Here is a 57,671-nt window from a genome sequence, read left to right as displayed (position 1 = left end):
CTACCGGGCCAACCGCCTCACCGTCGTCCGCGAGCTTCCGTACGCCACCAAGCAGCGCGACTGGCACAATCGCCTCGACCTCACCCTGTTCCTCAACGGCATCCCCATCGCCACCGCCGAGCTGAAGAACCCCCTCACCGGCCAGGGCGTCGAGCACGCCATGGACCAGTACCGGACCGACCGCGACCCCACCGAGCTGATCTTCACTCGCCGGGTCATCGCCAACTTCGCCGTCGATCCGGACCTGGTCTTCGTCACGACCACCCTCAAGGGCAAGAACACCCGGTTCCTGCCCTTCAACACCGGCTCCGAGGGTCCCGGGCGCCCCGGTGGCGCCGGGAACCCCGCCCCCACCGCCTTCGGCCAGTACGCGACCTCCTACCTCTGGGAGCAGGTCTGGCAGCGGGACAACTGGCTGGATCTCCTCCAGCGGTTCGTGCACCAGCACAAGACGAAGACCTCCGGCGGCGGCACCACCCGCACCACGATCTTCCCCCGCTACCACCAGTGGGACGTGGTCAAGAAGCTGACCGCCCACGCCGCCACCCACGGCGCCGGGCACAACTACCTGGTCATGGCCTCCGCCGGATCGGGCAAGTCCAACACCATCGGCTGGCTCGCCCACCGCCTCTCCGACCTGCACGCCGACAACGACCCCCGCGCCCTCGACACCGAGGCCCTGGCGTCCGGCTTCGTCAAGCCTGGCGCACCGGTGTTCGACAAGGTCATCGTCATCACCGACCGCCGGAACCTGGACGCTCAGCTCCGCGAGACGGTCGGCGGGTTCTCGCAGACCGACGGCCTGGTCGTGAAGATCGACGAGAAGCACGGCGCGAAGAGCGAACAGCTCGCCCGCGCTCTGTCCCGGGACACCGGGAAGATCGTCACCGTCACCCTGCACTCGTTCCCCGCGCTCCTCGACTACATGAAGCGCCACCCGACGGAGCTCAGCGGCACGACCTTCGCGATCATCCTGGACGAGGCGCACTCCTCCCAGTCCGGCGACGCGGCCACCGCCGTACGCGCCGCCCTCCGCGAACTCGGCCTCGACTCCGACTCCGAGGACGCGGGCGCCACCAGCGTCACCGTCACCGACAAGCTCAAGAAGAAGGCCCTGGAGCGCTCCCGGGCCGCGAACCTCTCCTACTTCGCCTTCACCGCCACCCCCAAGGCCAAGACCCTGGAACTCTTCGGGACCCCGGACACGGTGGACGGCAAGGAGGCGTACCGCCCCTTCCACACGTACTCGATGCGTCAGGCCATCGAGGAAGGCTTCATCCTCGACCCCCTGCGCAACTACGTCACCTACAACACGTACTGGAAGCTGGTGAACCAGAACCGCGACGAGGTCGAGGTAGACCCCTCCAAGGCGAACTCCCTCCTCGCCCGGTTCGCGCTCACCCACGACTCCACGGTCTCCCAGCACGCCCAGGTGATCGTGGAGCACTTCGTCACCCACACCCGCGGCCGCCTCGGCGGCCGGGCCAAGGCCATGGTCGTGACGGCCTCCCGGCAGTCCGCCGTCCAGATGGCCCGCGCGATCAAGAGCTACATCAAGGACCGCGACTACGACACCAGGTATCCCGACCTGGGCGTCCTCGTCGCCTTCTCCGGCTCGCTCACCATCGACGGCGAGGAGACCACCGAGCCGAAGGAGAACGGCGGCCTGTCCGAGAGCGCGCTGCCCAAGGCGTTCGCGTACACCCGCGCCGACGACAAGGCCGTCCAGGCCGGAGCGAAGGGGCAGCCGGAGTACCGGATCCTGGTGGTCGCCGAGAAGTACCAGACCGGCTTCGACCAGCCCTTGTTGACGACGATGTACGTCAACAAGACGCTGACCGGCATCGCGGCCGTCCAGACCCTCTCCCGCCTCAACCGGACCGCCGACCGCAAGTCCCAGGCGGACCTTGCCGTCCTGGACTTCGTCAACGACGCCGAGGACATAAAGGACTCGTTCCGGCCGTACTTCGAGGAGGCGAACACCCTCCCCTCCGATCCGAACCTCCTCTACACCGCCCAGAGCCGGGTCATGTCCGCGCCGATCGTCTCGGAAGCGGAGATGGACGAGTTCGCCGCCGCGTACTTCGGTGCGAAGGAGAAGGCCGCCGGATCGCAGGCCGCGTGGGAGAAGCTGCACGCCGAGCTGTACCGCCGGCTCTCCCCGGCCGTGGCCCGGTACGAGGCCCTGCGCGACAACGACGAGGACGACGACGCGGTCCAGACCGCGGAGGACTTCCGCGCCGACCTCAACGACTACGTCCGCAAGTACGGCTTCCTCGCCCAGATCGTGCCCTACCACGACCCGGACCTGGAGCGGCTGTACCTCTACGGCCGCTACCTCCTCACGCGGCTGCGCGGCAAGGCCGACGGGGGAGTGGACATCGGCGAGGTCGACCTCAGCCACCTGCGGGTGGAGAAGACCGGCGAGCACGACGTCTCGCTGTCCCCCGAGGGAGCGGCCACGATGCCGGGCTTCGGAGACGGCACGGGTGGTGCAAAGGACGCCGAGAAGTCGCTGCTGTCCGAGCTGATCGAGAAGTTCAACGCCAAGTTCGGCACGGACTTCACCGAACAGGACGTCATCCGTCCCTTCGAGGAGGCGAAGGCCGACCCCAAGGTCAGGAAGGCGGCGGTCGCCAACGACGACGTCGACAACTTCGGGAAGGTCTTCGACAAGGTCTTCGCCGACAAGATGGCCGACCACATCGACTCCATCGCCGGTCTCGGCCGCCAGTACTTCGGCTCCGACCGGAACTTCAAGTCCAGCCTCGACCGCAGTGCCCGCCGCGCCGCATGGCGGATGATCCGCCGCGAGGAGGGCGTGGAAGACGCTGCGTAGTTCTTGTCGGTACCTGCTGAGTCCTGTGCACCTCATCGGTGCACAGGACCGATGAGGACAGGCAATGTCACGACGCACAGACGTTTCTCGGCCAGATCTGACAGACCTTCCCCATCTCCCTGGACGGAAGATCAGCACCCCCACCAGACTGGTCCTGACATGTCGGGCCGGCCGACACCACCTGGGGTACCACGTCGGCGACAGCAATACGACGGGGCGGGGGCACGGTGCCGCAGCAGGTGATCGCCGGGCGTTACGAACTCCTGGAGGAGCTCAGCCACGGCGGCATGGGCGACGTCTGGCGCGGCTATGACGCCGTCCTGGACCGGCCGGTCGCCGTGAAGCTCATCCGGGCCCAGGCCGTCACCTCGCCGCAGATGGCGGACGAGCTGGCCAAGCGGTTCCGGCGCGAGGCTCGGATCACGGCCCGGATCCAGCACCCCGGTGTGCCGCAGGTCTATGACGCGGTCCTGGACGACGACGCCCATGAGCACCTGTTCCTTGTCATGGAGCTGGTGGAGGGCGTGCCGCTGTCCGCCTACGTGGACCCGGCCCGCCCGCTGCCGGTGAGCTGGGCCGTGGCAGTGGCGGCGCAGGTGGCCACCGTCCTGTCGCACGCCCACGAGGTCCCCGTCATCCACCGGGACCTCAAGCCGGGGAACGTCCTCGTCGCCCACGACGGGACGGTGAAGGTCCTGGACTTCGGCATCGCGGCGATCCTGCGCACCGACGCGACCAAGCTGACCGCCACCGGTAGCCCGATCGGGACCTCCCAGTACATGGCGCCCGAGCAGGTGCGGGGCGGGCGCGTCACCCCGCGGACGGACCTGTACGCGCTCGGGTGCGTCCTCCACGAACTGCTCGCCGGGCGGGCACTGTTCCAGGCGGACAGTGAGCTGGCGCTCATGTACCAGCACGTCACCAAGGATCCCACCCCGCTCAGACGGCTGCGCCCCGACGTGCCGGCCGCGCTGGAGGAACTCGCCCTGCACCTGCTCCGCAAGGCCCCCGAGGCGCGGCCCGCCGACGTCCAGGAGGTGTACGAGCGGCTGCGCCCCTTCCTCCCGAAGGCGGGCCAGGAGCCGGTGCCGGGCGAGACGGGTCCGGCCGGAGCCCCGGACCCGACAGGGCTGTTCCGTGATCCGTACGCGCCCCGCTCCCGGCCCCGGGCGACGGTCTCCCCGGCGCCTTCGGGAGAGTCGGCGCCCGCGCCCCTTCCCGTACCGGACGAGCTCCGCGCGGACATCAAGGAGGCGTACGCGCACTCCGACGCCCTCCTCGAAGAGGAGCGGTTCGCGCAGGCCGCCGAGGTGCTGAGCGAGGTCATCGACCCGGCCGCCCGTGCTCTCGGCACCGAGAACCGGCAGGTGCTGGAGCTGCGTACCCAGAGGGCGGCGATCCGGCTGCTCGGCGGGGACTACCGGGCCGCACTGCCCGAGTTCACCGCGCTGGCGGACGCGTACGGCCGTATCGCCGGACCCACCAGCGAGCGGGCCCGCGCCTGCCGGGCCCAGGCCGCCCGCTGTCGCGCCGAACTCGGGCAGGTGACGGAGGCGCTGTCGGCACTGGAATCGGTGCTGGCCGTCGTCCGGTCAGTGGACAGCGATGTCAGCGAGGAAGCAATCGAGCTGCGCCGTGACATCGGCATGCTGCTGCTCGCCCAGGGGCGTGCCGCCGACGCCATCGTCGTGCTGGAACCACTGCACGACGACTTGAATGTCGTCTACGGGCCCGCGGACGAGCTGACGGGCGAGGTCGCCGAGGCGCTGGCCCTGATACGGCTGGATCCCGACGGTCAGGAATCCTGAGCCCCGACGAGGGTCTCGTGCACATCGCTGTGAGCGGCGAGGCCGTCGGCCTGCCGTGGGGAGGGGAGAACCATGAAGGCGGAATCGGGCACCGAGCGCGCGACGAAGGTCGCCACTCAGGTGCGTCAGGTCGGCAACGCGCTGAAGAAGGTCTACGAGAGCCTGCTCGACGTCAGCGACCTGGCGCAGTACTCGGGGCAGGACTACGAGAACCGGCTGCTGTCACGGGCGCTGACCGCGCAGGCCGTGCGGATCGTCACCGGCTTCAGCCCCGAGGACGCGGCGGCCACCGTCATCGACGGACACGCCGACCAGGGCATCGACGCGATCGCCGTGGTCGAGGGTGCCGACCCGCACGTCTATCTCGTCCAGGGCAAGTGGAGCCCGGAGGGAAAGGCGGGCGCGGACCGCAAGGCGGTGCTCGAACTGCTCGACGGACTGCGCCTCATCGATTACGAGGAGTACGCGCCGTTCAACCCGCGCGGCCGGCAGCTGGCCGAGTACGCCAAGTCCGTCATGAACAGAGGACCGGTGCCGGTCACCCAGGTCGTCGTCCTCATGCGCTCGGACCCTCCGGGTGAGGGCTTCACGCAGGCCATCGCCAACGGGGAGAAGCAGTTCAACCAGTACGGTGAGGTGCTCGACCACAGAATCATCCTGGCGCCCGAGATCTGGCGGTCGGTGCGGGACGACCAGGCCCCCGAACCGGTCGTACTCACCGCCGAACTGTTCCCCTGGTTCGGCATGGGATCGGACGAGCTCTACGAGTCCTACCAGGGGGTGGTCGACGCCGAACAGGTGGCGGAGTGGGCCCGGAAGGGACCGGACCTCTTCAACCTGAACATCCGTAACCCCCTCGGCCGTACCTCCATCAACAACGCCTTGATGGCGACGCTCACCGAGGAGCCGGCGCACTTCTGGTACTTCAACAACGGCATCACGGTGCTGTGCGACGCGGTGGACAAGGCCGAACAGTCGACCCTGAGTCCCCATCGCAAGCCGATCAGGCTGACGCTGCACAACGCCAGCGTCGTCAACGGAGCGCAGACGGTTCGAGCCGTCGCCGACGCCCTCGCCCAGGACGCCGCCGCGGCCGAGGCCCGTATCAACGTGCGGATCATCGCGACGAACCGCGCCGCCCACTTCGCCAAGGAGACCACCAAGGCGACGAACCGGCAGAACAGCGTCGAGGCGCGCGACTTCATCGCACTCGATCCGGTCCAGGCCGCGATCATGGACGAGATGCGTGCCGAACTGGACCTGGAGTACGGCGTCAGGCGCAGCGAGCTGGATCCGCCGGAGGAGTCGGGCTGCTCGGTCGTGGAAGCCGCCTGCGCCCTGGCCTGTGCCCATGCCGACAGTCAGTACGCGGCCCGGATCGCCCTCTCGTTGGACCCCCTGTGGGAGCGGGGCGGCCAGGGTGTCTACGACGTCCTGTTCCGGCCCCAGCCGGGCGTCTACCTCCTGTGGAACGCTGTCCAGGTACTCCGCCAGGTGCGTCGGAGCCTCCTCGACATCCGCAAGCGCTACCAGGGCCGCGGCGCGGCCCTCACGGAACACGGGACGTACTTCCTCACCCATCTGGTGTTCCGGCTGCTCGACACCGAGGCCATCGGCGAACCCGACCCCGAGCTGACCTGGTCCGAGGAAGCCACGGAGCGTACGAAGGACCTGCTGGAGCGGCTGGTACCGATGACCATGGCGGCCATCGACGACCTGTTCACCGAACGCTCGCAGGTCCGCGCGGTCTGCTCCGATGTCGCCCGGAGCCGGGATCTCGCCGACCATGTGCTCGCCCGCATGGCCAAGGCGGACGACGACATCGTCACCCCGGACACGTACCGGCGCGTCAATCCCCAGCGGAAGCGCCGACGGCCCAACGCGGTCCACGTCCTGGTGGACAAGAAGATCTTCGATGACGGTGAGCCCCTCGTTCTCTCCGCCGGCTACCCGCTGGAGGCGGAGGCGCTGCGGGACTGGCTCGCCCAGGATGAACGACGGGCACGAGCGACCTGGGTGAACCACCGCACCAAGCCGATCCTGTGGGCCGCCGACGGCAGGCAGTACTCCCCGTCCGGTCTGATCACCCGGATGTGGGAGCTCGCCGAGTGGGCGGAACGACCCGTCGCCAACCAGGGCACGGCCAGGTGGTCCACCGCGTCCGGGGAGACGCTCGCCGAGGTGGCCTGGCGGGTGCTCGGCGCCCTGGAAGAGCCGGACGAGACCGACCAGTAGATCCACCGGGAGAGAAGCTCCGCCATGCCCCGCCTCGCCTTCGACATCACCTTCTGCGCCCAGCTCCCCAAGCTCCAGGGCACGGTCCGTAAAGGAGTCTTCGATGCCTGGGAGAAATTCGAACGGCTCACCCTGGGGCAGCTGTTCAAGGATCCCGGCCTGAAGCTGGAATCCCTCAAGAACGCCCGGGACCCGCACATCCGGACGATCCGGATCGACCGCGGCACACGGGGGGTCGTGCTGGCACCCGACAGCGGGGACACCTACGTCCTGCTGCGGGTGCTGCCGCACGACGAGGCGAACGCGTGGGCAGTCAAGCAGAAGGCGAGCATCAACACGGTCACCCGGGCCGTCGAAATCCGCGACATCGCCGTCCTGGAGGAGCTCACCCCCGCGTACGAGCGGACTGCCCCCGCTCCCGAGCAGCGGCTCTTCGCCAGGTTCTCGGACGGAGATCTCGCGGCCCTCGGTATCGACGGCACGACGCTGCGGCAGGCCCGGGTCCTGACCACTTCTGAGCAGCTGGAGGCCTTCGCCCCGTTCTTCCCCCAGGACCAGCGGGAGGTGCTGGAATACCTCGCCGCCGGGTTCACCGTGGAGGACGTGTGGCGCGAGGTGGTGGCGGTCAACCTGGCCGCCGCGGACAGCGCCGGGCCCGTGAACCCCGTCGACTACGCCACCGCCATCCGGCACACGCGTACGCGCATCGCCCTGGTCACGGGGCCGGACGAGCTCCGAGAGATCCTCGACAAACCCTTCGCCGCGTGGCGCGTCTTTCTACACCCGTCCCAGCACAAGGTGGCCTACCGGCCCTCCTACTCCGGCCCGGCGCAGGTCACCGGAGGCCCCGGAACGGGAAAGACGGTCGTCGCCCTGCACCGCGTGCGTCACCTGCTCGGTCATCTGCGCGACGGCGACCGCATCCTCCTCACCACCTACACCAACGCCCTGGTGGCCGCCCTGCGCGCCGGCCTCGCCGAACTCGTCGACGACGAGGCGCTCCGGGACCGGGTGGACATCATGACCGTCGACGCGTTCGCCGGACGGGTGCTGGCCACGTCACGCCGGCCCCTGCGTGCCGACGAGGAGTCGGCCCGCTGGCAGCAGGCCGCCCGGACCGCGGGCTTCACCGGGAGCCCGCAGTTCCTCGCCCAGGAGTACAAGCACGTCGTCCTCGCCCAGAACCTGCGCACCTACGAGGAGTACGAGACCGCTGAGCGTAAGGGGCGCGGCAGCGCGTTGCCGGCGACGGCCCGGCGGCCGGTGTGGCGCGCCGTCGAGGAGTTCACCGCCCGGCTGGCCTCCGACGGGCTGCGGACCTATCTAGGGACCTGCGCGGAGGCCGCGGACCTACTGGAGCGGGCCGGGCCGCGCTACCGGCACGTCGTCGTCGACGAGGCCCAGGACCTTCACCCCGCCCAGTGGCGCCTTCTGCGTGCCGCCACCCCGGCACGCCCGGACGACCTGTTCATCGCGGGCGACCCGCACCAGCGGATCTACGACAGCAAGGTCTCCCTGAAGACGGTCGGGATCAAGGTCGCCGGGCGGTCGACGAAGATGCGCAAGAACTACCGCTCCACGCACGAGATCCTGAGCTGGTCCACCGCTCTCCTCGTCGGCCGCCCCTTCGCCCAGCTCGAGGACGACGGCCGCCACGAAACCCTGCTCGGCTACCGCTCGGCCCTGCACGGGACCTGCCCCGAGACCCATGCGGCCTCCTCCCACGATGCGGAGCTGGCAGCGCTCGTCGCGCGCGTGCGCGGTTGGCTGGAGGAGGGCATCGCCCCCGGTGAAATCGGCGTGAGCGCACGCTTCAACCGGACCTGCGACCAGGTGACGGAGCGCCTGTCGGCGGCCGGCATCCCCGCTCGACGACTGCGGGCGGACCGGCTGTCGGCGGCCGACGCCGTGAATGTCGGCACCATGCACTCCTTCAAGGGCCTGGAGTACCGCTGTGTCGCGGTGGTCGGCGTCCATGACGGCGCCGTGCCCTATCCCAAAGCGGTGACGCCTGCGGACGTCGACCTCCGCCAGCACGAGGCCGATCTGCTGGCGGAACGCTGCCTGCTGTTCGTCGCCTGCACCCGGGCCCGCGACGGCCTGTACGTGTCTTGGGCGGGGGATCCCAGCCCCTTCCTGCTCACGACCGGGATGTGAGCGGCGGCGGACCGGCCTGGCCCCGTAATGACTGGGCACGGGGTCACGACAAGACGAGGAGGAGAAATGGGCGAGCTCGCGGACCGCGTGGCCCGACTGGAAGGTGAGGTCACGGAGGCCCAAGAGGCGTTGCGAGTCGTCGCGAAGATGGATGAGGAGATCGAGAACGCCCTGGAAGAGGTTGAGAGTGTGCAGGAAGCACTCCTCAATCTCTCATGGGAGATCGACGGAGAGATCGCCGATCACAACTATTCGGCCGTCGAGCGATGTGCTGATGAGTTGTGGGGTCTGGTCGACAGCGAACAGGTGCGGCGTGCGGTCGACACGGTCGCCTTGTTGACTGCGGTGCGCGACGGGCATCCTCTCCCCGCGGCCTCCGTGGACGGGCTGATGGACGGGCTGAAGGATGTCGAGGCATCGCATCCCACCCTGACTCAAGAGGCACTCGACCAAGAATTTCAGGCGGCGATGGATCGGGCCGAGAGCACCTGGAAAGAGATTTACGACGATGGCTCATGGGACAGCGAGGACGAGCGCAACGACCATCTTGCGGACCATATGCACGAGGCGAGGCAAGAGGCGACCTCCGACCGTGCGGCGCGGGCGGGCCGCTTTCTGATGGAGCTCTGTGATCACCTCGCGGAGACGGTGTGGCCGGAGGCCACGGGTGCCCTTCGTCGAGCGGACATCGAAACAGTGGCCCGGGCCCTGAAGGAGGCCTCCCTGGCGGGGGAGACGGCTCCGGCGGTGTACAAGCTCTACGAGACCAATCTGTCGGTGCAGTACGAATCCTCGCCGTACTCGCTGGGGGCCGTGGGCGAACAGTTGATGGCCTTCGAGTCATGGCTGGGGACAGAGGGCAGGGGCTGAAACAGCTGCCCGAATTCGCGATCGCGTTTCGCATGGTCAGGCGGTCAGACCTTGATCACTGTGACGCGTCCACCGCACAGGGCGATGAGGTCCTCGGGGTCGGAGGTGAGGATCGTGACCGGCCCGGATGCGGCGAGGGCGGTGGCGGCGAGCATGGCGTCGATGGCGTACTTGTGGCCGTGCAGACCGGCGTCGGCGAGGAGTGCGACGGCGTGGCGGGCGATCGGTTCGGTGATCGGTTCGACGACGAGGCGGGAGAGTGTCCACTCCAGGGCCGGACGGTTGATGCGGGGGTGGACCACCTCGACGAGGGTGGCCGCCGAGGTGATCACGCGCAGGTCGTCGGCGCGGGCCAGAGCGAGCCAAGTGGTGACCATTCTGTCGCGCAGGACAGCCTTCGCCAGACCTTCGCTGTCGAGGACGAGGGTTCCGCCGGGGACCGCGGGGGAGCGGGTCACGCCGCGCTCGCCCCATGCTGGTTCTGCTCACGACGGGCCTGGGCGAGCTGGTCGCGCAAGGCCTGGACCTCGTCGTCTGTGACGGGGCCGTGCCCGGCCTCGGCGACGGTGATGAGTTCGTTGAGGTTGTCGCGTTCGATCTGGCGGGCGACGGCGGCGGCCACGTAGGCGGAAAGGCCGGAGGGGCCGCTGCGGGCCTTGGCGGCTTCGGCGATGTCGCGCGGCATGGTGATCGAGTACTTCCCGGTGGGCTCGCTCATGCTGCTTATCCTACCCTTCATCCTCCTAGTGGGGCTCTCTTGGCTGGCATGGGAGCCGCAGGCGGCGCGTTGAGCTGGAGAGAGGCGGTGGTCGTCATGCGGAGTTCGGCAGGCCAGGTACGAAATGCACCCGGACGGCGTGGGCCGAGGGTGATGAAGCCCCGGCGGCCGGCGATGAAGTGGATGTCAGGGCTCTGGCTGACGAGCTCGGGGCCTCGTTGGTCCGAGCCGTCAGGGAAGCCGCCGCTGACGACTTCGGCCGGGTGAGGAGCGGGCGCGGTGCGACCACCATCAGCTGGTACGCCTTCGCTCTCGAATACCTGGAGGTGCGCTGGGGGCAGGTTTCGGCGAAGACCCGGAACGAGACCAACGACGCCCTCTGCTCCCTCACCATGGCGATGCTCCGAAGGACGCGAGGACGGCCGGATGACGAGCTGCTGCGGCGGGCCCTGCGGAACTGGGCGTTCGTGATCCCCCGGCCCGATGCGCGCACCGCGCCCACGGAGGTGCGGCTCGCTCTGGACTGGGTCGCCCGGGCTTCACGCCCCCTGGACGACCTTCTGGACCCGGTCGTGATGCGCGGCGTGCTGCAGGCTCTCCGGCTGAAGCGGGACGGCACGGTCGCGGCTGCCGAAACACAGCGACGCAAGCGCACGACGCTCGTGAACTCGGTGCGGTACGCGATCGAACTGGGACGGCTCCGCGCCGATCCCCTGGCCCACGTCAGCTGGCGCATCACCGAGACCGTCCAGCAGGTCGATCCCCGTGTCGTCGTCAACCCCGTGCAGGCGCGGAGCCTGCTCTGCGCGGTCTCCTACGTAGGCGGCTACGAGCGGGCGCGAGGGCGAAGGCTGGTCGGCCTCTTCGCCGGGATGTACTACGCGGGACTGCGGCCGGCCGAAGCCGTGGCCGTCACGCTGCCCGACTGCGACCTGCCCGCGACAGGGTGGGGCACCGCGGTCCTGCATGCCACCCACCCCTCCGTCGGCAAGAAGTGGACCGACAGCGGACGGAACCACGACCTCCGCGGCCTGAAGAGCCGCCCGCCGAGCGACACGCGTGTCGTGCCGCTTCCGCCCGAACTCGTCCGCCTGTGGAGGGAGAGTGTCGACACCTTCGGCACCGCGGACGGCGGACGGCTGTTCTTCAACGAGAAGGGCGGCATCGTGGGCTCCAGCACGTACGATCGCGCCTGGCACGAGGCCCGCGAACTCGCCCTCCCGCCGGACCTGGTGGCGTCTCCCCTCGCCGTCCGCCCCTACGACCTGCGGCACTCGGCCCTGTCCACCTGGCTGAACGCCGGCGTCGACCCCACCGAGGTCGCCGAACGGGCGGGCAACAGCGTCGAGGTCCTCATGACCCGGTACGCGAAATGCCTCTACGGCCGTCAGGCCCTCGCCAACAGGCGCATCGACGCGCTTCTGGACGAATACGGATGAGAGACCGTCCACCTCCTCGCGGTCACTCCAGTGGCCCACGGGACCTCGTGCCCCGCGCGTCTGCGGGTGCGCCGATGTCAGAGGGAGCCCGCGCCGTATCGAGGTAAACGACCAGCCGGAGAGGTGAGATGCGAAGCGCAACGGCCCCGCGCTCCGTATGCGGTTGACTCGCGCTGGCGGGAAAAGCGCAGGTCACGGGGTGAGGACGGGGTTCTCCGCCCTCTCCGGAGGTTTTTCGTCCCGCGCATGTCCCACGACGTCGTTCTCGCGGGATCGGACAAACGGGACACCGTACGTCCGGCGCGATAAAGTTCCAGGTCAGGGCGCCGCCCCCGGGAGCAGGAGCGGCAAGGTAGGCCGTTGCTGTTTCAGTCCCACACAAAGAGGGCCTGACCAGCGTTTCCGCTGGTCAGGCCCTCTTTCCGGAAGTGCCCCCGGCAGGATTCGAACCTGCGCACACGGCTCCGGAGGCCGTTGCTCTATCCCCTGAGCTACGGGGGCGTTGTCGCTGCTTGGCGGCGACGGGTGAAACCTTACCAGCTGTCGCGGGGTGCCTGTGAACAGGTATTTCCGGGGCGTCACCGCGGGGGTGTTCGCTCGCACGGGTCGGAAGTGGGCAAAACCCGGACGCAGCCCCTCGGGGCGGCCTACTCTCGTTCACGTGTCAGGCGTGTCCGGGCGGGTGCTCGTTGTCGACGACAACAAGGTCATCCGGCAGTTGATCAGGGTCAATCTCGAACTCGAGGGGTTCGAGGTCGTGACCGCGGCCGATGGTGCCGAGTGTCTGGACGTCGTGCATCGCGTGCGGCCCGATGTCGTGACGCTCGACGTCGTCATGCCGCGGCTCGACGGGATCAAGACCGCCCAGCGGCTGCGGGAGGATCCGCGGACCCGGCATCTGCCCGTGGCGATCATCAGTGCCGGCGGGGAGGGCGAGGGGGCTCCGGCGGCGGACGCGTTCCTCGCGAAGCCCTTCGAGCCGGCGGAGCTCGTACGGGTCGTCCGGCAGCTCCTGCACCGCGCGCCCCGGCAGCGGCGCCAGGCCGGCGGGGCCGACGCGGGAGAGGAGCCGTCCGCAGGGGACGGCTGCGCGGAGAGACCCACCGCCGAGAGATCCGCCGCCCCAAAGCCCACCGCCGAGAGACCCGCCGTCGAGAGACCCACCACCGAGAGTGCCACCACCGAGAGGCCCGTCGCCGGAAGACCCACCACCGAGAGTGCCACCACCGAGAGGCCCGTCGCCGGAAGACCCACCACCGAGAGTGCCACCACCGAGAGGCCCGTCGCCGGAAGACCCACCGCCGAAAAGCCCGCCGGGTCGTCTGCCGCCGGGAGCTTCTGCCCAGGAGGGTGAGCGAGTCGGGCGGCTTCGCTCTTGCCCGGGGCGCCGTGCACCACGGCGAGCTGCTGATCTTGTTCGTGTTTCCCGGGGCCCTTCCGACCTCGGCCTCTCCCTTCTCCGTCCTCCGGGCTGCCCGTATGGCGAAACCGGTTCGCGTTCCTGCCCCCCTCCTCCCCTAGGCTGGGAGCGTGACCCCCGCGGACCTCTCCCTCACCGTGCAGCACGCCGTGCGCCGTGCGGTCGACGACGGTGCGCTGCGGGTCGACGTTCCTCCGCGCGTGAAGGTCGAGAAGGCGCGGCCCGGAGGAGTGGGGGAGTACGCCAGCAGCGTCGCGCTGACGCTCGCGCGGCCGGCCGGGCGGGCCGCCCTCGACGTGGCCTCCCTGCTCAAGGAGCGCCTCGAGGGCGCCGACGGGATCCTCTCCGTGGACATCACCGGGCCCGGGTTCCTCAATTTCACCCTGCGCCCGGGTGGTGGGGCCGGGCTCGTGGCGGCCGTGCGCGCCGCCGGGCTCTCGTACGGGCACGGGGACGGGCTCGCCGGGGAGGCCGTGCGGTTCGAGGGCGTCCGCGAAGAGCGTGCCTCCGTCGTCGTGGAGTGTCTGGTCGAGCTGGTGCGCGCGCAGGGCGGTGACGCCGGCGTCGCGGGCGGGGGCGAGCGGGTGCACGTGCACCCGGGGACGTACGACGGCGAGGCGCTCGGGAGCGACGCCGCCCGGTGGCGGCTGCTGCGCGCCGCGCCCCACGACCGGCCCCTCGACGGGGCCCCGCTCCTCGTGCGGCACGAGCGCAACGGGCTCTTCCGGGTCCAGTACGCCCACTCCCGCGCCCGCCGGCTCCTCGTCAACGGCCGGCAGCTCGACGTCCTCCCCTCGTACGAGACGGAGGTCGAGGATCCGCTGGCCGGGCTCCTTCGCGACCACCCCTCCGTACTTCTCGCCGCCGCCCGCCACCGCGCCCCCGACCGGGTCGCACGGCACCTCGAAGCCGTCGCCGACGCGCTGCTCGGCTTCCAGCACACCGTTCTGCCGCTCGGCGACGAGAAACCCTCGGCCGCCCACCGCTCCCGGCTCGCGCTCGCCGAAGCCGCCGGGACGGTGCTCGCCGGCGGCCTCTCCGTGCTCGGCATCAGCGCACCCGACCGGATCTGAAAGAGCTGACCAGACATGAGCCGTTCCGCCCACCCCGCAGGCCCCCGCCACGCCGACGTCCTCCCCGAGGGCCACTACACCGCCCCGCCCGCCGATCTGAACACGCTCGACCCCAAGGTGTGGGCGCGGACCGTGGCCCGGGACGAGCAGGGCGTCGCGACCATCGGCGGACTGCGCGTCACCGACCTCGCCGAGGAGTTCGGGACCCCCGCCTACTTCCTCGACGAGACCGACTTCCGGGCCCGCTGCCGCGCCTGGGCCGAGGCCTTCGGCACCGAAGCCGACGTCTTCTACGCCGGCAAGGCCTTCCTCTCCCGCGCGATCGTCCGCTGGCTGCACGAGGAGGGGCTCAACCTCGACGTCTGCTCCGGCGGCGAGCTCGCCACCGCCCTCTCCGCCGGGATGCCCGCCGAGCGGATCGCCTTCCACGGCAACAACAAGAGCGAGGACGAGATCCGGCGGGCCGTCGAGGTCGGCGTCGGGCGGATCGTCCTCGACTCCTTCCAGGAGATCGTCCGGGTCGCCCACATCGCCCAGTCCCTCGGCAAGCGGCAGCGCGTGCAGATCCGGGTGACCGTGGGCGTGGAGGCGCACACCCACGAGTTCATCGCCACCGCCCACGAGGACCAGAAGTTCGGCATCGCGCTCGCCGGCGGCCAGGCCGCCGAGGCCGTGCGCCGGGCGCTGAAGCTCGACGGCCTGGAGCTCATCGGCATCCACTCGCACATCGGCTCGCAGATCTTCGACATGGCCGGCTTCGAGGTCTCGGCCCGCCGGGTCGTCCAGCTCCTCGCCGAGGTGCGCGACGAGCACGGCGTCGAGCTGCCCGAGATCGACCTCGGCGGCGGCCTCGGCATCGCGTACACCTCCGAGGACGACCCGCGCGAGCCGCACGAGATCGCCAAGGCGCTCGGCGAGATCGTGACGCGGGAGTGCGAGGCCGCGGGCCTGCGCACCCCGCGGATCTCCGTGGAGCCGGGGCGCGCCATCGTCGGGCCGACGGCCTTCACGCTCTACCGGGTCGGCACGATCAAGCCGCTCGACGGGCTGCGCACGTACGTGAGCGTCGACGGCGGCATGTCGGACAACATCCGCACCGCCCTGTACGACGCCGAGTACAGCGTCAGCCTGGTCTCCCGCGTCAGCGACGCCGAGCCGATGCTCTCCCGGGTCGTCGGCAAGCACTGCGAGAGCGGCGACATCGTCGTCCGCGACGCCTTCCTCCCCGCCGACCTGGCCCCCGGCGACCTGATCGCCGTGCCCGCCACCGGCGCCTACTGCCGCTCCATGGCGAGCAACTACAACCACGCCCTCCGGCCGCCCGTGGTGGCGGTCCGGGACGGCGAAGCAAGGGTCATCGTCCGCCGGGAGACGGAGGAAGATCTCCTGCGTCTCGACGTCGGCTGATGAAATAGTCGGGTGGTGGAATCGATGTCTCAGGATCCGGACAGGCGGCTGAATCCGCCGTCCGGTGAGTGAGACTTGTTCCCACCCCCGTCAGAACCGTAGAGATACGAACCAGAAGTACGAGAAACGAGGTCGGATGATGCGTACGCGTCCGCTGAAGGTGGCGCTGCTGGGCTGTGGAGTTGTCGGCTCCGAGGTGGCGCGCATCATGACGACGCACGCCGACGACCTCGCCGCGCGCATCGGCGCGCCGGTCGAGCTCGCCGGCGTCGCCGTCCGCCGGCCCGACAAGGTCCGGGGCGGCATCGACCCCGCCCTGATCACCACCGACGCCACCGCCCTGGTCAAACGCGGGGACGTCGACGTCGTCGTCGAGGTCATCGGCGGGATCGAGCCGGCCCGCACCCTCATCACCACCGCCTTCGAGCACGGCGCCTCCGTGGTCTCCGCCAACAAGGCGCTGCTCGCCCAGGACGGCGCGACCCTCTACGCCGCCGCCGGGCAGCACGGGCAGGACCTGTACTACGAGGCCGCCGTCGCCGGCGCCATCCCGCTGATCCGCCCGCTGCGCGAGTCGCTCGCCGGCGACAAGATCAACCGCGTCATGGGCATCGTCAACGGCACCACGAACTTCATCCTCGACAAGATGGACTCGACCGGCGCCGGCTACCAGGAGGCCCTGGACGAGGCCACCGCCCTCGGCTACGCCGAGGCCGACCCGACCGCCGACGTCGAGGGCTTCGACGCCGCCGCCAAGGCCGCCATCCTCGCCGGAATCGCCTTCCACACGCGCGTGCGCCTCGACGACGTCTACCGCGAGGGCATGACCGAGGTCACCGCCGCCGACTTCGCCTCCGCCCGGCAGATGGGCTGCACCATCAAGCTGCTCGCGATCTGCGAGCGGGCCGCCGACGGCGAGTCCGTCACCGCGCGCGTGCACCCGGCGATGATCCCGCTGAGCCACCCGCTGGCCTCCGTCCGCGAGGCGTACAACGCGGTCTTCGTCGAGGCGGAGGCCGCCGGCCGGCTCATGTTCTACGGCCCCGGGGCGGGCGGCGCGCCGACCGCCTCGGCCGTTCTCGGCGACGTCGTCGCCGTCTGCCGCAACCGTCTCAACGAGGCGACGGGCCCCGGCGAGTCCGCGTACACCCAGCTGCCCGTGAGCCCCATGGGCGACGTGGTGACGCGGTACCACATCAGTCTCGACGTGGCCGACAAGCCGGGCGTCCTCGCCCAGGTCGCGACGGTCTTCGCCGAGCACGGCGTATCGATCGATACCGTGCGCCAGCAGGGCAAGGACGGCGAGGCATCCCTCGTCGTCGTCACCCACCGCGCGGCCGACGCCGCCCTCTCCGGGACGGTCGAGGCGCTGCGCCAGCTCGACACCGTGCGCGGTGTCGCCAGCATCATGCGTGTTGAAGGGGAGTAAGGACCCATGACCAACCAGGGCACCCACCAGTGGCGCGGCATCATCGAGGAGTACCGGGACCGCCTTCCGGTCACGGACGCGACGCCGGTCGTCACGCTCCGTGAGGGCGGTACGCCGCTCGTCCCGGCCCAGGTCCTCTCCGAGCGCACGGGCTGCGAGGTGCACCTCAAGGTCGAGGGCGCCAACCCCACCGGTTCCTTCAAGGACCGGGGCATGACCATGGCCATCACCCGGGCGAAGGAGGAGGGCGCCAAGGCCGTCATCTGCGCCTCCACCGGCAACACCTCCGCCTCCGCCGCCGCGTACGCGGTGCGGGCCGGGATGGTCTCCGCGGTCCTGGTGCCCCAGGGCAAGATCGCGCTCGGCAAGATGGGCCAGGCCCTCGTGCACGGCGCGAAGATCCTCCAGGTGGACGGCAACTTCGACGACTGCCTGGACCTGGCCCGCGCGCTCTCCGACAACTACCCGGTCGCGCTGGTCAATTCGGTCAACCCGGTCCGCATCGAGGGCCAGAAGACCGCGGCGTTCGAGATCGTGGACATGCTGGGCGACGCGCCCGACATCCACGTGCTGCCCGTCGGCAACGCGGGCAACATCACCGCGTACTGGAAGGGGTACCGCGAGTACGCCGAGGACGGCCTCGCCACCCACCGCCCGCGCATGTGGGGCTTCCAGGCCTCCGGTTCGGCCCCGCTGGTGCGCGGCGAGGTCGTCAAGGACCCGTCCACCATCGCCACCGCGATCCGCATCGGCAACCCGGCCTCCTGGGACTACGCGATCGCCGCGCGCGACGAGTCGGGCGGCTTCATCGACGAGGTGACGGACCGTGAGATCCTGCGTGCCTACCGCCTGTTGGCCGCGCAGGAGGGCGTCTTCGTGGAGCCCGCCTCGGCCGCCTCGGTCGCCGGTCTGCTGAAGGCCGCCGAGCAGGGCAAGGTCGACCCGGGCCAGCGGATCGTCTGCACCGTGACCGGAAACGGTCTGAAGGACCCCGACTGGGCCGTCGCCGGCGCCCCGCAGCCGGTCACCGTCCCGGTGGACGCCGCGGCCGCCGCGCAGCGGCTCGGACTGGCCTGAACCGATCGAGGGCACGCCGGTTCCTGATCGGGCGAAACCCGATCAGGAACCTACATAGATGCACAGGTTGGCGCGCGACACGCATCGTGCGCCTCCCGTGCGCCCTATGTCGCCACGGAACCTTCCTTCGATAGGCTGTACCGAACCCGCCGCGACGCATATGCGTGGTGCCGTTGCCGTTGTCGCCTCCCCGCGACCGAAACGGCCGAAACGGTACTCCGGGTTCCCCAGCACTTCTCTTGAACACCACGTCGCCGCAGTCAAGGAGAGTCATCGAGCGATGGCCGGTCCCGCGTTCCGCGCCGCCGCCGTACGGGTGCGCGTCCCCGCCACCAGCGCCAACCTCGGCCCGGGCTTCGACGCCTTCGGCCTGTCGCTGGGCCTCTACGACGACGTCGTCGTCCGGGTCGCCGACTCCGGGCTGCACGTCGACATCGCCGGAGAGGGCGCCGAGACGCTCCCGCGCGACGAGAGGCACCTCCTCGTACGCTCCCTGCGCACCGCCTTCGACCTGCTCGGCGGGCAGCCGCGCGGCCTGGAGGTCGTCTGCGCCAACCGCATCCCGCACGGCCGCGGCCTCGGCTCCTCCTCCGCAGCCATCTGCGCCGGCATCGTCGCCGCCCGCGCCGTGACCATAGGCGGGGACGCCAAGCTCGACGAGGCCGCCCTGCTGGAGCTGGCCACCGAGATCGAGGGCCACCCCGACAACGTCGCCGCCTGCCTGCTCGGCGGCTTCACCCTCGCCTGGACCGAGTCCGGCGCCGCGCGCGCGATCAGGATGGACCCCTCGGATTCCATCGTTCCGGTGGTTTTCGTCCCCGGGAAGCCGGTGCTGACCGAGACCGCCCGCGGTCTGCTGCCGCGCACCGTCCCGCACGTGGACGCCGCCGCCAACGCCGGGCGCGCCGCCCTCCTCGTCGAGGCCCTGACCCGCCGCCCCGAGCTGCTGCTCGCCGCCACCGAGGACCGGCTCCACCAGGAGTACCGGGCCCCCGCGATGCCGGAGAGCCTCGCGCTGGTCAACCGTCTGCGGGCCGACGGCGTGCCCGCCGTCATCTCCGGCGCGGGCCCCACGGTCCTCGCGCTGGCCGACGGGAAGACCGCCGACAAGGTCGCCCTCCTCGCGGGCGAGGGCTGGGCCGCGAACCGGCTCGACCTCGACGCGCCGGGAGCCAGCGTGCTGCCGCTGGCGCCCTGAGGCGCGGCGGCGGGCGGTGCGGGGACGCCGGGCGGCGTCCTGGACACGCGATTGCCGGTGAGTGAGAGGGGGAATGTTTGTTGGAGCCGGTAGTGTTAACCTCAAGTCTGCACCCGACCTCCTTGTGGAGCGGTGCGGAGTGTCCCCTCAGGGACCACACATTCTTCCGGGAGCCTCCCCAACTGCCTGAGCAGCCTGCCTGAGCAGTTTCGAGCACGCTCCGGAACCGGCACGACACCCCTCGCTCATTCCACGCGAGGGCCGAGCAGGGGGCGCTCGGGCCGGACCCACAGCACGTTTTCTCTCCTCTCGCCGCATCCCGGCGGGACCACCGCCCCGGACACGGTCCACCAACCAGGACCGCTGCCGGACAGCACAACCGGTCGCCGAGCCACAGGGCCGACGTCCGCTCCAGGGAAGGACCCTTCGTGAGCGACACCACCGATCTGATGGGCGTGCCTGCCGACAGCACTGTCGACGCCGCCGCGCCCGCCGCAGGTGCTGCCAGCAGCGGCACCGCACGGCGCCGCCGCTCCGGCACCGGCCTCGAGGGCATGGTCCTGGCCGAGCTGCAGCAGGTCGCGTCCGGCCTCGGCATCAGGGGCACCGCGCGCATGCGCAAGAGCCAGCTGATCGAGGTCATCAAGGAGGCGCAGGCCGGTTCCGGCTCCGCCGCCCCCGCCAAGACCGAGGCCGCCGCCGAGGCCAAGCCGAAGCGCCGCGCCACCTCCAAGGCCCGTACGGGCGAGTCCGCCGAGGCCGCCGAGCCGAAGGCGGAGCAGGCCGAGCAGGCCCCCGCCCAGCAGCAGATCGACATCCCGGGCCAGCCGTCGAAGTCGACCGGTGCCGACCAGGGCGACGAGCAGCCGGCCGGCGAGCGCCGCCGCCGTCGCGCCACGGCCCCCGCCGGTTCGCCGGACGGCGCCGAGGCCCCCCAGGCCGTCAAGACCGAGGCCCGTACCGAGGTTCGTACGGAGACCCGTACCGAGGCCAAGGGCGAGCCGCAGGGCGACAAGGCCGAGGCCGCCGCGGACACCGCCGAGGGCCGCACCCGCCGTGACCGCCGGGACCGTCGCGACCGCCAGCGCGAGCGCGGCAAGGGCGACGACCAGCAGCAGGGCGGCGGCCAGCGCAAGGACCAGCAGCGCCAGGGCCAGGGCCAGGGCCAGGGCCAGGGCCAGCAGCAGGGCCAGAGCCAGCGTCCGCAGGGCGGCGCCCCGCAGGACGACGACGACGACTTCGAGGGCGGCCGTCGTGGCCGTCGCGGCCGCTACCGCGACCGCCGGGGCCGTCGCGGGCGCGACGAGTTCGCCGCCGGCGAGCCGCAGGTCTCCGACGACGACGTCCTGATCCCCGTCGCGGGCATCCTGGACATCCTCGACAACTACGCGTTCATCCGGACCTCCGGCTACCTGCCCGGTCCGAACGACGTGTACGTCTCCCTCGCCCAGGTCCGCAAGAGCGGTCTGCGCAAGGGCGACCACCTCACCGGCGCGGTCCGCCAGCCGAAGGAGGGCGAGCGCCGCGAGAAGTTCAACGCGCTGGTCCGCCTCGACTCGGTCAACGGCATGGCGCCGGACTCCGGCCGCGGCCGCCCCGAGTTCAACAAGCTGACCCCGCTCTATCCCCAGGACCGGCTCCGTCTGGAGTCCGACCCGGGCGTGCTGACCACCCGGATCATCGACCTCGTGTCGCCGATCGGCAAGGGGCAGCGCGGTCTGATCGTGGCCCCGCCGAAGACCGGCAAGACCATGATCATGCAGGCGATCGCCAACGCGATCACCCACAACAACCCCGAGTGCCACCTGATGGTCGTCCTGGTCGACGAGCGTCCGGAAGAGGTCACCGACATGCAGCGGTCGGTGAAGGGCGAGGTCATCTCCTCGACCTTCGACCGCCCGGCCGAGGACCACACCACCGTCGCCGAGCTGGCCATCGAGCGCGCCAAGCGCCTCGTCGAGCTGGGTCACGACGTGGTCGTCCTGCTGGACTCCATCACCCGCCTGGGCCGCGCGTACAACCTCGCGGCGCCCGCCTCCGGCCGCATCCTGTCCGGTGGTGTCGACTCGACCGCGCTCTACCCGCCGAAGCGCTTCTTCGGTGCCGCGCGCAACATCGAGGACGGCGGCTCGCTGACCATCCTGGCCACCGCGCTGGTCGACACCGGCTCGCGCATGGACGAGGTGATCTTCGAGGAGTTCAAGGGCACCGGCAACATGGAGCTCAAGCTCGACCGGAAGCTCGCCGACAAGCGGATCTTCCCGGCCGTCGACGTCGACGCCTCGGGCACCCGCAAGGAGGAGATCCTCCTCGGCAGCGACGAGCTCGCCATCACCTGGAAGCTCCGTCGCGTGCTGCACGCGCTCGACCAGCAGCAGGCCATCGAGCTGCTCCTGGACAAGCTGAAGCAGACGAAGTCGAACGGCGAGTTCCTGCTGCAGATCCAGAAGACGACGCCGGGCGGCAACAACGACTGACGCCGTCGGTGACGCGGGGAGACCCTCGTCACACCACGGGTGACGACCTCGGAGTCGTAACCCCTTCGTGACCTGCGCGAACACGGTGCCCACCGCTCCCGGAGCGGTGGGCACCGTGCGTATGGGGCGGCTCGCTCACCGAAACCTCACAGAACACCGTGCAACCCTTTCGGATGCTTCGCCGTCACAAAAGGTGAACCATGGGCCCGAGGGAAGACGATGACCGAGCAGAACAAGAGCGGGCGCGCACGCGGAGGCGCCACCGGACGCCGCCGCAAACCGACCGCCACACGCCGCCGCCGGGCCGCCATAGCCGTGTCCGGCGCCACCGCCGTGCTCGTCCTGGCCGGCGCCGGACTCGGCTACGTGTACCTCAAGCTCGACGGCAACATCGAGGGCGTCGACATCAACGCCCAGCTCGGCACCGACCGCCCCAAGAACATCGACGACGGCTCGATGGACATCCTCGTCCTCGGCTCCGACTCCCGCTCCGGCGACAACGGCGCCTACGGCAAGGACGAGGGCGGCGCCCGCTCCGACACCGCGATGGTCCTCCACGTCTACGAGGGTCACAAGAAGGCCAGCGTCGTCTCCATCCCCCGCGACACCCTCATAGAACGCCCCGCCTGCACCGACGAGCAGGGCAACGAGGTCGCGGGCCGGAGCAACGCCATGTTCAACACGGCGTACGAGGTCGGCGGCCCCGCCTGCGCCGTCAAGACCGTCGAGTCCCTGTCCGGCATCCGCATGGACCACTACATCGAGGTCGACTTCACCGGCTTCAAGAAGCTCATCGACACCCTCGGCGGCGTCGAGATCACCACCACCCGGGCCATCAAGGACTCCAAGAGCCACCTCGACCTGGAGCCCGGCACCCACACCCTCGACGGCGAGCAGTCCCTCGGCCTCGTCCGCACCCGCAAGAGCGTCGGCGACGGCAGCGACCTCGGCCGCATCCAGCTCCAGCAGGCCTTCATGAAGGCCTTCGTGAAGCAGGTCAAGGACGTCGGCGCCGGGACCGACCCCAAGAAGCTCCTCGACCTCGCCGACGCCGCCACCAAGGCCATCACCCCCGACTCCGAGCTCGACTCCGTCCAGGAGCTCATGGGCTTCGCCCAGGGCCTGTCCGGGCTCGGCGCCGACGACGTGCACATGATCACGATGCCGGTCGAGTACGCCGCCTGGGACCGCAACCGCGTGGTGCCGCTCGAAGCCCAGGCCGAACAGGTCTGGAAGGCCCTCCGGGCCGACCGGCCCGTCCCCGCCTCCGCCACGCGGGACACGGCCTCCGGCAAGGCCGAGGGAGTCATCGGCTAGCCCGGGGAATACGGCCGCCCCCACCCCGGTTTGGGGAGATGCGGCCAGTCCTGGCAGACTGGTACGTCGGCCCCGGTTCACGTCCGCCGCAACCCGCGGCGACGACCCGGTGCCCTCCCGGAACTAGGAGACACCTTGAAGCGCGAGATCCACCCCGAGTACGTCGAGACCCAGGTCAGCTGCACCTGTGGCGCGTCGTTCACCACCCGTAGCACCCTCACCGAGGGCACCATCCGTGCCGAGGTCTGCTCCGAGTGCCACCCGTTCTACACGGGCAAGCAGAAGATCCTCGACACGGGTGGCCGCGTCGCCCGCTTCGAGGCCCGCTTCGGCAAGGCCGCCGGCTCCGCCGCGAAGTAGCGAGCCCCCGCGCCGGTCACCGGCCGCCCCCGCCCGGGGCGGCCGGGACCGGCGCTTTGGCGTCCCCGTAGCAACAGACGAAACCAGGAGCCCGAAGATGTTCGAGGCCGTCGAGGAACTGGTCGGCGAGCACGCCGACCTCGAGAAGAAGCTCGCGGATCCGTCGGTCCACGCCGACCAGGCCAACGCGCGCAAGCTGAACAAGCGCTACGCCGAGCTGACCCCGATCGTCGGCACGTACCGCTCCTGGAAGCAGACCGGGGACGACATCGAGACCGCGCGCGAGTTCGCGCACGACGACCCCGACTTCGCCGCCGAGGTCAAGGAGCTGGAGAAGCAGCGCGAGGAGCTCACCGAGAAGCTCCGTCTCCTGCTGGTCCCCCGCGACCCCAGCGACGACAAGGACGTCATCCTGGAGATCAAGGCCGGCGCCGGCGGCGACGAGTCCGCCCTCTTCGCCGGGGACCTGCTCCGGATGTACCTCCGCTACGCCGAGCGCGTCGGCTGGAAGACCGAGATCATCGACGCCACCGAGTCCGAGCTCGGCGGCTACAAGGACGTCCAGGTCGCCGTGAAGACCAAGGGCGGCAACGGCGCCACCGAGCCCGGCCAGGGCGTCTGGGCCCGCCTCAAGTACGAGGGCGGCGTCCACCGCGTGCAGCGCGTGCCCGCCACCGAGTCGCAGGGCCGCATCCACACCTCCGCCGCCGGCGTGCTCGTCACGCCCGAGGCCGAGGAGGTCGACGTCGAGATCCACGCCAACGACCTGCGCATCGACGTCTACCGCTCCTCCGGCCCCGGCGGCCAGTCGGTCAACACCACCGACTCCGCGGTCCGCATCACCCACCTGCCGACCGGCATCGTCGCCTCCTGCCAGAACGAGAAGAGCCAGCTCCAGAACAAGGAGCAGGCCATGCGCATCCTGCGCTCCCGGCTCCTCGCCGCCGCTCAGGAGAAGGCAGAGGCCGAGGCCGCCGACGCCCGCCGCAGCCAGGTCCGCACCGTCGACCGCTCCGAGAAGATCCGCACGTACAACTTCCCGGAGAACCGCATCTCCGACCACCGCGTCGGCTTCAAGGCGTACAACCTGGACCAGGTCCTCGACGGCGAGCTCGACGCCGTCATCCAGGCCTGCGTCGACGCCGACTCCGCGGCCAAGCTCGCCGCGACCTGACCGGCCCGAGGCACCTCTCCCCGCCCCACCCCGCACCACGGAGGACCAGCGTGAACCTGCTGCTTGCCGAGGTGGCCCAGGCCACCCAGCGGCTGGCCGACGCCGGCGTTCCCTCACCGCGTTTCGACGCCGAGGAGCTCGCCGCGTTCGTGCACGGCGTCAAGCGGGGGGAGCTGCACAACGTCAAGGACGCCGACTTCGACGCCCGCTACTGGGAGGCCATCGCCCGCCGCGAGGCGCGCGAACCCCTCCAGCACATCACCGGCCGGGCGTTCTTCCGCTACCTGGAGCTCCAGGTCGGCCCCGGCGTCTTCGTGCCCCGCCCGGAGACCGAGTCCGTGGTCGGCTGGGCCATAGACGCCGTCCGCGCGATGGACGTCGTCGAACCGCTCATCGTCGACCTCTGCACCGGCTCCGGCGCCATCGCCCTCGCCATGGCCCAGGAGGTGCCGCGCTCGCGCGTCCACGCCGTCGAGCTCTCCGACGACGCGCTCGTCTGGACCCGCAAGAACGCCGCCGGCTCCCGCGTCACCGTCCACCAGGGCGACGCCCTCACCGCCCTCCCGGAGCTCAACGGCCAGGTCGACCTGGTCATCTCCAACCCGCCGTACATCCCCCTCACCGAGTGGGAGTACGTCGCCCCCGAGGCCCGCGACCACGACCCCGAGATGGCGCTCTTCTCCGGCGAGGACGGCCTCGACACCATCCGCGGCATCGAGCGCACCGCGCACCGCCTGCTCCGCCCCGGCGGCCTCGTCGTCATCGAGCACGCCGACACCCAGGGCGGCCAGGTGCCGTGGATCTTCAACGAGGAGGCCGGCTGGTCGGACGCCGCCGACCACCCCGACCTGAACAACCGGCCGCGCTTCGCGACCGCCCGCAAGGCGATGCCGTGAGCCGGCACCGCACCACCACGACTGAGGAGGAGCGCGACTGATGGCACGCCGATACGACTGCAACGAGGCGACCGACCGCGCGACCGGCCTGCGCGAAGCCGCGTCGGCCGTCCGCCGCGGCGAGCTCGTCGTGCTCCCCACCGACACCGTGTACGGCATCGGCGCGGACGCCTTCGGCAGCGAGGCCGTCGCCGAGCTGCTCGCCGCCAAGGGCCGGGGCCCCGGCATGCCCGTCCCCGTCCTCATCGGCTCCCCGAACACCCTGCACGGCCTCGTCACCGACTTCTCCGAGCAGGCGTGGGAGCTCGTCGACGCCTTCTGGCCCGGCGCGCTCACCCTGGTCGCCCGCCACCAGCCGTCCCTCCAGTGGAACCTCGGCGACACCCGCGGCACCGTCGCCCTCCGCATGCCGCTGCACCCCGTCGCCATCGAGCTGCTCACCGAGGTCGGCCCGATGGCCGTCACCTCCGCCAACATCTCCGGGCACCCGGCGCCGGAGGACTGCGACGCCGCCCAGCAGATGCTCGGCGACGCCGTCTCCGTCTACCTCGACGGCGGTCCGACGCCCGACAACGCCCCCTCCTCCATCGTCGACGTCACGGGCAAGGTCCCGGTGCTGCTGCGCGAGGGCGCGCTGTCACCGGAAGAGCTCCGCAAGGTCGTACCCGACCTCGAGGTGGCCAGTTGACCGCCCCTGAGGGGCGTGGCATAGCGGGGTACGAGCACGACACCACCTTCCGCATCCTCCACGTCAGCACCGGCAACGTCTGCCGCTCGCCCATCACCGAGCGGCTGACCCGCCACGCCCTGCTCCAGCGGCTCGGCGAGGGGCTCGGCCGGGGCCTCATCGTGGAGAGCGCCGGCACCTGGGGCCACGAGGGCGCCCCCATGGAGACCAACGCGGAGCTGGTCCTCGCCGACTTCGGCGCCGACCACAGCGGCTTCGTCGGGCGCGAACTCCTCGACGAGCACGTCATCCGCGCCGACCTCGTCCTCACCGCGACCCGCGACCACCGCGCGCAGGTCATCTCGATGGGCCACTCGGCCGGACTGCGCACCTTCACCCTGAAGGAGTTCACCCGCCTGGTCCGCGCCATCGACCCCGCCACCCTCCCGGACCCCCGCGACGGGGTGGTCGAACGCGCCCGCGCCCTGGTCCGCGCGGCCGCCGCTCTACGCGGGTGGCTCCTGGCCCCCTCCGCCGAGGCGGACGAGGTCAACGACCCCTACGGCGCCCCCATCACCGTCTTCCGCTCCATCGGAGACGAGATCCAGGAGGCCCTGGACCCGGTCGTCACGGCCCTGACGGGCGTCCCGACGCGGCGCTGAGGGGGCCCGGGGCCGCTCCGGCGCTCCGGGGGCGGGCTCGGGGGCACGCGCCTACATTGGTGCTACGTCCCCCAGGCCCGGAGTCAGCCATGTCGGTCAGCGCGCCCCCCGAAGAGGTCCTCGACGTCCTGCGGCGGCAGGATCCGCAGATCGCCGACGTGCTGGCGGGGGAGGCGCGGCGGCAGGCCGAGACGCTCCAGCTGATCGCGGCGGAGAACTTCACCTCGCCCGCGGTCCTCGCGACGCTGGGGTCGACGCTCGCCAACAAGTACGCCGAGGGGTATCCGGGCGCCCGGTACCACGGCGGCTGCGCGTACGCCGACGCGGCCGAGCGGATCGCCGTGGAGCGGGCCACCGCGCTCTTCGGAGCCGATCACGCCAACGTCCAGCCGCACTCGGGCTCCGCGGCCGTCCTGGCGGCGTACGCGGCCCTTCTGAGGCCCGGTGACACGGTCCTCGCCATGGGCCTGGACCACGGCGGGCACCTCACGCACGGTTCGCCCGCGAACTTCTCCGGCCGCTGGTTCGACTTCGTCCCGTACGGCGTCGACGCCGAGACCGGCCTCATCGACTACGAGCAGCTCGCCGCCCTCGCCCGCCACCACCGCCCCACGGCGATCGTCTGCGGCTCGATCTCCTACCCCCGCCACCCCGACTACGCCCTCTTCCGGGCCGTCGCCGACGAGGTCGGGGCGTACCTCATCGCCGACGCCGCCCACCCCATCGGACTGGTCGCCGGGGGAGCGGCGCCGAACCCGGTCCCGTACGCCGACGTCGTCTGCGCCACCACCCACAAGGTGCTGCGCGGGCCGCGCGGCGGGATGGTGCTGTGCACGGCCGAGCTGGCCGAGCGGGTGGACCGCGCGGTCTTCCCGTTCACGCAGGGCGGCGCCCAGATGCACACCATCGCGGCGAAGGCGGTCGCCCTGGGGGAGGCGTCCACCCCGGCCTTCGCCGGGTACGCCCATCGGGTGGTCGAGCACGCGCGCGTGCTCGCGGCCGCGCTCTCCGCCGAGGGCTTCGCGCTGACCACCGGCGGCACCGACACCCACCTCATCACCGCCGACCCCTCCCCGCTGGGCGTCGACGGCCGCACCGCCCGCGCCCGGCTCGCCGCCGCCGGCATCGTCCTGGACACCTGCGCCCTGCCCCACGGGGACGGGCGCGGCATCCGGCTCGGCACCGCCGCGGTCACCACGCAGGGGATGGGCACCCCGGAGATGGCCAGGATCGCCGCGCTGTTCACCTCGGCGTTGCGCGACGAACCGGAGGAAACGGCTCGGGCACGTGCCGAAGTACGGGAGCTGACCAGCGGTTTTCCCCCGTATGGACGGTGAACGGGAGAAGACCCCGGCGGGGCCGCAACCGTTCCGGGGCCCGGGGTGTCTCCAAGCACATGGACGGCACGGCTAGGGTGTGGGGCTGAGATGGCCAGCGATTCCTGTGGGGACAGCCCGTGCGTGATTACCTGCTGACGCTCTGTGTCACGGCCGCGGTGACCTATCTGCTGACCGGTCCGGTGCGGAAGTTCGCCATCGCGACCGGCGCGATGCCGGAGATCCGCGCGCGCGACGTGCACCGAGAACCGACTCCGAGGCTCGGTGGCATCGCCATGTTCTTCGGGCTGTGCGCCGGACTGCTCGTCGCCGACCACCTGCAGAACCTCAACAGCGTCTTCGACCAGTCGAACGAGCCCCGCGCGTTGCTCTCCGGCGCCGCCCTGATCTGGCTGATCGGCGTCCTGGACGACAAGTTCGAGCTGGACGCGCTGATCAAGCTCGGCGCCCAGATGATCTCGGCCGGCGTGATGGTGGCGCAGGGCCTGACGATCCTGTGGCTGCCGATCCCGGGCGTCGGCACGGTCGCGCTGACCCAGTGGCAGGGCACCCTCCTGACGGTCGCCCTGGTCGTCCTCACCATCAACGCGGTCAACTTCGTCGACGGCCTCGACGGCCTCGCCGCCGGCATGGTCTGCATCGCCACCGGCGCCTTCTTCCTGTACGCGTACCGCCTCTGGTACGGCTACACGATCGAGGCGGCGGCCCCCGCGACCCTCTTCGCCGCGATCCTCATGGGCATGTGCCTGGGCTTCCTGCCGCACAACATGCATCCGGCGCGGATCTTCATGGGCGACTCGGGCTCGATGCTGATCGGTCTGATCCTCGCCGCCTCCGCCATCTCGATCACCGGCCAGGTGGACCCGGACACCCTGAAGATCTTCGAGGGCTCGACCCGGCAGGCGACCCACGCGGCCCTGCCGGTCTTCATCCCGTTGATCCTGCCGCTGACCATCATCGCGATCCCGATGACCGACCTGGTCCTGGCGATCGTGCGGCGGACCTGGAAGGGCCAGTCGCCCTTCGCCGCGGACCGCGGCCACCTGCACCACCGGCTCCTGGAGATCGGCCACTCGCACAGCCGGGCCGTGCTGATCATGTACTTCTGGTCGGCGCTGATCGCCTTCGGCACGCTCGCGTACTCGGTCCACTCGGCGTCGATGTGGATCGTCCTCGCCGTCACGGTGCTGAGCGCCCTGGGTCTGGTGCTGCTCCTGATGCCGCGCTTCTCGCCGCGGGCGCCCCGCTGGGCGGAGGCCGTCGTTCCGCCGCGGTACCGGCGCCGGAGCCGGGTGGTCGAGCCGGAGCCGGAGCCGGAGCAGGGGGCGGCGGCGGAGGACCGGGTCCCGGTCCCGGCGGGGCTGCACGGCTCGACGGCCATCGGTCACCGTTCGCGCTTCTCCGACCGGAGGAAGGCCGGCACGCCGAGTTGACGCCGCGACAGCGGCGGTCGGCGAATGCCCCATCGGGGCTCATTACCAGACAAGGTGCCCCGCTGTCGCGCACAATCGCGCGTTGTAACCCTCATGTGTGACAGTTGGCACACCCTCTGAGTAAAGACCTATTCAAATAGTTTGTGATACGGTTCACGAGACCCGGCGACAGTGCCGAAAGACCGTAGTGCGACGGTCTGTTGGCCCCGAGACCCACCTCGGACCGGGCCTACGCTCGTCCCTGACGACACCATCGCCCCCTCCATCACAGCGGAGACACCGCCATGCCTTCCACCGACGCACGCCTCCTTCTCTCGGCCGTCGTACCGTCTGCAGCCGTCGGCGCCATCGCCACGGTGATCAGCGGCATCGTCGCCGGCGGGAAGGGGGCGATCGGCGCCGTGCTCGGCACCCTGGTCGTGCTCCTCTTCATGGGCATCGGGATGCTGGTGCTCCAGCGGACGGCAAAGAAGCACCCGCAGCTGTTCCAGGCCATGGGGCTCTTGCTCTACACGACGCAGCTGCTGGTTCTCGCCGTCTTCCTGGCCGTGCTGAAGGGCACCACGGTGTTCGACTTCAAGGCCTTCGCCTTCACGGTGCTCGCGACGACCGTGGTGTGGGTCGCGGCCCAGGCCCGTGCCTACATGAAGGCCAAGATCGCGTACGTCGAGCCCGGGAAAACGGGTTCGAAGTCGTGAAGGGTAGGGCCGGGATAAAGGCGCGTTCGGCTTCCTGCTATCGTCCGGTGCCAACTGCGGCATTGCGGGCGCGGGCATCCGAAGCGGCGCCTGTCCCAGCGCGAGGCTCGAAGCCGACCCGCCGCCCCCCTATCCGTAAGACCAGTCCAGTGCCGACCCGCGGCTGCGTGCCGCGCCGACACAACGAGGTTGCCGTACCTATGCGCCACGCTGAAGGAGCCCGCGGTGAGTGCTGACCAGACGCTTGCCTTCGACCCGGATTGCCACATCTTCACCGGATGCGGCTTCCCGGCTCCGGGCCTGCACACGTTCATCTACGAGCCCATCGCGACGTGGGGCGGCTTCGAGCTGACCAAGCCCATGCTGCTCGCGGTGCTGAGCTCCATCGTGGTGGTCGGTTTCTTCTGGGCGGCCTTCCGTAAGCCGAAGCTGGTCCCCGGCAAGATGCAGATGATCGGCGAGGCCGGTTACGACTTCGTGCGCCGCGGCATCGTCTACGAGATCATCGGCAAGAAGGACGGCGAGAAGTACGTCCCCTTCATGGTGTCGATGTTCTTCCTCGTCTGGATGATGAACCTCTGGTCGATCATCCCGCTGGCCCAGTTCCCGGTCACCTCGCTGATCGCCTTCCCGGCGGCCCTCGCGCTGATCGTGTACGTGCTCTGGGTCTCGCTGACCTTCAAGAAGCACGGCTTCGTCGGCGGCTGGAAGAACATCGTCGGCTGGGACAAGTCCCTCGGCCCGATCCTGCCGCTGGTCGTCGTCCTCGAGTTCTTCTCGAACCTGATCATCCGGCCCTTCACGCACGCGGTCCGACTGTTCGCGAACATGTTCGCCGGTCACCTGCTGATCGTGATGTTCTCGCTGGCCTCCTGGTACCTGCTCAACGGCATCGGCATCGTCTACGCGGGCACGTCCTTCGTGATGGTCCTCGTGATGACCGCCTTCGAGCTCTTCATCCAGGCCGTCCAGGCGTACGTCTTCGTCCTCCTGGCCTGCAGCTACGTCCAGGGCGCGCTCTCCGAGCACCACTGAGCCCCCTGCCACGGACCAGCTCCACCACCCACCCCGCAGTCTCCGGTGGCCAACCCCCACCGGGTCCTTGAAAGAGAAGGAAGAACCGGCATGTCCGCTCTCCAGACCCTTGCTGCTGTCGAAGGCAACGTCGCCGCCATCGGTTACGGCCTCGCCGCGATCGGCCCCGGCGTCGGCGTCGGCATCATCTTCGGTAACGGCACCCAGGCCCTCGCCCGCCAGCCCGAGGCGGCCGGCCTGATCCGTACCAACCAGATCATGGGTTTCGCCTTCTGTGAGGCGCTCGCCCTCATCGGCATCGTCATGGGCTTCGTCTACTAAGCCTGCTTCTCGACGACAGCCACATTTTCACGGAAGGCACTGATGTGAACGCTCTGCTTCTTGCGGCCGAGGGGGAGCCCCAGCCCCCCCTCCTCCCGCATCTTGACGAGCTCGTCATCGGCCTGATCGCCTTCGTCATCGTCTTCGGCTTCCTCGCCAAGAAGCTCCTCCCGAACATCAACAAGGTTCTGGTCGAGCGCCGCGAGGCCATCGAGGGTGGCATCGAGAAGGCCGAGTCGGCCCAGATCGAGGCTCAGAGTGTGCTGGAGCAGTACAAGGCACAGCTTGCCGAGGCCCGCCACGAGGCCGCGCGTCTCCGCCAGGAGGCGACGGAGCAGGGCACCGCGATCATCCAGGAGATGAAGGCGGAGGGCCAGCGCCAGCGCGAGGAGATCATCGCCGCCGGTCACACGCAGATCGAGGCCGACCGCAAGGCCGCCGCCTCCTCCCTGCGTCAGGACGTCGGCAAGCTCGCCACGGACCTGGCCGGCAAGCTGGTCGGCGAGTCCCTCCAGGACGTCGCCCGCCAGAGCCGCACGATCGACCGCTTCCTCGACGAGCTCGAGGAGAAGGCTGAGGCCGTCCGATGAACGGAGCGAGCCGTGAGGCACTGGCCGCCGCCCGCGAGGCACTCGACGCGCTGACCGACAACACCTCGGTCGACGCGACGAAGCTCGCGGACGAGCTGGCCTCGGTCACCGTCCTGCTCGACCGCGAGGTGTCGCTGCGCCGGGTCCTGACCGACCCCGCCCAGTCGGGTGAGGCCAAGGCCGAGCTCGCGCAGCGACTCCTGACCGGTCAGGTGGGCGGCGAGACCGTCGACCTGGTGTCCGGCATGGTCCGGTCCCGCTGGTCGCGCTCCCGCGACCTCGTCGACGCGGCCGAGGAGCTGGCGAACACCGCCGACCTCACCGCGGCGCAGAAGGCGGGAGCCCTCGACAACGTCGAGGACGAGCTGTTCCGCTTCGGCCGGATCGTCTCCTCCAGCACCGAGCTCCGCTCGGCGCTGACGGACAAGACCGCGAAGCCCGCCGCCAAGGGCGAGCTGCTGCGCACGCTGCTCGGCGGCAAGGCCAACGCCACCACCGAGCGTCTGGTCGTCCGTCTGGTGACCCAGCCCCGGGGACGTAGCCTGGAGGTGGGACTCGAGTCCCTGTCCAAGCTCGCCGCGGCGCGCCGGGACCGGATGGTCGCCGTCGTCACCTCGGCGGTGCCGCTGTCCGACCAGCAGAAGCAGCGCCTCGGCGCCGTACTGGCGAAGCTGTACGGCCGCGCGATGCACCTGAACCTGGACGTGGACCCCGCGGTCCTCGGCGGGATCTCGGTGCGGGTCGGCGACGAGGTCATCGACGGCACGGTCTCCGAGCGCCTCGGCGAGGCGAAGCGGCGGCTGGCCGGCTGACGGCTCACGCCGCCGGCAACACAACACGCATCACAGCGGCCCGGTTGGGCCGTGCAGAGATTGCAGAAGATTCCTGGGGGTCGGCCCCCAGACCCCTTAAGAAACTTCGGGCCCAACAAGGAGAGCAGGGAACCCAGATGGCGGAGCTCACGATCCGGCCGGAGGAGATCCGGGACGCGCTGGAGACCTTCGTCCAGTCGTACCAGCCGGACGCGGCCTCGCGCGAGGAGGTCGGCACGGTCAGCCTGGCCGGTGACGGCATCGCGAAGGTCGAGGGTCTTCCCTCGGCCATGGCGAACGAGCTGCTGAAGTTCGAGGACGGCACCCTCGGTCTCGCGCTGAACCTCGAAGAGCGCGAGATCGGTGCGATCGTTCTCGGTGAGTTCAGCGGCATCGAGGAGGGGCAGTCGGTGCAGCGCACCGGCGAGGTCCTCTCCGTCGGCGTCGGTGAGGGATACCTGGGTCGCGTCGTCGACCCGCTCGGCAACCCGATCGACGGTCTCGGCGAGATCGCGACCGAGGGCCGCCGCGCCCTCGAGCTGCAGGCCCCGGGCGTCATGGCCCGTAAGTCGGTGCACGAGCCGATGGAGACCGGCTACAAGGCCGTCGACGCCATGACCCCGGTCGGCCGTGGTCAGCGTCAGCTGATCATCGGCGACCGCCAGACGGGCAAGACCGCCCTGGCCGTCGACACGATCATCAACCAGCGCGACAACTGGCGCTCGGGCGACGTGAACAAGCAGGTCCGCTGCATCTACGTCGCCGTCGGCCAGAAGGGCTCCACCATCGCGTCCGTGCGCGGCGCGCTGGAGGAGGCCGGTGCGCTCGAGTACACGACGATCGTCGCGGCCCCGGCGTCCGACCCGGCCGGCTTCAAGTACCTCGCCCCGTACACCGGCTCGGCCATCGGCCAGCACTGGATGTACCAGGGCAAGCACGTCCTGATCGTCTTCGACGACCTGTCGAAGCAGGCCGACGCCTACCGCGCCGTGTCGCTGCTGCTGCGCCGCCCGCCGGGCCGTGAGGCCTACCCGGGTGACGTCTTCTACCTGCACTCCCGCCTCCTGGAGCGTTGCGCCAAGCTCTCGGACGAGCTGGGTGCCGGCTCGATGACCGGTCTGCCGATCGTCGAGACCAAGGCGAACGACGTCTCGGCGTTCATCCCGACCAACGTCATCTCCATCACCGACGGCCAGTGCTTCCTGGAGTCCGACCTGTTCAACGCCGGCCAGCGCCCGGCCCTGAACGTCGGTATCTCGGTCTCCCGAGTCGGTGGCTCCGCCCAGCACCCGGCCATGAAGCAGATCGCCGGTCGCCTCCGCGTGGACCTCGCCCAGTTCCGTGAGCTGGAGGCCTTCGCGGCCTTCGGTTCCGACCTGGACGCGGCCTCGAAGGCGCAGCTGGAGCGCGGTCAGCGCATGGTCGAGCTGCTCAAGCAGGCTCAGTACCAGCCGATGCCGACCGAGAACCAGGTCGTCTCCGTCTGGGCCGGCACCACCGGCAAGATGGACGACGTCCCGGTCGCCGACATCCGTCGCTTCGAGGCCGAGCTCCTGGCGTACCTCCGCCAGAACCACTCCGGTCTCATGACCTCCATCCGTGAGGGCAAGAAGATGTCGGACGACACCCTGACGGCCGTCGCCGACGCCATCGCGGAGTTCAAGAAGCAGTTCGAGACCTCTGACGGCAAGCTGCTCGGCGAAGACGCCCCTGCCGCCGTCAACGTCTCGAAGTGACGACGGAAGGGACCTGACTCATGGGAGCGCAGCTCCGGGTCTACAAGCGTCGCATCAAATCCGTCACCGCGACGAAGAAGATCACCAAGGCGATGGAGATGATCGCCGCCTCGCGCGTGGTCAAGGCTCAGCGCAAGGTGCAGTCCTCGACCCCGTACGCCACCGAGCTCACCCGCGCGGTGACCGCGGTGGCCACGGGTGCGAACGACAAGCACCCGCTGACCACGGAGGCCGAGAACCCGACCCGTGCCGCGGTCCTGCTCCTCGCGAGCGACCGCGGTCTGGCCGGCGCCTTCAACTCCAACGCCATCAAGGCGGCGGAGCAGCTCATCAAGCGCCTGGAGGGCGAGGGCAAGGAGGTCGACGTCTACGCCGTCGGCCGCCGTGGCATCGCGCACTTCAACTTCCGTGAGCGCAAGCTGGCCGGCTCGTGGGCCGGCTTCACGGACGAGCCGACGTACGCGGACGCCAAGAAGATCGGCGAGCCGCTGATCGAGGCGATCGAGAAGGACACGGCCGAGGGTGGTGTGGACGAGCTCCACATCGTCTACACCGAGTTCGTCTCGATGATGACGCAGACGGCGGTCGAGGCCCGGCTGCTGCCCCTCAGCCTCGACGAGGTCGCGAAGGAGGCCGGCGAGTCGGACACGCTCCGCCCGCTGTACGACTTCGAGCCGTCGGCGGAGGACGTCCTGGACGCCCTTCTGCCGCGCTACGTCGAGAGCCGCATCTACAACGCGCTGCTCCAGTCGTCGGCGTCGAAGCACGCCGCGACGCGGCGCGCGATGAAGTCGGCGACCGACAACGCGGGAGACTTGATCAACAACCTCTCCCGACTTGCCAACGCGGCCCGCCAGGCCGAAATCACCCAGGAAATCAGCGAGATCGTCGGTGGCACCGCAGCCCTGGCCGACGCGACCGCGGGGAGTGACAAGTAATGACGACCACTGTTGAGACGGCCGCCGCCACGGGCCGCGTCGCCCGGGTCATCGGCCCGGTCGTCGACGTGGAGTTCCCCGTCGACGCGATGCCGGAGATCTACAACGCCCTCCACGTCGAGGTCGCCGACCCGGCCGAGGACGGCGCCAAGAAGACCCTGACGCTCGAGGTCGCGCAGCACCTCGGCGACGGCGTCGTCCGCGCCATCTCCATGCAGCCCACCGACGGCCTGGTCCGCCAGGCCCCCGTGGTGGACACCGGCGACGGCATCACCGTGCCCGTCGGTGACGTCACCAAGGGCCGCGTGTTCAACACGCTGGGTCAGATCCTGAACGAGCCCGAGGCGGAGTCGGAGGTCAGCGAGCGCTGGTCCATCCACCGCAAGGCCCCGGCGTTCGACCAGCTCGAGTCGAAGACCGAGATGTTCGAGACCGGCCTGAAGGTCGTCGACCTCCTCACCCCGTACGTCAAGGGTGGAAAGATCGGTCTGTTCGGTGGTGCCGGTGTCGGCAAGACCGTTCTGATCCAGGAAATGATCATGCGTGTGGCGAAGCTGCACGACGGTGTCTCCGTGTTCGCCGGTGTCGGCGAGCGCACCCGTGAGGGCAACGACCTCATCCAGGAGATGGAGGAGTCCGGCGTTCTGGACAAGACCGCCCTGGTCTTCGGCCAGATGGACGAGCCCCCGGGCACCCGTCTCCGTGTGGCCCTGGCCGGTCTGACCATGGCGGAGTACTTCCGCGATGTGCAGAAGCAGGACGTGCTGTTCTTCATCGACAACATCTTCCGCTTCACCCAGGCCGGTTCCGAGGTGTCGACCCTGCTCGGCCGCATGCCCTCCGCGGTGGGCTACCAGCCGAACCTGGCCGACGAGATGGGTCTCCTCCAGGAGCGCATCACCTCGACCCGTGGTCACTCGATCACCTCGATGCAGGCGATCTACGTCCCCGCCGACGACCTCACCGACCCGGCGCCGGCGACCACCTTCGCCCACCTCGACGCGACGACGGTTCTCTCCCGTCCGATCTCCGAGAAGGGCATCTACCCGGCCGTGGACCCGCTGGACTCCACGTCCCGGATCCTGGACCCGCGTTACATCGCGCAGGACCACTACGACGCCGCCATGCGCGTCAAGGGCATCCTGCAGAAGTACAAGGACCTCCAGGACATCATCGCGATCCTCGGTATCGACGAGCTCAGCGAGGAGGACAAGCTCGTCGTGCACCGTGCGCGCCGTGTCGAGCGCTTCCTGTCGCAGAACACCCACGCCGCCAAGCAGTTCACCGGTGTGGACGGTTCGGACGTCCCGCTGGACGAGTCGATCGCCGCGTTCAACGCGATCTGCGACGGTGAGTTCGACCACTTCCCGGAGCAGGCCTTCTTCATGTGTGGTGGTCTCGAGGACCTCAAGAAGAACGCCAAGGAGCTCGGCGTCTCCTGAGCCCCGTGCTCGCCCGAGGGGGGCGGGAGCCGTTCCCGCCCCCCTCTCCACGCCCCTTAGAATTGATCCCAACACCCGGCAGCACCGCCGGGTGGTGAACCGAGGAGCCCACCCTTGGCTGCTGAGCTGCACGTCGAGCTGGTCGCCGCGGACCGGAGTGTCTGGTCCGGCGAGGCCACCCTGGTCATCGCGCGTACCACCTCCGGCGACATCGGCGTCATGCCCGGTCACCAGCCGCTGCTCGGTGTGCTGGAGTCGGGCCCGGTGACCATCCGCACGAGCGAGGGCGCCACCGTCGTGGCCGCCGTCCACGGCGGCTTCATCTCCTTCGCCGACGACAAGCTGTCGCTGCTCGCGGAGATCGCCGAGCTGGCGGACGAGATCGACGCCCAGCGTGCCGAGCGCGCGCTGGAGCGTGCCAAGTCGGACGAGGACGCCGCCGCCGAGCGGCGCGCCGAGGTCCGGCTGCGCGCGGTAGCGGTCCGCTAACGGACCGGATACCGAAGAGTAGTGCCCTCAGCCGCGGCACGGCTGGAATGTTCCAGACCGTGCCGCGGCTGAGGCGATGCAGATGCAGGTGGTATTCGTGAGGCCGGCGGCGCCGGTCACGGGACGCGGCGAGGAGGTCGGTGAAGATGTTCCTCGCGCTGCTCGTGTGCGGCCTGGTCGTCGCACTGGTGTTGATCGGGCTCTTCGTCTTCGGCTTGCGCCGGCGGCTGATCCAGCGTGCCGGCGGCACCTTCGACTGTTCGCTGCGCTGGGACGTCCCGGAGGAGCCGGACCTGTCCGGCAAGGGCTGGGTGTACGGGGTGGCCCGGTACAGCGGTGACGAGATCGCCTGGTTCCGGGTCTTCTCGTACGCGCCCCGGCCGCGTCGTTTCCTGGAGCGTTCGGCCATCGTGGCCCTGGAGCGCCGGATGCCGGAGGGCGAGGAGGAGCTCGCGCTCCTGTCCGACTCGGTGATCCAGCCCTGCATGTACAACGGCGTCCGGCTCGAACTCGCGATGAGCGAGGACGCCCGGACGGGGTTCATGGCCTGGCTGGAGGCGGCGCCTCCAGGGCAGAGGGTGAACGTCGCGTAGTCGTTCCGCACGTACGGAAGCGGGGGACGGTGTGCTGCACCGTCCCCCGCTTCGTCGTACCGACGGCTGCTAGCTCAGGCCGCCGTTGATCGCGGAGACCAGCTCGCCGTTGGTGGTGTCACCGCTGAACTCCCAGAAGAACGCGCCGCCGAGGCCCTGGTTCTTGGCCCAGTTCATCTTGGAGGTGACGGTGGCGGGGGTGTCGTAGCTCCACCAGTTGGTGCCGCAGTGGGCGTAGGCGGTGCCGGCGACGGTGCCGTTGGCCGGGCAGGAGGCCTTGAGGACCTTGTAGTCCTCGATGCCCTGCTCGTAGGTGCCCTGCGCCGGGCCGGTCGCCGTGCCGCCGGGGGCGGACTGGGTGACGCCGGTCCAGCCGCGGCCGTAGAAGCCGATGCCGAGCAGCAGCTTGGAGGCCGGGACGCCCTTGGCCTTGAACTTGGCGATCGCCTCGGCGGAGTTGAAGCCCGCCTGCGGGATGCCGGCGTACGAGGTCAGCGGGGAGTGCGGGGCCGTCGGGCCCTTCGCCGCCCAGGCGCCGAAGAAGTCGTACGTCATCACGTTGAGCCAGTCGTAGTACGGCGCGGCGCCCGCGTAGTCGGCGGCGTCGATCTTGCCGCCGGCGGAGGCGTCGGCCGTGACGGCCGCGGTGACGAGGTTGCCGGCGCCGAACTTGGCGCGCATGGCCTGCATCATGTTCTTGAAGGACGCGGGGCCGCTGGTGTCACAGGTGAGACCGCAGGCGTTCGGGTACTCCCAGTCCAGGTCGATGCCGTCGAAGACGTCGGCCCAGCGCGGGTCCTCGACGAGGTCGTAGCAGGACTGCGCGAAGGCGGCCGGGTTCTGGACGGCCTGGCCGAAGCCGCCGGACCAGGTCCAGCCGCCGAAGGACCAGAGGACCTTGATGTTCGGGTAGGCCTTCTTCAGCTTGCGCAGCTGGTTGAAGTTGCCGCGCAGCGGCTGGTCCCAGGTGTCGGCGACGCCGTCGACGGACTGGTCGGCGGTGTAGGCCTTGTCGTAGTCGGCGTAGGCGTCGCCGATGGTGCACTTGCCGTTCTGCACGTTGCCGAAGGCGTAGTTGATGTGCGTGATCTTGGACGCGGAGCCCGAGGTCACGATGTTCTTCACGTGGTAGTTGCGGCCGTAGACGCCCCAGTTGGTGAAGTAGCCCAGCTTCACGGCGTTCGGGACGGGCTGGCCGCCGCCTCCGCCGGTGGTGCGGACCGCGACGGGGCCGGCGGACGGGCCGGTCTGGTCGGCGGTGTCGCGGGCGACGACGGTGTAGCTGTAGTCGGTGCCGGGGTTGAGGCCCTGGTCGGTGTAGGTCAGGCCCGTGGTGGTGGTGACCTTGGTGCCGTCGCGCAGGACGTCGTAGTTCTTGACGCCCTTGTCGTCGGTGGCCGCGCCCCAGCTGAGCTTCACCGAGGTGTCGGTGACGTTCGAGGCGGTCGGGGTGCCGGGGGCCGAGGGCGGGTTGTCGCCGGGCTGCTGGGTGCCGTCGCAGGAGGCGCCGTTGATCTTGCAGCCGGAGGGGGCGCCGGAGCCGGTGCCGTTGTAGCCGAAGGAGACGGAGGCTCCGGGGGCCAGGGTGCCGTTCCAGCCGACGTTCTTGGCGGTCCAGTGGTCGCCGCTGTTGGTGACGGTGGCGTCCCACGCGGAGGTGACCTTGGTGCCGGAGGGGTAGTCCCACTCCAGGTTCCAGGAGGAGATGGTGGTGGTGCCGGTGTTCTTGATGGTCCAGTTGGCGCCGAAACCGGTGCCCCAGTCCTGGGTCTTGGTATAGGTCGCGGTGACCGAGGTGGCGGCCTCCGCGGGGGAGGCGAGGCCGACCATCGCGGCGAGGGGGAGGGCCAGGGCGGTGAGGCCGGCGGCGGCCTTCGCCTTGAAGCCTCTTCGGCGCGTCGGTGCTTGAGTGCTCAACGGTGCTCCTCAAGTAGCGGACGTTCGGGGTGGGGGTGGTCCGTGGAGAGTTGCGCGCGCCCCGCGAGCGTAGGAAGGTCTGGACCAATCGTCAAGAGGTCCAGACCAACGTCGGATCCGTCCCCTCAGAGATCCAACTCCCTTGCCAGCACCGCCGCTTGGACCCGGCTCCGCAGCCCCAGCTTCCCCAGCACCTTGCTGACGTGGGTCTTCACCGTCGCCTCCGCCATGTCGAGGCGTGCCGCGACCTCCGCGTTCGACAGCCCCGCGCCCAGCGCCGACAGCACCTCCCGCTCCCGGGGCGTCAGCCCGTCGAGGACCGCGGGATCCCTCCGGACCGGCGGGGCCGGGGAGGCGAACTCGGCGATCAGCCGCCGCGTCACCGCCGGCGCGATCAGCCCCTCGCCCCGCGCCACCGTCCGCACCGCCTCGATCAGCTCCCGCGCGTCCGCGTTCTTCAGCAGGAAGCCCGAGGCTCCCGCGCGCAGCGCCCCGAAGACGTACTCGTCGAGATCGAAGGTGGTCAGCACCAGCACGTCCGCGAGACCCTCGGCCACCACCTGCCGGGTCGCCGTCACCCCGTCCATCCGGGGCATCTGCACGTCCATCAGCACCAGATCGGGACGCAGCTCCCGGGCCAGCTCCACCGCCCGCTCGCCGTCCTCCGCCTCCCCGACCACCTCGATGTCCGGCGCGCTGCCCAGGATCAGCACGAGCCCGGCCCGTACCGCGCTCTGGTCCTCGGCCACCACCACCCGCACCGTCATGCCCGCTCCTCCTCGCCCGCTCCCACGGGCAGCTCCGCCCGCACCCGCCACACCTCGGCACCCCCGCCCACCGCCACCGGACCGGCCTCCAGCGTCCCGTCCAGCAGCGCCACCCGCTCCCGCATCCCCACGAGCCCCGCCCCCGAGCCCGGCGCGCGCGGCCCCGCCCGCTCCCCGTACGGGCTCGTCACCGTCACCCGCAGCGCCCCGTCCGCCCGGGCGAGCGCCACCCGCACCTCGCCGGGCACCGCGTGCTTGAGCGCGTTCGTCAGCGCCTCCTGCACGATCCGGTACGCGGCCAGCTCCACCGGCGCCGGAAGCCCGGGGCCGTCCCGCCGGGCGTCGTCCAGGACGAAACGCAGCCCGCTCGCCGCGCCGTTGGCGCCCGCCTGCGCCACCAGGGCGTCCAGCCCCGCGAGCGAGGCCGTCGCCGCCGGCTCGGTCTCCGCGCCGCTCTCCCGGAGCAGCCCGATCAGCCGCCGCATCTCCGCGAGCCCCGCCACGCTGTTCTCCCGGATCACCGTCAGCGCCTGCCGGGTGGTGCCGGGATCGTCGAGGGAGAGCGCCGCCGTCGAGTGGATCGCGATCGCCGACAGGTGGTTGGCCACCACGTCGTGCAGCTCCCGCGCCATCCGCGCCCGCTCCGCCGCCACCGCCTGCGTCCGGTCCATCTCGGCCAGCAGCGCGGTCTGTTCGGCGCGCAGCCGGGCGGCCTCCGCCGCCTCCCGGTGGTTGCGCACGATCGAACCGGTGACGGCCGGCAGGAAGGAGATCATGCCGGTGATGACGCCGACGAGCAGCGCGATCGCGTTCTGCCACCAGACCAGGAACGCCACCGTGGTGGCGACCGTGACCAGCGCCGTCGTGTACGGGACGCGGCGGGCCTGCGCCGGGGTGCCGTAGACGACCGCCGCGTAGACGACGTCCGTGAACATCAGGACCGTGGCCAGGTTCCCGTTGGTGAACTGGTCGCCGACGATGGCCGACGTGCCCAGGAGCAGCGCGGTCTGCGGGGCCGCCCGGCGCAGCGCCTCCGCCCCGGCCATCACCGCCAGCGGGACGAGCGCCGCCCCGCGCTGGTCGAAGACCCGGTCGCCGGTGGTGTACAGCCCGTACGACCAGAGCAGCACGCCGACGGAGAGGCCGGCGAGGGCGATGAGCACGTCGTGGCGGTGCGGGCGGGGAAGAGCCGGGCGGGGGAGGATCACGTACCCATCCAACACGCCCCGGGGCCCCCGGACGTCGACGTCCGGGCCGATCCGTGCCCGCCCGCGCCTCCGTCGAAGGATGTAGGCGGGTTTCCTCACCGGCGACGACGAAGCCGGCCCTCCCGCACGGGACGCTGGGAAGGACCCGACGGGGGAAGGAAAGGGGAAACCGGTGATCGTCACGATGATCGTGGTCTGCGAAGTGGGGTTCTGGGTCCTGCTGGCCGCCGGCCTCGGCGCCCGCTACCTGCTGCGCATGCCGAGACTGGGCGCGGGGCTGCTGCTGTGCGAGCCGCTCCTGGAGGTCCTGCTCCTGGTCGTCTCCGCGATCGACCTCAAGAACGGCGCCGAGCCCAGCTGGCGGCACGGGCTCGCCGCGATCTACATCGGCTACACCGTCGGGCACGGGCACCGCACCGTGAAGTGGCTCGACGGCCACGCCGCGCACCGCTTCGGCGGCGCCCCGCCGCCCGCGAAGCCGCCCCGCTACGGCATGGCCCGCGCCCGCCACGAGGGCGCGATCTGGCTCGGCACGCTCATCGCCGGCTCCGTCGCCTCCGCGCTGCTCCTCGCCGCCGTCTGGTACGTCGGCGACGCCGGCGACACCGCGAAGCTGGAGGCCTCGATCGCCGGCGTCTGGCGCGCCGTCGGCATCCACGGCCTGATCGCCCTCAGCTACTCCGTCTGGCCGAAGAAGGCCCCGGAGGGCGGCGCGGAGAAGGCCTCCGAAGGCGGCGCGGAGAAGGCCTCAGCGCTCCCCGCCCGGGACCCAGAGCACGTCCCCGACCTCCTTGTTGGCCACCCGCGCAAGGATGAAGAGCAGGTCTGACAGGCGGTTGAGGTACGTGGCCGTGAGCGGGTTCATCGTCTCGCCGTGGACCTCCAGGGCCGCCCACGTCGAGCGCTCGGCCCGGCGGACCACCGTGCACGCCTGGTGCAGCAGCGCCGCGCCGGGCGTGCCGCCGGGCAGGATGAAGGAGCGCAGCTTCTCCAGCTCCTCCAGGAAGCGGTCGCAGTCCGCCTCCAGCTTGTCCACGTAGTGCTGCTCCACCCGCAGCGGCGGGTATTCGGGGTTCTCGACCACCGGCGTCGCGAGGTCGGCGCCGACGTCGAAGAGGTCGTTCTGGACGCGGGTGAGGACCGTGACGACCTCCTCGTCCAGGTGGCCGAGGGCGAGCGCCGTGCCGATGACGGCGTTGGCCTCGTTGGCGTCCGCGTAGGCCGCGATCCTGAGGTCGGTCTTGGCGGTGCGGCTCATGTCGCCCAGGGCCGTCGTGCCCCGGTCGCCGGTGCGGGTGTAGATGCGCGTCAGATTGACCATGGTCCCAGCCTAGTGACGCCCCCGCCCCCCGGGCCTGTCGCGAGTGTGACGTCCGTCAAAGAGAGCGTGACGCGCATTACTTCACGGTCACACGGCGCTTCCGGCCCGCTAATCTCCGCCGGAGAGAGCCAGAAGTGAACAGGTGCAGAGGGGTGGAATACGTGGCTGGGAAGCTCGCCGTCATCGGGGCCGGACTCATGGGATCCGGCATCGCGCAGGTCTCCGCGCAGGCAGGCTGGGACGTGGTCCTGCGGGACGTCACCGACGCCGCGCTGACCCGCGGCACCGACGGCATCAAGGCCTCGTACGAGAAGTTCGTCGCGAAGGGCAGGCTGGACGCCGCCGACGCGGAGGCCGCCCTCGGCCGCATCACCGCCACCACGGAGCTCGACGCGGTCGCCGACGCCGACGTCGTCGTCGAGGCCGTCTTCGAGAAGATCGAGGTCAAGCACGAGATCTTCCGCTCCCTCGACAAGATCGCCAAGGACGGCGCGGTCCTCGCCTCCAACACCTCCGCCATCCCGATCACCAAGATCGCCGCGGTGACGGAGCGCCCCGAGGCCGTCGTCGGCGTCCACTTCTTCTCGCCGGTCCCGATGATGCAGCTCGTCGAGCTCGTCCGCGGCTACAAGACCAGCGACGGGACCCTCGCCGCCGCCCGCTCCTTCGCCGAGTCGGTCGGCAAGACCTGCATCGTCGTCAACCGCGACGTCGCCGGCTTCGTCACCACCCGCCTGATCTCCGCCCTCGTCGTCGAGGCCGCCAAGCTGTACGAGTCGGGCGTCGCGACCGCCGAGGACATCGACATCGCCTGCAAGCTGGGCTTCGGCCACGCGATGGGCCCGCTCGCCACCGCGGACCTGACCGGCGTCGACATCCTGGTGAACGCCACGAGCAACATCTACACGGAGTCCCAGGACGAGAAGTTCGCGCCGCCGGAGCTGATGCGCCGGATGGTGGACGCGGGTGACATCGGCCGCAAGAGCGGGCAGGGCTTCTACAGCTACTGAGCCGTACCCGCCACACGGCCTCACTCCATGGAGTGAATTCAGGTATCGGTTCGACGACAAGGCGCAACGTATCTGCCGAGGCGGCAGTCAGTTGTTTGCGAAGACGGAGCATTCCCGGGGAGCGACTATGCACATCAGGGGCGACCATGCCGAGCTGGTCGTCGGGGGGCGCCTCGACGTCCGGAGCGCGGCGGACGCCCGTACGGTCCTGCACACGGCCGTCGACGACGGAGTCGGCGACCTCGTGCTCGACCTGACCGGACTCGACTCGTGGGACGCCACCGGCCTCGGCGTGATCATGGGCGCCCACCGACGGGCCGGCCGCTGCGGCCGCCGGCTCGTCCTGCGCGGGGTGCCGCCGCAGATGCAGCGGCTCCTCGTCGCCACCCGCCTCCACCGCATCCTCGCCATCGAGGGCGGCCTCGTCGTGGAGTCCCTGCCCCGGGTCTGAGCGGACGGCGCGCGGGCGGCCGGCGGACGACCGCCGCCCCGCCGTCTGTGAAGCCGCTGTGCGAAACAGGCGTCACGCTCAATCCTCACAAGACCGTGACGTCTTGGTCTCCACGGCACCCCGGCTGTTCCCGGGCGCCCGGCGACCGTCTAGGGTTCGGTCGCCCGCACCCGACGACGGACCCACCCGGCGGGCTCCGCACCACCGCTCTTGGGGGCTTTGACCATGGACCCGATACACCGGGGGCCGGACGAGTCCGGTCACGACACCGCGGCCGAGGACGCCCGCCCCGCCCCGCCCGCCGCCCTGCCCGACCGCACCGCCGCGGCGCCCGCCCGCGCCCGCGTCACCCGGATCGTCTCCGGAGGGCTGCTCCTCACCGTCAACCCCGTCGACGGCAGCGAGATCGAGCCCTGCCCGCCCGGCGAGACGCCCCCGCGGGCCCGCCGCCGCACCCCCGAGGAGCGTGCCGAGGCCGCCCGCGCCGCCGCCGCGCCCGTGCCGCCCGGCCCCGCCGCCCCCGAACTCCCCCTCCTCGAACGCGAGGAGCAGCGCGCCCGGCTCACCGAGATCCTGACCCGCGGCCGCTCCGCCCTCCTCACCGGCCCCGACGGCGCCGGCCGCACCGCCCTCCTCGACGTCGTCGCCGCCGACTGCGCCGGCCTCGCCCCCGACGGCGTCGTCCGCCTCTCCGGCCGTCACCGCACCGGCGGGGAACTCCTCCACGAGCTGCGCGCCGCCGTCCTCCACGCCCCCGGCCACCGGCCCGACCGCGACGGCCTGCGCGACGACCTCGCCACCGTCGGCGCCGTCGTCGTCGTCGACGACCTGGAGTTCGGCGGCGCCGCCCTCGACGAACTCCTCGCCGCCGCCCCCGAGTGCGCCTTCCTCCTCGCCGCCGCCCCCCACGTCCCCGCCCCCTCGGCCGAGGCGCGGATCGAGGAGGTAGCCCTGCCGGGCCTCGGCCGTGCCGCCTCCCTCGCCCTCCTGGAGGCCGCCGTCGGCCGCCGCCTCACCGAGGAGGAGGCCAACTGGGCCGGCGACCTCTGGTTCGAGTCCGAGGGGCTGCCGCTCCGCTTCGTCCAGGCCGGCGCCCTGCTCCGACAGCGCGACCGGCTGCGCGTCACCCCTGCCGAGTTCGACGCCTTCGGCGCCCTGGAGGAGGCCTTCGGCCCGTCCGGTACGGCCCCGGGGCCGGGCCCCGCGCCCGCCCCCGACCCGTACGAGAACCCGGACGTCGAGCTCCACGAGGTGCCGCTGCCCAGCCTCGGCGAGGGCGCCGCCCCCGCCGCGCTGCTCGCCTCCCGGCTCAGCCGCTCCGCCCAGACCACCCTCCGCTTCGCCGTCGCCCTCGGCGGCGAACTCCCGCACCACGCCCACCTCCCCGCGCTCGTCGGCGACACCCACGCCGACGCCGCCCTCGGCGAGCTGCGCGCCTGCGGGCTCCTCAGCCCCGTCGGCGGCCGGCACCGGCTCGCCGGCGGCGTCCTCACCCAGCTCCTCGCCCACGGCTACGGCCACGACGCCGCCGACCGCCTCCACACCGCCGCCCAGCACTACGCCTGGTGGGCCGGCCACCCCTCCGTGGGCCCCGAGCGGGCCGCCGCCGAGTCCGACGCCCTGCTCGCCGCGCTCGGCGGCCTCCTCGGGGACGGCGCCGGCGAGGAGGCCGCCGAACGGCGCGCCACCGCCGTCGCCCTCGCCCGCGCCGCCGCCCCCGCCTTCGCCGCGGGCCTCCACTGGGGCGCCTGGGAGCGGGCCCTGCGCGCCGGCCAGGAGGCAGCCCGGCTCGCCGGGGACGTCGCCGAGGAGGCGTACTTCCACCACGAGCTCGGCATCCTGGCGATCTGCGGCGGCAGCCTCGCCCGCGCCCGCGCCGAGCTGGAGGCCTCCATCGGGCTGCGCGGCGCCCTCGCCGACAAACGCGGCACCGTCGCCGGCCGCCGGGCCCTCGCCCTCGTCGCCGACCTCGGCCGCGAGCGGGAGCCCGCGACGGCCGCCCTGCCGGCCCGTGCCGACTCGCCGGCCCGCGGCCTGCCCGCCGCCGTGCGGACCACGGCCCCGGTCCCGCGGACGCCCGCCGAGCCGGCGACCGAGGTGCTGCCGCCGGTCGCGACGACCGCGGGCGTCACCCCGCCCGCCCTCCCGGCCTTCCCCGACCACGCGGACTTCGCCGACAGGGGCCCCGCGGTCCCCGCCCGCCCCGCCGCCCCGGCCGAGCCGGCCCGCAAGGGCCTCAAGGCGGTCATCCTCGACGGCACCCGGCGCAACCTCGCCGCCGTCGGCGCCGGGGCGCTCCTCGTCGCCGTCCTCGGCACGGTCGTCACCCTCGGCGCCACCTCCGGCAACGACGACGCCCCGACCTCCGGCACCGTCAGCACGGACAGCACCGCCGACCCGGACGGCGACGAGCTGCCGGACACCGACGACGGCGCCCCCGCCGACGACGAGCCCGGCGCCGACCCGGCCGCGACCGGCACGCCGACCGCCTCCGGCTCGCCCGGTCCCACCACCTCCGGCGCGACCCCCTCGTCGACCGCCACGGACCCCTCGGCGACCGGCTCCCCGTCGACCTCCTCCTCCGGCACACCGGACCCGTCGACGACGAGCGCCCCGGCGACGACCGGTGCGCCGACGACGACATCGAGACCGACGAGCACGCGTCCCGGGCCGACCCGGACCACGACGCAGCCGCCGGTGACCTCGACGACCACGTCCGAGCCGCCGCCGACCTCGACGCCGCCGTACACGACGGCGCCGCCGACCACCCCGCCGCCGACCACGACGGCCCCCGATCCGACCGGCACGACCACCAGCGAGGCCGCCGGCTCCAGCAGCGCCTCCGAGCCGCCCGCCGAGGGCTGAGGGCACGCGGAAAGGGGACGGCCCCGGGCGCTCGTCGCGCCCGGGGCCGTCCCCTCGGCCGTACCGTCTAGAACAGCCGCAGCTTGTCGTCCTCGATGCCGCGCAGGGCGTCGTAGTCGAGGACCACGCAGCCGATCCCGCGGTCCGTGGCCAGGACCCGCGCCTGCGGCTTGATCTCCTGCGCCGCGAAGACGCCCTTCACCGGGGCGAGGTGCGGGTCGCGGTTGAGCAGTTCCAGATAGCGGGTCAGCTGCTCGACGCCGTCGATCTCGCCGCGCCGCTTGATCTCGACCGCGACCGTCGCGCCGTCCGCGTCCCGGCAGAGGATGTCGACGGGGCCGATCGCCGTCGGGTACTCGCGGCGGATCAGCGTCCACCCGTCGCCCAGCGTCTCGATGCGGTCGGCGAGCAGCTCCTGGAGGTGCGCCTCGACGCCGTCCTTGATCAGACCCGGGTCGACGCCCAGTTCGTGGGACGAGTCGTGGAGGATCTCCTCCATCGTGATGATCAGTTTCTCGCCCGCTTTGTTGATCACGGTCCAGACGCCCGCGTCGCCGTCGGCGCCCTCCTTGAGCGTGCACGGCGGGGACATCCAGTTGAGCGGTTTGTACGCCCGGTCGTCCGCGTGGATCGAGACGCTGCCGTCGGCCTTGATCAGGATCAGACGGGGGGCGGAGGGCAGGTGGGCCGTGAGCCGGCCCGCGTAGTCCACGGAGCAACGGGCAATGACGAGACGCATGGTCGGCAACGCTACAAGAGGAGCGCCCTTCTACGCGATTCGGGCATCGGCATGAGCCGAACACCCGTCGGTTATCGGCCTGTTGTGTGCCCATTCTCCTGGTGCGGGCAGCACCACGCGCTTACCGTGGACGCTGGAGGTCGTCGTCCGTGCACGCTGCGTGGCGTACGTCGGCCTTCGGCCCTGCCCGCACAGACCCCGTCCGCGGGGTCGCGAGAGGAGAACCCATGTCGCTCGACGTCTCACCGGCACTGTTGGAACAGGCCGAGCGAGGCGAGGTCGACGAAGCCGCCTTCGTCGACTGCGTCCGGACCTCCCTGCCCTTCGCGTGGGAGATGATCAGTTCTCTGGTGGCCCAGCTGGAGGTGGAAGGCGGAGAGTTCGCCGACAACCAGACGCCGCCGCCGAACGAGCAGGCACGTGGTCAGCTGCTGCGCGCGCTGGCGAGCGACGCGATCCGCGGCGCGCTCCAGCGGCACTTCGGAGTGCGTCTGGCCTTCCAGAACTGCCACCGGGTGGCGGTCTTCCCGCAGGACCCGGCGGTGGACGAGCGGCTCGCCCGCTTCACCTCCGTACGGGCCCAGCTGCTCAACCAGTCGCCCGAGCTCCGCGACTGCTGAGGCCCGACCGTCGTCACCGGGAACCGCCGGGACTCGAACGCCGCCGCTCCGCGTCGCGCGATCCGCGATCGGTGCGTGCCGACACGCACCGTCTCGCGGGGACGCCGGGGCGGCGGCGGGTTCCGGCGCTCAGGCCAGCCGGGGGAGGACCTCGGCACCGAGGCGCCGCAGGTTCTCCTCGGTCGCCGCGAGGTCGCCCGAACCCTCGGCGAGCAGCGCGAAGCGGGTGATGCCGGTGCGCTCGGCGGTCGCCGCGAGCCGGTCCGCCGCGAGCGACGGGGTGCCGACCGGATGCAGCGAGCAGAGCAGCTCGGTGTACGCCACCGGGTCCCGCATCGCCCGGTGCCGGCCGTCCACCGTCACATGCGCGTCCAGACCCTGCTTCAGCCAGCCCGGCATCGCCTTCACCAGGGTCTCCACCGCGTCCCCGGTCCGGTCCGCGAGCTGCGCCACGCCCGCGGAGACGTGGCCGGCTCCGATCCGCGCGACCTCGTCGGGGTCCCGCCCCGCCTCCCGCGCCCAGCGCGCCCAGGCCGCGGTCGCCTCCGCCTTCTCCTCGTCGCCGCAGTGCATGCCGAGGAGCATCGGCAGCCCGCGCTCGGCGGCCAGCCGCACGCTCTTCGGCGAGGTGCAGGCCACGATCACCTCCGGCGCGGCCTCGCCGCCGATCAGCTCGTCGGCCCGGGGCACCACCGCCACCTCGCGGAAGGAGAACCGCTCGCCCGAGGCGCCCACCCGGGGCTCGGTCAGCCAGCGCAGGAGCAGGTCGAGGGCTTCGGGGAAGCCGCGCTCGTACGCCTCCAGGCCCGCCCCGAACACCTCCAGGTCCACCCACGGCCCGCCGCGCCCGACCCCGAGGGTGAACCTGCCGCCGGAGGCGATGTGCAGCAGCGCCGCCTGCTCGCCGAGGGCGACCGGGTGGACGCTCGGCAGCACGCTCACCGCCGTCCCCACCCGCAGCCGCCGGGTGCGGCCCAGGAGCAGCGCCGCCAGCGTCACCGCCGAGGGGCAGACGCCGTACGGCACGAAGTGGTGCTCGGCCAGCCAGACCGCGTCCAGGCCCGCCTCCTCGGCCACCTCGGCGGTCCGCACCGCCCGGTGCAGCGCCTCTCCCTGGCCCTGACCCGGAAACTGAGCCGCCAGAACGAACGTTCCCACCCGCATCGTCTTCTGCCTCCTCACGGCCGACGCGTCACTGGACCCCGTACCGGCAACAACGTCTGACACGTGCCAAAGGCAACGGCCTCGCATGAAGTTCTTGCGATTTTCGGCCCGGAGGCCGGGACCGGGCACCCGGGCACCGCGTCGCGGCCCGTAGGCTGGAGGGAACGGTCCGTGTTCCCGACCCAGTGAGGTGTGCTGTGTCCCCGCGTCACAACCGCTCCCGCCGAGGCGCCGGAGCGGCGCAGGACGACCGCGACGACCGGTACGGCGGCTCGCAGCGCACCGAGACCTGGCAGGGCGAGGAGTGGTACGTCCGCCTGGTCGCCGGCGCCAGCTCCCCGGGCAAGCGCTACCGCTGCCCCGGCTGCGACCAGGAGATCCCGGGCGGCGCCCCGCACGTCGTCGCCTGGCCCGAGTACGGCGGCGTCGACGACCGCCGCCACTGGCACAAGGCCTGCTGGAGCGCGAAGGACCGCCGCACCACCCGGGTGCAGCGGTCCCGCAACGCGCCGAAGTACTGAGGACGGACCGCCCGCTCAGACGTCCCGCTTGTTCAGCAGCGCGAACGCGCCGCCCAGCCCCACGGCGGTGGCCCCGGCCAGGATCAGCAGCGTCTCCCAGCCCGCCGGGCCGCTGTCACCGAACGGCGGCCGCGCGCTGTACAGCGAGATCAGCTGCGAGGGCACCGAGTAGGTGAAGAGCGCCTCCTGGAGCCCCTTCAGGGCGGGCGAGAACATGAAGAGCGCCGCCACCAGCGGCAGCAGCAGCACGCCGATCATCACCGTGATCGCGCCGGCCGAGTGCCGCACCAGGGCCCCGACCGCCATCGACAGCAGGCCGAGCAGCGCCATGAAGCCGGCCGCGCCGACCGTGGCCCGCGCCCACTCGGCGCCCGTCGGCTCCGCCGCGTCCACCATCGCCACCTGCGCCGTCGCCACCCCGAAGGCCACCACCAGGGTCACCGTGAAGACCAGCAGGAAGAAGACGATCGCCTTCGCCGTGAGCACCCGGGACCGGCTCGGGCACGCCGTCAGCGTCGTCCGGATCATGCCTGTGCCGTACTCGGAGGAGATCGTCAGCACGCCCAGCGTGATCACGCAGATCGAAGCCGGCAGCATCCCGAAGAAGCCCAGCGGCAGCGCGGAGTCCTCGCTCATGCCCCCGCCCTCGGAGGCGGCGACCGCGCCCACGCCCAGGCCGATCACCAGCATCAGCAGGACCATCGTGCCCAGCGTCCACACCGTCGACCGCACCGAGCGGATCTTCGTCCACTCCGAGGCGAGCGCGTCCCCGAGGTGCGCCCGGCGGACCGGGATGGGGGAGACGTAGCCGTACGGCGGGGCGGGCGTCGGGGTCGGCGTGGGGGCGGTCATCGGGCGTCCTCGGTGGTGTCGCTCGGCTTCTTCTGGAGGCTCGGCCGCGGCGCCGCGGCCGGTGCCGGGGCCGCGGGGGCCGCCGGGGGCTGCGGGGCGGCGTACGGGTTCTGTCCGGGCGGCGGCGGGGCGTACCAGCCCTGCTGCGGCGCGTCCGCCGGGGCCGACGGGCCCGGCGGCATCCCGTACCCCGGCTGCCCCGGCTGCGGCGGGGCCTGGAGGTGGGCCAGCTTGTCGTCGGTCGAGCGGTAGTCCACCGCGCCCTGCGTGAGGCGCATGTACGCCTCCTCCAGCGAGGCCTGGTGCGGGGACAGCTCCCAGAGCCGTACGTCCGCCCCGTGCGCCAGGTCGCTGATCCTCGGCAGCGGCAGGCCGGTGACCCGCAGCGCCCCGTCCGGCTCGGACAGCACCCGGCCGCCGGCCTCGACGAGCACGCCCGACAGCTTGTCCCGCAGCGCGGGCTCGCCCTCCGGGGTGCGGACCCGGGCGAAGTCCGCCGAGTTCGCCGAGATGAACTGCTTCACCGGCATGTCGGAGAGCAGCTGCCCCCGGCCGATCACGATGAGATGGTCCGCCGTGAGCGCCATCTCGCTCATCAGGTGGCTGGAGACGAAGACCGTGCGGCCCTCGGAGGCCAGCTTCTTCATCAGGTTCCGCACCCAGAGGATGCCCTCCGGGTCGAGGCCGTTGACCGGCTCGTCGAAGAGCAGCACCTGCGGATCGCCGAGCAGCGCCGCCGCGATGCCGAGCCGCTGCCCCATACCGAGCGAGAAGCCCTTGGAGCGCCGCTTCGCCACGTCCTGGAGACCCACCACGCCGAGCACCTCGTCCACCCGGCGGGCCGGGATGCCGGCCAGCTGGGCCAGGGACAGGAGGTGGTTGCGGGCGCTGCGGCCGCCGTGCACGGCCTTGGCGTCGAGCAGGGCGCCGACCTGGCGGGGCGCGTTCGGCAGCCGCCGGAAGGGGTGGCCGCCGATCGTCACGTGCCCGGACGTGGGGGTGTCCAGGCCGAGGATCATGCGCATGGTGGTCGACTTGCCGGAGCCGTTCGGACCCAGGAAGCCGGTGACGACGCCCGGCCTCACCTGGAAGGAAAGGTTGTACACGGCCGTCTTCGCGCCGTAGCGCTTGGTCAGGCCGACTGCCTCGATCATTCTCCAGCCCCATCGACGGCTCGGTGGTGTGCGATCGGGGGCAGGCCGGCGCGCGGCCGTGACGCCCCCGTACGAGTCAGGAGCTTATCCAGCCGTTGACGGTTCCCGCGCTCGTGATACGAGACCGAAGCGAAACCTCCGGGAGAAATCCGGGACGTCCCGAGGGGCGCCCCGGGGGCGCGCGTCCGCCGTCAGGCGTCCCGCCGCTTCAGCACCAGGTAACCGCCGAGCAGCGAGGCCGCCACCCAGACCAGCATGATCCCGAGCCCGCCCCACGGCCCGTACGGCGCCTTCTCCGAGCCCAGGGCGTCCGGCACCACCTGCATGATCTTGGAGCCCGCCTGGTCGGGGAAGTACTTCGCGACCTCCTTCGCCTTCGGCACCGCCGACAGGATCTGGGAGATCAGGAAGAAGAACGGCACCAGGATGCCGAGCGACAGCATCGAGGAGCGGAGCATCGCCGCCACGCCCATCGAGAAGACCGCGATCAGCCCCATGTAGAGCCCGCCGCCGACCACCGCCCGCAGCACGTTGTCCGCGCCGATCGTCGTCCGGTGCTCGCCGAGCAGCGCCTGCCCGAGGAAGAACGACAGGAAGCTCGTCACCAGGCCGACCGCCAGGGCCAGCACCCCGGCCACCACGATCTTGGAGAAGAGGAAGGTGGCCCGCTGGGGGACGGCCGCCAGCGAGGTGCGGATCATGCCCGAGGAGTACTCGGTCCCCACCACCAGCACCCCGAAGACCACCATCGCCAGCTGGCCGAGGACCATCCCGGAGAAACTGACGAAGGTCGGGTCGAAGGTCGCCCGCTCCAGCTCGGAGAGCTCGTCGAAGGTGGAGTTGAGGACCGCGGAGAGCGCCGCGCTCATCGCCACCGTGACGATCAGCGCGGACGCCAGCGTCCAGATCGTCGACGAGACCGTCCGGATCTTGGTCCATTCGGACTGGAGGACCGCAGGTACCGCCGCCATCCTCAGACCCCCTCACCGCTCTGGCCGGCCTCCGGGCCCGGTGCGGGGTCCCAGCCGGAGTTCGCGCCCCACGCGGGGCCGGACGCGGCCGGCTCGCCGCCGTGTACGTCGGTGCCGTGCGCGTGGTACTCCACCGCGCCCGCCGTCATCTGCATGAACGCCTCCTCCAGGGAGGCGCGCTGGGGGCTCAGCTCGTGCAGCGTCAGCTGGTGCGCGGCCGCCAGCTCGCCCAGCTTCTCCGTCGACGCCCCGTCGATCTCCAGGGTGCCGTTTCCGGCCTCCACCACCGTGAAACCCGCGCCGTGGAGCACGTCCCGCAGCCGTTCCTGCTGCGGAGAGCGCAGCCGCACGAAACTCCGCGAATTCTGCAGGATGAAATCCGCCATCGACGTGTCGGCCAGCAGCTTTCCCTGTCCGATCACGATCAGATGATCCGCCGTCAGCGCCATTTCGCTCATCAGATGACTGGAGACGAAGATCGTTCTTCCTTCGGCCGCCAGGGACTTCATCAGATTGCGGATCCAGTGAATTCCCTCGGGGTCCAGACCATTGACGGGTTCGTCGAACATCAGGATCTCGGGATCGCCGAGCAGCGCCGAAGCGATCCCGAGCCGTTGGCCCATGCCGAGCGAGAAGCCCTTCGACCTCTTCCGCGCCACCGCCGTCAGACCCACCAGGTCGAGGACCTCGCCCACCCGCCGCTCCGGGATCCGGTTCGACTGCGCCAGGCACAGCAGGTTGTTGTAGGCCGAGCGGCCGCCGTGCATGGCCTTGGCGTCGAGCAGCGCCCCGATGTACTTCAGCGGCTCGTCCAGCTCCCGGTAGTGCCGGCCGTCGATCCGCACCGTCCCGCTCGTCGGGTTGTCCAGATCGAGCATCATCCGCATCGTCGTCGACTTCCCCGCCCCGTTGGGCCCCAGGAAGCCGGTGATCATGCCCGGCCGGACCTGGAAGGAGAGATGATCGACCGCCGTCTTCGTCCCGTACCGCTTCGTCAGCCCCTCAAGCTCGATCATGCGTACCAAGCTAAGGGCGCGCGAAACCCCCCGCCACCGGAGTGACGGGGGGTTTCCACGGGGTCTTCCGGACGGGCCCGCGGGCCGTGCCGGGTCGTGCGGGGCCGTGCCGAGGGGGCCGGTCCTAGCGGGTCTGCTGGGCCGGGACGCCCGCGGAGCGGTCCTCGTCCAGCGGGGAGCCGGCGGCGGCCACCGCGGCACCGGTCAGCGTCGCCAGCATCTCGCGGACGTTGGTCAGCTGCGCGTTGATGGAGTCGCGGCGGTTGGTCAGCGCCGCCAGCTCGCGCTCCGATTCCGAACGGATCCGGTCGGCCTTGGCGTTCGCGTCGGCCACGATGTCCTCGGCCTGGCGCTGCGCGGTCTCCACCGTCTGACGGGCCCGGCGCTCGGCGTCCGTGCGGAGCTTCTCGGCCTCCAGGCGGAGCTGCTCGGCACGGTGCTCGATCTCGGCCAGGCGCTTCTCGGCCTTGGCCTGACGGGAGGCCAGGTCGCGCTCGGACTGCTCGCGGCGCTTCGCCAGGTTGGTCTCGAAGTCCGCGGCGGCCTGGGCGGCCTTGGCGCGGGTCTCCTCGAAGAGGGCGTCCGCCTCCTCGCGCTTCGACTGCGCGTCCTTCTGGGCCTCGGCCCGCAGCGAGTTCGCCTCGCCCTGCGCCTTCTCGACGATCCGGACGCCCTCGTCCTCGGCCTTCGCCTTGCGCTCGGCGGCGAAGGACTCCGCGTCGTTGCGCACCTGCTGGGCGGCCGACTCGGCCAGCTCGCGGTGCTGCTCGGCGGCGCGACGGGCCTCCTCGCGCAGGTCCTTCGCCTCCTCCTCGGCGAGACGGAGGATCTTCTCGACACGCGCGCCGAGACCGGCGTACGACGGCTCCGCGTCGCTCACCTGCGCCTGGGCGTTCTGCGTTTCGAGGTGGAGCTCCTCGATGCGCTTCTCCAGGGAGGTGATCCGGGCCAGAGCACTGTCACGGTCGGCGACCAGCTTGGTAATGCGGTCGTCCACCTGACCGCGGTCGTAACCACGCCGCACGAGCTCGAAGCCGAAGGGGGAGGATGTGTCGCTCATGGGGTTCCTGTCGAATGAGACCGGTGAGGTGTTAGAGGGAATCCTAGGGGCCGAAGCGGCGTGTCATCGAGCGTATGCCCGTTTGATCTGGAGAATGTCCAGCCTTTTGAGTGGCTAGCCGTCCTGGGACTTGCCACCCGATCGAGTGGAACCCGAGGAAGCGCCCGCCTTGAGACCGTCCTTCGTCCCCGCCGACGGAGTCTCGAAAGACTCCAACGCCTCGAGAACGTCCTGGACACGGGAGATCTCGGCATTGATGTCGGTACGACGCCGGGTCAGGACCTCCAGCTCGCGCCGGCCCTCCTGGACCAGCCGGTCCGCCTCGGCCTCCGCCTCCGCCTTGATCCGCTCGGCCTCCGCGATCAGCGAACTCTTCTTCTGCTCGGCCTCCTTCAGCAGCGCGTCCGCCTTCCGGACGGCCGCGATGCGGACCTTGCTCGCCTCCGAACTCGCCTCCGAGACCAGCTCCTTGGCCTTCTCCTCCGCCTCGGCCCGCTGCTCCTCCGCGGCCTTCACCAGCTTGTCGACCCGCTCGCCGGCCGTCTTCATCTGCTCGGCGGACTCGCGCCGGGCCCGCTCGTGCAGCTCCTCGATCTCCCCCTCGATCCGGCCCCGCAGCTCCTCGGCCCGCTCCCTTATGGCGGTGGCGTCCTTCCGAGCCCCGACGAGGAGTTCGTCGGCGTCGGTCCGCGCCTTCTCCACCAGGGCGTTGCCCTCCACGGTCGCCTCGGCGACGATCCGGTCGGCCTCCTTGCGGGCGGCGCCGACCATGGTGTCGGCCTGGGCCTCGGCCTCGGCGGTGGCGCGCAGCGCCTCCTCCTGGGCCTTGGCGATGAGCTGGTCGGCCTGCTCGGCCGCGTCGGCGCGCTTCTTCGCGCCGGCCTCGCGGGCCTCGTCCAGGGTCCGGTCGGCCTCCGCGCGGGCCTCCGAGCGCATCTGCTCGGCGGCCGCCTCGGCGTCCTCCTTGACCCGCGCCGACTCCGTGCGGATCCGCTCGGCGTCCTGACGGGCCGCCTCCAGCGCCTCGGCGCCCTCGGTCCGCAGCCGCTCGGCCTCGCCGGCCGCGTCCGCGATCGTCCGCTCGGCCTCGGCCCGGGCGTCGGCGGTCACCGAGTCGGCCAGCTCGCCGGCCTCCTCCGTGATCCGGCCCGCCTCCGTCGTCGCCTCGCCGACCAGCGCGTCGGCCTGCTCGGCGGCGTCCTGGCGGCGCTTGTCGGCGGCCTGCCGGGCCTCGTCCAGGATCTGCTCGGCGTCGGCCAGGGCCGCCGTCCGCAGCGCCTGGGCGTGCGCCTCGCCGTCCGTCTTGACCTGCTCGGCCTCGCTCCGCAGCCGTGCCGCGTCCCGCTCCGTGGTCTCCCGCAGCTCGGCCGACTCCGCCGCGATCCGCG

At 71.2% G+C, this 57,671-nt stretch carries 50 protein-coding genes, 1 tRNA gene and 1 pseudogene (1 of these 52 cut by a window edge); 37 read left to right on the top strand and 15 right to left on the bottom strand.

Annotated elements, in window-relative coordinates; translation table 11 throughout:
- From IE245_RS13450 to IE245_RS13430, 5 genes are all read left to right on the top strand, one after another.
- Nucleotides 1-2,839, top strand: partial view of a type I restriction endonuclease subunit R gene (locus IE245_RS13450; protein ID WP_189947053.1) — the 3' portion only. 356 nt of this gene lie to the left of the window's left edge; only the last 2,839 of its 3,195 coding nucleotides appear in the window; its start codon lies beyond the left edge, outside the window; its stop codon occupies nucleotides 2,837-2,839.
- Between the two features lie 227 nt (nucleotides 2,840-3,066).
- Nucleotides 3,067-4,647: a serine/threonine-protein kinase gene (locus tag IE245_RS13445; RefSeq protein WP_189947052.1), complete on the top strand. Its 1,581-nt coding sequence runs from the start codon at nucleotides 3,067-3,069 to the stop codon at nucleotides 4,645-4,647.
- 72 nt (nucleotides 4,648-4,719) lie between these two features.
- Entirely contained in the window at nucleotides 4,720-6,882 is a 2,163-nt protein-coding gene (locus IE245_RS13440) for an AIPR family protein (protein WP_189947051.1), read from the top strand.
- A 24-nt stretch (nucleotides 6,883-6,906) separates the two neighbouring features.
- Entirely contained in the window at nucleotides 6,907-9,039 is a 2,133-nt protein-coding gene (locus IE245_RS13435; protein ID WP_189947050.1) for a UvrD-helicase domain-containing protein, read from the top strand.
- A 66-nt stretch (nucleotides 9,040-9,105) separates the two neighbouring features.
- The gene (locus IE245_RS13430) at nucleotides 9,106-9,909 is read left to right on the top strand and encodes a hypothetical protein (RefSeq protein ID WP_189947049.1); all 804 of its coding nucleotides are present in this window, start codon (nucleotides 9,106-9,108) and stop codon (nucleotides 9,907-9,909) included.
- Between the two features lie 44 nt (nucleotides 9,910-9,953).
- Here IE245_RS13430 and IE245_RS13425 read toward each other — a convergent pair whose 3' ends face one another.
- Nucleotides 9,954-10,367 (bottom strand): PIN domain-containing protein, encoded by a 414-nt coding sequence (locus IE245_RS13425; RefSeq protein ID WP_189947048.1) that lies wholly within the window; start codon nucleotides 10,365-10,367, stop codon nucleotides 9,954-9,956.
- Entirely contained in the window at nucleotides 10,364-10,627 is a 264-nt protein-coding gene (locus IE245_RS13420) for a CopG family transcriptional regulator (RefSeq protein WP_189947047.1), read from the bottom strand. Before IE245_RS13420 ends, IE245_RS13425 begins: the two co-directional genes overlap by 4 nt.
- Nucleotides 10,628-10,890: 263 nt before the next feature.
- Here IE245_RS13420 and IE245_RS13415 point away from each other — a divergent pair, with 263 nt between their 5' ends.
- Nucleotides 10,891-12,066, top strand: coding sequence for a tyrosine-type recombinase/integrase (locus tag IE245_RS13415; RefSeq protein ID WP_229851258.1), 1,176 nt, complete (start codon nucleotides 10,891-10,893; stop codon nucleotides 12,064-12,066).
- 429 nt (nucleotides 12,067-12,495) lie between these two features.
- Here IE245_RS13415 and IE245_RS13410 read toward each other — a convergent pair.
- Nucleotides 12,496-12,567 (bottom strand) — tRNA-Arg (locus IE245_RS13410).
- Between the two features lie 111 nt (nucleotides 12,568-12,678).
- On the opposite strand from IE245_RS13410, the pseudogene IE245_RS13405 reads away from it, so the two are divergent.
- The 25 genes and pseudogenes from IE245_RS13405 to IE245_RS13285 form a co-directional block, all read left to right on the top strand.
- Nucleotides 12,679-13,114, top strand: a pseudogene (locus IE245_RS13405) (response regulator); the annotation flags it as partial.
- A gap of 482 nt (nucleotides 13,115-13,596) precedes the next feature.
- Entirely contained in the window at nucleotides 13,597-14,559 is a 963-nt protein-coding gene (nrtL, locus tag IE245_RS13400) for an ArgS-related anticodon-binding protein NrtL (RefSeq protein WP_189947046.1), read from the top strand.
- A gap of 15 nt (nucleotides 14,560-14,574) precedes the next feature.
- Nucleotides 14,575-15,966: a diaminopimelate decarboxylase gene (gene lysA, locus IE245_RS13395; protein ID WP_189947045.1), complete on the top strand. Its 1,392-nt coding sequence runs from the start codon at nucleotides 14,575-14,577 to the stop codon at nucleotides 15,964-15,966.
- A 139-nt stretch (nucleotides 15,967-16,105) separates the two neighbouring features.
- Nucleotides 16,106-17,395 (top strand): homoserine dehydrogenase, encoded by a 1,290-nt coding sequence (locus IE245_RS13390; protein ID WP_189947107.1) that lies wholly within the window; start codon nucleotides 16,106-16,108, stop codon nucleotides 17,393-17,395.
- 6 nt (nucleotides 17,396-17,401) lie between these two features.
- Nucleotides 17,402-18,472 carry a threonine synthase gene (thrC, locus tag IE245_RS13385; protein ID WP_189947044.1) on the top strand — a complete coding sequence of 357 codons (1,071 nt, stop codon included), beginning with the start codon at nucleotides 17,402-17,404 and terminating at the stop codon, nucleotides 18,470-18,472.
- A gap of 280 nt (nucleotides 18,473-18,752) precedes the next feature.
- The gene (thrB, locus tag IE245_RS13380) at nucleotides 18,753-19,670 is read left to right on the top strand and encodes a homoserine kinase (protein ID WP_189947043.1); all 918 of its coding nucleotides are present in this window, start codon (nucleotides 18,753-18,755) and stop codon (nucleotides 19,668-19,670) included.
- Nucleotides 19,671-20,098: 428 nt separating this feature from the next.
- Entirely contained in the window at nucleotides 20,099-22,147 is a 2,049-nt protein-coding gene (rho, locus tag IE245_RS13375; RefSeq protein WP_189947042.1) for a transcription termination factor Rho, read from the top strand.
- 219 nt (nucleotides 22,148-22,366) lie between these two features.
- Nucleotides 22,367-23,464 (top strand): LCP family protein, encoded by a 1,098-nt coding sequence (locus IE245_RS13370; protein WP_189947041.1) that lies wholly within the window; start codon nucleotides 22,367-22,369, stop codon nucleotides 23,462-23,464.
- A 135-nt stretch (nucleotides 23,465-23,599) separates the two neighbouring features.
- Complete coding sequence (rpmE, locus tag IE245_RS13365) at nucleotides 23,600-23,824, top strand: 50S ribosomal protein L31 (protein WP_169086776.1); 225 nt, start codon at nucleotides 23,600-23,602, stop codon at nucleotides 23,822-23,824.
- A 97-nt stretch (nucleotides 23,825-23,921) separates the two neighbouring features.
- Nucleotides 23,922-24,998, top strand: coding sequence for a peptide chain release factor 1 (prfA, locus tag IE245_RS13360; protein WP_189947040.1), 1,077 nt, complete (start codon nucleotides 23,922-23,924; stop codon nucleotides 24,996-24,998).
- Nucleotides 24,999-25,048: 50 nt separating this feature from the next.
- Entirely contained in the window at nucleotides 25,049-25,894 is an 846-nt protein-coding gene (prmC, locus tag IE245_RS13355) for a peptide chain release factor N(5)-glutamine methyltransferase (RefSeq protein WP_189947039.1), read from the top strand.
- A 40-nt stretch (nucleotides 25,895-25,934) separates the two neighbouring features.
- Nucleotides 25,935-26,582, top strand: a complete 648-nt coding sequence (locus tag IE245_RS13350) for an L-threonylcarbamoyladenylate synthase (RefSeq protein WP_189947038.1) — start codon at nucleotides 25,935-25,937, stop codon at nucleotides 26,580-26,582.
- Complete coding sequence (locus IE245_RS13345) at nucleotides 26,579-27,223, top strand: arsenate reductase/protein-tyrosine-phosphatase family protein (protein ID WP_189947037.1); 645 nt, start codon at nucleotides 26,579-26,581, stop codon at nucleotides 27,221-27,223. The genes IE245_RS13350 and IE245_RS13345 overlap by 4 nt, the downstream gene beginning before the upstream one ends.
- A gap of 89 nt (nucleotides 27,224-27,312) precedes the next feature.
- Nucleotides 27,313-28,560, top strand: a complete 1,248-nt coding sequence (gene glyA, locus IE245_RS13340) for a serine hydroxymethyltransferase (protein WP_189947036.1) — start codon at nucleotides 27,313-27,315, stop codon at nucleotides 28,558-28,560.
- Nucleotides 28,561-28,679: 119 nt separating this feature from the next.
- Nucleotides 28,680-29,993 carry an MraY family glycosyltransferase gene (locus tag IE245_RS13335; RefSeq protein ID WP_189947035.1) on the top strand — a complete coding sequence of 438 codons (1,314 nt, stop codon included), beginning with the start codon at nucleotides 28,680-28,682 and terminating at the stop codon, nucleotides 29,991-29,993.
- Nucleotides 29,994-30,277: 284 nt separating this feature from the next.
- Nucleotides 30,278-30,691 (top strand): Cg1360 family ATP-synthase-associated protein, encoded by a 414-nt coding sequence (locus tag IE245_RS13330; RefSeq protein ID WP_189947034.1) that lies wholly within the window; start codon nucleotides 30,278-30,280, stop codon nucleotides 30,689-30,691.
- A gap of 225 nt (nucleotides 30,692-30,916) precedes the next feature.
- Nucleotides 30,917-31,726 (top strand): F0F1 ATP synthase subunit A, encoded by an 810-nt coding sequence (gene atpB, locus IE245_RS13325; RefSeq protein ID WP_189947033.1) that lies wholly within the window; start codon nucleotides 30,917-30,919, stop codon nucleotides 31,724-31,726.
- A 90-nt stretch (nucleotides 31,727-31,816) separates the two neighbouring features.
- A complete protein-coding gene (gene atpE, locus IE245_RS13320; RefSeq protein WP_006346597.1) occupies nucleotides 31,817-32,047 on the top strand; it encodes an ATP synthase F0 subunit C in 231 nt (76 codons plus the stop codon).
- A 44-nt stretch (nucleotides 32,048-32,091) separates the two neighbouring features.
- Nucleotides 32,092-32,637 (top strand): F0F1 ATP synthase subunit B, encoded by a 546-nt coding sequence (locus IE245_RS13315; protein ID WP_189947032.1) that lies wholly within the window; start codon nucleotides 32,092-32,094, stop codon nucleotides 32,635-32,637.
- Nucleotides 32,634-33,449, top strand: a complete 816-nt coding sequence (locus IE245_RS13310) for a F0F1 ATP synthase subunit delta (protein WP_189947031.1) — start codon at nucleotides 32,634-32,636, stop codon at nucleotides 33,447-33,449. Before IE245_RS13315 ends, IE245_RS13310 begins: the two co-directional genes overlap by 4 nt.
- A 137-nt stretch (nucleotides 33,450-33,586) precedes the next feature.
- Nucleotides 33,587-35,185 (top strand): F0F1 ATP synthase subunit alpha, encoded by a 1,599-nt coding sequence (atpA, locus tag IE245_RS13305; RefSeq protein ID WP_189947030.1) that lies wholly within the window; start codon nucleotides 33,587-33,589, stop codon nucleotides 35,183-35,185.
- Nucleotides 35,186-35,205: 20 nt separating this feature from the next.
- Nucleotides 35,206-36,123: a F0F1 ATP synthase subunit gamma gene (locus IE245_RS13300; protein WP_169086754.1), complete on the top strand. Its 918-nt coding sequence runs from the start codon at nucleotides 35,206-35,208 to the stop codon at nucleotides 36,121-36,123.
- Nucleotides 36,123-37,565 (top strand): F0F1 ATP synthase subunit beta, encoded by a 1,443-nt coding sequence (atpD, locus tag IE245_RS13295; RefSeq protein WP_189947029.1) that lies wholly within the window; start codon nucleotides 36,123-36,125, stop codon nucleotides 37,563-37,565. The genes IE245_RS13300 and atpD overlap by 1 nt, the downstream gene beginning before the upstream one ends.
- 114 nt (nucleotides 37,566-37,679) lie before the next feature.
- Nucleotides 37,680-38,054 (top strand): F0F1 ATP synthase subunit epsilon, encoded by a 375-nt coding sequence (locus IE245_RS13290; RefSeq protein WP_031006240.1) that lies wholly within the window; start codon nucleotides 37,680-37,682, stop codon nucleotides 38,052-38,054.
- A 146-nt stretch (nucleotides 38,055-38,200) separates the two neighbouring features.
- The gene (locus tag IE245_RS13285; protein WP_169087561.1) at nucleotides 38,201-38,647 is read left to right on the top strand and encodes a DUF2550 domain-containing protein; all 447 of its coding nucleotides are present in this window, start codon (nucleotides 38,201-38,203) and stop codon (nucleotides 38,645-38,647) included.
- A gap of 69 nt (nucleotides 38,648-38,716) precedes the next feature.
- On the opposite strand, the gene IE245_RS13280 is transcribed toward IE245_RS13285, so the two are convergent.
- From IE245_RS13280 to IE245_RS13270, 3 genes are all read right to left on the bottom strand, one after another.
- Entirely contained in the window at nucleotides 38,717-40,564 is a 1,848-nt protein-coding gene (locus tag IE245_RS13280) for a glycoside hydrolase family 18 chitinase (RefSeq protein WP_506005177.1), read from the bottom strand.
- 125 nt (nucleotides 40,565-40,689) lie between these two features.
- Complete coding sequence (locus IE245_RS13275) at nucleotides 40,690-41,331, bottom strand: response regulator (protein ID WP_189947028.1); 642 nt, start codon at nucleotides 41,329-41,331, stop codon at nucleotides 40,690-40,692.
- A complete protein-coding gene (locus tag IE245_RS13270) occupies nucleotides 41,328-42,539 on the bottom strand; it encodes a sensor histidine kinase (RefSeq protein ID WP_229851257.1) in 1,212 nt (403 codons plus the stop codon). Before IE245_RS13270 ends, IE245_RS13275 begins: the two co-directional genes overlap by 4 nt.
- Nucleotides 42,540-42,711: 172 nt before the next feature.
- Between IE245_RS13270 and IE245_RS13265 the strand changes: the two genes are divergently transcribed.
- Entirely contained in the window at nucleotides 42,712-43,368 is a 657-nt protein-coding gene (locus IE245_RS13265) for a hypothetical protein (protein ID WP_189947027.1), read from the top strand.
- On the opposite strand, the gene IE245_RS13260 is transcribed toward IE245_RS13265, so the two are convergent.
- Nucleotides 43,288-43,860: a cob(I)yrinic acid a,c-diamide adenosyltransferase gene (locus IE245_RS13260; RefSeq protein ID WP_189947026.1), complete on the bottom strand. Its 573-nt coding sequence runs from the start codon at nucleotides 43,858-43,860 to the stop codon at nucleotides 43,288-43,290. The two genes, IE245_RS13265 and IE245_RS13260, sit on opposite strands and share 81 nt — an antisense overlap.
- A 161-nt stretch (nucleotides 43,861-44,021) precedes the next feature.
- On the opposite strand from IE245_RS13260, the gene IE245_RS13255 reads away from it, so the two are divergent.
- From IE245_RS13255 to IE245_RS13245, 3 genes are all read left to right on the top strand, one after another.
- Entirely contained in the window at nucleotides 44,022-44,870 is an 849-nt protein-coding gene (locus IE245_RS13255; protein ID WP_189947025.1) for a 3-hydroxyacyl-CoA dehydrogenase family protein, read from the top strand.
- A 127-nt stretch (nucleotides 44,871-44,997) separates the two neighbouring features.
- On the top strand, nucleotides 44,998-45,321 hold the full coding sequence (locus IE245_RS13250) for an STAS domain-containing protein (RefSeq protein WP_169086744.1): 324 nt from the start codon (nucleotides 44,998-45,000) through the stop codon (nucleotides 45,319-45,321).
- 225 nt (nucleotides 45,322-45,546) lie between these two features.
- Nucleotides 45,547-48,186: an ATP-binding protein gene (locus tag IE245_RS13245; RefSeq protein WP_189947024.1), complete on the top strand. Its 2,640-nt coding sequence runs from the start codon at nucleotides 45,547-45,549 to the stop codon at nucleotides 48,184-48,186.
- 67 nt (nucleotides 48,187-48,253) lie between these two features.
- Here the strand turns inward: IE245_RS13245 and nucS are convergent, their stop codons facing one another.
- Nucleotides 48,254-48,925 carry an endonuclease NucS gene (nucS, locus tag IE245_RS13240; RefSeq protein ID WP_189947023.1) on the bottom strand — a complete coding sequence of 224 codons (672 nt, stop codon included), beginning with the start codon at nucleotides 48,923-48,925 and terminating at the stop codon, nucleotides 48,254-48,256.
- Between the two features lie 227 nt (nucleotides 48,926-49,152).
- Here nucS and IE245_RS13235 point away from each other — a divergent pair, with 227 nt between their 5' ends.
- Nucleotides 49,153-49,545, top strand: a complete 393-nt coding sequence (locus tag IE245_RS13235; protein WP_189947022.1) for an SCO5389 family protein — start codon at nucleotides 49,153-49,155, stop codon at nucleotides 49,543-49,545.
- A 129-nt stretch (nucleotides 49,546-49,674) separates the two neighbouring features.
- Here IE245_RS13235 and IE245_RS13230 read toward each other — a convergent pair whose 3' ends face one another.
- Nucleotides 49,675-50,709, bottom strand: a complete 1,035-nt coding sequence (locus IE245_RS13230; protein ID WP_189947021.1) for an LLM class flavin-dependent oxidoreductase — start codon at nucleotides 50,707-50,709, stop codon at nucleotides 49,675-49,677.
- A 197-nt stretch (nucleotides 50,710-50,906) separates the two neighbouring features.
- On the opposite strand from IE245_RS13230, the gene IE245_RS13225 reads away from it, so the two are divergent.
- Nucleotides 50,907-51,230, top strand: coding sequence for an Rv1322 family protein (locus IE245_RS13225; RefSeq protein WP_189947020.1), 324 nt, complete (start codon nucleotides 50,907-50,909; stop codon nucleotides 51,228-51,230).
- A 15-nt stretch (nucleotides 51,231-51,245) separates the two neighbouring features.
- Here the strand turns inward: IE245_RS13225 and IE245_RS13220 are convergent, their stop codons facing one another.
- The 6 genes from IE245_RS13220 to IE245_RS13195 all read right to left on the bottom strand — a co-directional run.
- The gene (locus IE245_RS13220; RefSeq protein ID WP_189947019.1) at nucleotides 51,246-52,082 is read right to left on the bottom strand and encodes an ABC-2 transporter permease; all 837 of its coding nucleotides are present in this window, start codon (nucleotides 52,080-52,082) and stop codon (nucleotides 51,246-51,248) included.
- Entirely contained in the window at nucleotides 52,079-53,236 is a 1,158-nt protein-coding gene (locus IE245_RS13215; RefSeq protein ID WP_189947018.1) for an ABC transporter ATP-binding protein, read from the bottom strand. The genes IE245_RS13220 and IE245_RS13215 overlap by 4 nt, the downstream gene beginning before the upstream one ends.
- A gap of 191 nt (nucleotides 53,237-53,427) precedes the next feature.
- Nucleotides 53,428-54,207: an ABC transporter permease gene (locus IE245_RS13210; protein WP_189947017.1), complete on the bottom strand. Its 780-nt coding sequence runs from the start codon at nucleotides 54,205-54,207 to the stop codon at nucleotides 53,428-53,430.
- A 2-nt stretch (nucleotides 54,208-54,209) separates the two neighbouring features.
- Complete coding sequence (locus IE245_RS13205; protein ID WP_189947016.1) at nucleotides 54,210-55,223, bottom strand: ABC transporter ATP-binding protein; 1,014 nt, start codon at nucleotides 55,221-55,223, stop codon at nucleotides 54,210-54,212.
- A gap of 124 nt (nucleotides 55,224-55,347) precedes the next feature.
- Nucleotides 55,348-56,283, bottom strand: coding sequence for a coiled-coil domain-containing protein (locus tag IE245_RS13200; RefSeq protein WP_169086726.1), 936 nt, complete (start codon nucleotides 56,281-56,283; stop codon nucleotides 55,348-55,350).
- Nucleotides 56,284-56,397: 114 nt separating this feature from the next.
- Nucleotides 56,398-57,671: polarized growth protein Scy-related protein (locus tag IE245_RS13195; RefSeq protein ID WP_506005176.1), on the bottom strand; the 1,274-nt coding region annotated here is incomplete at its 5' end.

It is taken from the genome of Streptomyces roseolus (genome assembly GCF_014649855.1).
Classification (GTDB): Bacteria; Actinomycetota; Actinomycetes; order Streptomycetales; family Streptomycetaceae; genus Streptomyces; species Streptomyces roseolus.
The sequence above is the reverse complement of the archived record's forward strand: the minus strand, read 5'-3'. Positions and strand labels throughout refer to the sequence as shown.

Bases quoted from the DNA above. Each gene is read 5' to 3' on its own strand.
- IE245_RS13440 (WP_189947051.1), top strand. From the start codon at position 4,720: ATGAAGGCGGAATCGGGCACCGAGCGCGCGACGAAGGTCGCCACTCAG.
- IE245_RS13435 (WP_189947050.1), top strand. From the start codon at position 6,907: ATGCCCCGCCTCGCCTTCGACATCACCTTCTGCGCCCAGCTCCCCAAG.
- IE245_RS13430 (WP_189947049.1), top strand. From the start codon at position 9,106: ATGGGCGAGCTCGCGGACCGCGTGGCCCGACTGGAAGGTGAGGTCACG.
- IE245_RS13420 (WP_189947047.1), bottom strand. From the start codon at position 10,627: ATGAGCGAGCCCACCGGGAAGTACTCGATCACCATGCCGCGCGACATC.
- lysA (WP_189947045.1), top strand. From the start codon at position 14,575: ATGAGCCGTTCCGCCCACCCCGCAGGCCCCCGCCACGCCGACGTCCTC.
- IE245_RS13390 (WP_189947107.1), top strand. From the start codon at position 16,106: ATGCGTACGCGTCCGCTGAAGGTGGCGCTGCTGGGCTGTGGAGTTGTC.
- thrC (WP_189947044.1), top strand. From the start codon at position 17,402: ATGACCAACCAGGGCACCCACCAGTGGCGCGGCATCATCGAGGAGTAC.
- thrB (WP_189947043.1), top strand. From the start codon at position 18,753: ATGGCCGGTCCCGCGTTCCGCGCCGCCGCCGTACGGGTGCGCGTCCCC.
- IE245_RS13370 (WP_189947041.1), top strand. From the start codon at position 22,367: ATGACCGAGCAGAACAAGAGCGGGCGCGCACGCGGAGGCGCCACCGGA.
- prfA (WP_189947040.1), top strand. From the start codon at position 23,922: ATGTTCGAGGCCGTCGAGGAACTGGTCGGCGAGCACGCCGACCTCGAG.
- IE245_RS13350 (WP_189947038.1), top strand. From the start codon at position 25,935: ATGGCACGCCGATACGACTGCAACGAGGCGACCGACCGCGCGACCGGC.
- glyA (WP_189947036.1), top strand. From the start codon at position 27,313: ATGTCGGTCAGCGCGCCCCCCGAAGAGGTCCTCGACGTCCTGCGGCGG.
- IE245_RS13330 (WP_189947034.1), top strand. From the start codon at position 30,278: ATGCCTTCCACCGACGCACGCCTCCTTCTCTCGGCCGTCGTACCGTCT.
- atpE (WP_006346597.1), top strand. From the start codon at position 31,817: ATGTCCGCTCTCCAGACCCTTGCTGCTGTCGAAGGCAACGTCGCCGCC.
- IE245_RS13310 (WP_189947031.1), top strand. From the start codon at position 32,634: ATGAACGGAGCGAGCCGTGAGGCACTGGCCGCCGCCCGCGAGGCACTC.
- atpA (WP_189947030.1), top strand. From the start codon at position 33,587: ATGGCGGAGCTCACGATCCGGCCGGAGGAGATCCGGGACGCGCTGGAG.
- IE245_RS13300 (WP_169086754.1), top strand. From the start codon at position 35,206: ATGGGAGCGCAGCTCCGGGTCTACAAGCGTCGCATCAAATCCGTCACC.
- atpD (WP_189947029.1), top strand. From the start codon at position 36,123: ATGACGACCACTGTTGAGACGGCCGCCGCCACGGGCCGCGTCGCCCGG.
- IE245_RS13285 (WP_169087561.1), top strand. From the start codon at position 38,201: ATGTTCCTCGCGCTGCTCGTGTGCGGCCTGGTCGTCGCACTGGTGTTG.
- IE245_RS13275 (WP_189947028.1), bottom strand. From the start codon at position 41,331: ATGACGGTGCGGGTGGTGGTGGCCGAGGACCAGAGCGCGGTACGGGCC.
- IE245_RS13260 (WP_189947026.1), bottom strand. From the start codon at position 43,860: ATGGTCAATCTGACGCGCATCTACACCCGCACCGGCGACCGGGGCACG.
- IE245_RS13250 (WP_169086744.1), top strand. From the start codon at position 44,998: ATGCACATCAGGGGCGACCATGCCGAGCTGGTCGTCGGGGGGCGCCTC.
- IE245_RS13245 (WP_189947024.1), top strand. From the start codon at position 45,547: ATGGACCCGATACACCGGGGGCCGGACGAGTCCGGTCACGACACCGCG.
- nucS (WP_189947023.1), bottom strand. From the start codon at position 48,925: ATGCGTCTCGTCATTGCCCGTTGCTCCGTGGACTACGCGGGCCGGCTC.
- IE245_RS13235 (WP_189947022.1), top strand. From the start codon at position 49,153: ATGTCGCTCGACGTCTCACCGGCACTGTTGGAACAGGCCGAGCGAGGC.
- IE245_RS13230 (WP_189947021.1), bottom strand. From the start codon at position 50,709: ATGCGGGTGGGAACGTTCGTTCTGGCGGCTCAGTTTCCGGGTCAGGGC.
- IE245_RS13220 (WP_189947019.1), bottom strand. From the start codon at position 52,082: ATGACCGCCCCCACGCCGACCCCGACGCCCGCCCCGCCGTACGGCTAC.
- IE245_RS13215 (WP_189947018.1), bottom strand. From the start codon at position 53,236: ATGATCGAGGCAGTCGGCCTGACCAAGCGCTACGGCGCGAAGACGGCC.
- IE245_RS13210 (WP_189947017.1), bottom strand. From the start codon at position 54,207: ATGGCGGCGGTACCTGCGGTCCTCCAGTCCGAATGGACCAAGATCCGG.
- IE245_RS13205 (WP_189947016.1), bottom strand. From the start codon at position 55,223: ATGATCGAGCTTGAGGGGCTGACGAAGCGGTACGGGACGAAGACGGCG.
- IE245_RS13200 (WP_169086726.1), bottom strand. From the start codon at position 56,283: ATGAGCGACACATCCTCCCCCTTCGGCTTCGAGCTCGTGCGGCGTGGT.